The 57,671-nt window shown below is 46.5% G+C and carries 50 protein-coding genes (1 of these 50 running past the window's edge); 14 read left to right on the plus strand and 36 right to left on the minus strand.

Annotated features, from left to right (window positions below; all coding sequences use genetic code 11):
• Window positions 1–222 precede the first annotated feature (222 nt).
• On the minus strand, window positions 223–543 hold the full coding sequence (locus tag VCHENC03_RS22105; RefSeq protein WP_005450131.1) for a DOPA 4,5-dioxygenase family protein: 321 nt from the start codon (window positions 541–543) through the stop codon (window positions 223–225).
• 593 nt (window positions 544–1,136) lie between these two features.
• Between VCHENC03_RS22105 and pdhA the strand changes: the two genes are divergently transcribed.
• The 3 genes from pdhA to VCHENC03_RS22090 are packed head-to-tail and all read left to right on the plus strand — an operon-like array spanning window position 1,137 to window position 4,346.
• Window positions 1,137–2,231, plus strand: a complete 1,095-nt coding sequence (gene pdhA / locus VCHENC03_RS22100; protein ID WP_009704619.1) for a pyruvate dehydrogenase (acetyl-transferring) E1 component subunit alpha — start codon at window positions 1,137–1,139, stop codon at window positions 2,229–2,231.
• Window positions 2,224–3,207 carry an alpha-ketoacid dehydrogenase subunit beta gene (locus VCHENC03_RS22095; protein WP_009696326.1) on the plus strand — a complete coding sequence of 328 codons (984 nt, stop codon included), beginning with the start codon at window positions 2,224–2,226 and terminating at the stop codon, window positions 3,205–3,207. Before pdhA ends, VCHENC03_RS22095 begins: the two co-directional genes overlap by 8 nt.
• Window positions 3,204–4,346, plus strand: a complete 1,143-nt coding sequence (locus tag VCHENC03_RS22090; RefSeq protein WP_009704620.1) for a dihydrolipoamide acetyltransferase family protein — start codon at window positions 3,204–3,206, stop codon at window positions 4,344–4,346. Before VCHENC03_RS22095 ends, VCHENC03_RS22090 begins: the two co-directional genes overlap by 4 nt.
• 127 nt (window positions 4,347–4,473) lie before the next feature.
• Here the strand turns inward: VCHENC03_RS22090 and VCHENC03_RS22085 are convergent, their stop codons facing one another.
• Together VCHENC03_RS22085 and VCHENC03_RS22080 are read right to left on the minus strand one after the other, a co-directional pair.
• Entirely contained in the window at window positions 4,474–5,439 is a 966-nt protein-coding gene (locus VCHENC03_RS22085) for an electron transfer flavoprotein subunit alpha/FixB family protein (protein ID WP_009704621.1), read from the minus strand.
• Window positions 5,440–5,450: 11 nt separating this feature from the next.
• Window positions 5,451–6,200 (minus strand): electron transfer flavoprotein subunit beta/FixA family protein, encoded by a 750-nt coding sequence (locus VCHENC03_RS22080; RefSeq protein WP_009704622.1) that lies wholly within the window; start codon window positions 6,198–6,200, stop codon window positions 5,451–5,453.
• A gap of 278 nt (window positions 6,201–6,478) precedes the next feature.
• On the opposite strand from VCHENC03_RS22080, the gene VCHENC03_RS22075 reads away from it, so the two are divergent.
• On the plus strand, window positions 6,479–8,140 hold the full coding sequence (locus tag VCHENC03_RS22075) for an electron transfer flavoprotein-ubiquinone oxidoreductase (protein WP_083481800.1): 1,662 nt from the start codon (window positions 6,479–6,481) through the stop codon (window positions 8,138–8,140).
• A 59-nt stretch (window positions 8,141–8,199) separates the two neighbouring features.
• Here VCHENC03_RS22075 and VCHENC03_RS22070 read toward each other — a convergent pair whose 3' ends face one another.
• A complete protein-coding gene (locus VCHENC03_RS22070; RefSeq protein WP_009704624.1) occupies window positions 8,200–9,084 on the minus strand; it encodes a LysR family transcriptional regulator in 885 nt (294 codons plus the stop codon).
• Between the two features lie 117 nt (window positions 9,085–9,201).
• Between VCHENC03_RS22070 and VCHENC03_RS22065 the strand changes: the two genes are divergently transcribed.
• The 3 genes from VCHENC03_RS22065 to VCHENC03_RS27230 all read left to right on the plus strand — a co-directional run bounded on the left by VCHENC03_RS22065 (window position 9,202) and on the right by VCHENC03_RS27230 (window position 11,237).
• Window positions 9,202–9,873, plus strand: a complete 672-nt coding sequence (locus VCHENC03_RS22065; protein WP_009704625.1) for a type 1 glutamine amidotransferase domain-containing protein — start codon at window positions 9,202–9,204, stop codon at window positions 9,871–9,873.
• A gap of 254 nt (window positions 9,874–10,127) precedes the next feature.
• Window positions 10,128–11,003 (plus strand): alpha/beta hydrolase family protein, encoded by an 876-nt coding sequence (locus VCHENC03_RS22060; protein WP_009704626.1) that lies wholly within the window; start codon window positions 10,128–10,130, stop codon window positions 11,001–11,003.
• Window positions 11,004–11,069: 66 nt separating this feature from the next.
• A complete protein-coding gene (locus VCHENC03_RS27230; RefSeq protein ID WP_153303268.1) occupies window positions 11,070–11,237 on the plus strand; it encodes a hypothetical protein in 168 nt (55 codons plus the stop codon).
• 52 nt (window positions 11,238–11,289) lie between these two features.
• On the opposite strand, the gene VCHENC03_RS22050 is transcribed toward VCHENC03_RS27230, so the two are convergent.
• Both VCHENC03_RS22050 and VCHENC03_RS22045 read right to left on the minus strand, forming a co-directional pair.
• Window positions 11,290–12,261: an FAD:protein FMN transferase gene (locus tag VCHENC03_RS22050; RefSeq protein ID WP_009704627.1), complete on the minus strand. Its 972-nt coding sequence runs from the start codon at window positions 12,259–12,261 to the stop codon at window positions 11,290–11,292.
• 95 nt (window positions 12,262–12,356) lie between these two features.
• A complete protein-coding gene (locus VCHENC03_RS22045) occupies window positions 12,357–15,371 on the minus strand; it encodes an NADH-dependent flavin oxidoreductase (protein ID WP_009704628.1) in 3,015 nt (1,004 codons plus the stop codon).
• A 635-nt stretch (window positions 15,372–16,006) separates the two neighbouring features.
• Here VCHENC03_RS22045 and VCHENC03_RS22040 point away from each other — a divergent pair.
• Window positions 16,007–17,524 carry an arylsulfatase gene (locus VCHENC03_RS22040; protein ID WP_005443018.1) on the plus strand — a complete coding sequence of 506 codons (1,518 nt, stop codon included), beginning with the start codon at window positions 16,007–16,009 and terminating at the stop codon, window positions 17,522–17,524.
• A 96-nt stretch (window positions 17,525–17,620) separates the two neighbouring features.
• On the opposite strand, the gene VCHENC03_RS22035 is transcribed toward VCHENC03_RS22040, so the two are convergent.
• Entirely contained in the window at window positions 17,621–18,268 is a 648-nt protein-coding gene (locus VCHENC03_RS22035) for a glutathione S-transferase family protein (protein WP_009704629.1), read from the minus strand.
• A 118-nt stretch (window positions 18,269–18,386) separates the two neighbouring features.
• On the opposite strand from VCHENC03_RS22035, the gene VCHENC03_RS22030 reads away from it, so the two are divergent.
• Window positions 18,387–19,217 carry a LysR family transcriptional regulator gene (locus VCHENC03_RS22030; RefSeq protein WP_009704630.1) on the plus strand — a complete coding sequence of 277 codons (831 nt, stop codon included), beginning with the start codon at window positions 18,387–18,389 and terminating at the stop codon, window positions 19,215–19,217.
• 9 nt (window positions 19,218–19,226) lie between these two features.
• Here VCHENC03_RS22030 and VCHENC03_RS22025 read toward each other — a convergent pair whose 3' ends face one another.
• From VCHENC03_RS22025 to artP, 5 genes are all read right to left on the minus strand, one after another.
• Complete coding sequence (locus tag VCHENC03_RS22025) at window positions 19,227–19,799, minus strand: dioxygenase family protein (RefSeq protein WP_009704631.1); 573 nt, start codon at window positions 19,797–19,799, stop codon at window positions 19,227–19,229.
• A gap of 138 nt (window positions 19,800–19,937) precedes the next feature.
• Window positions 19,938–20,606 (minus strand): arginine ABC transporter permease ArtM, encoded by a 669-nt coding sequence (gene artM / locus VCHENC03_RS22020; protein WP_005388569.1) that lies wholly within the window; start codon window positions 20,604–20,606, stop codon window positions 19,938–19,940.
• Entirely contained in the window at window positions 20,603–21,292 is a 690-nt protein-coding gene (artQ, locus tag VCHENC03_RS22015; protein WP_005388570.1) for an arginine ABC transporter permease ArtQ, read from the minus strand. The genes artM and artQ overlap by 4 nt, the downstream gene beginning before the upstream one ends.
• A 1-nt stretch (window position 21,293) precedes the next feature.
• On the minus strand, window positions 21,294–22,025 hold the full coding sequence (locus tag VCHENC03_RS22010) for an arginine ABC transporter substrate-binding protein (protein ID WP_005443853.1): 732 nt from the start codon (window positions 22,023–22,025) through the stop codon (window positions 21,294–21,296).
• An 88-nt stretch (window positions 22,026–22,113) separates the two neighbouring features.
• The gene (gene artP / locus VCHENC03_RS22005; RefSeq protein WP_009704632.1) at window positions 22,114–22,842 is read right to left on the minus strand and encodes an arginine ABC transporter ATP-binding protein ArtP; all 729 of its coding nucleotides are present in this window, start codon (window positions 22,840–22,842) and stop codon (window positions 22,114–22,116) included.
• 531 nt (window positions 22,843–23,373) lie between these two features.
• Between artP and VCHENC03_RS22000 the strand changes: the two genes are divergently transcribed.
• Window positions 23,374–25,602, plus strand: coding sequence for a hypothetical protein (locus tag VCHENC03_RS22000; protein WP_009704633.1), 2,229 nt, complete (start codon window positions 23,374–23,376; stop codon window positions 25,600–25,602).
• 205 nt (window positions 25,603–25,807) lie between these two features.
• Window positions 25,808–26,803: an ABC transporter substrate-binding protein gene (locus VCHENC03_RS21995; protein WP_032802068.1), complete on the plus strand. Its 996-nt coding sequence runs from the start codon at window positions 25,808–25,810 to the stop codon at window positions 26,801–26,803.
• Window positions 26,804–26,831: 28 nt separating this feature from the next.
• On the opposite strand, the gene VCHENC03_RS21990 is transcribed toward VCHENC03_RS21995, so the two are convergent.
• The 3 genes from VCHENC03_RS21990 to VCHENC03_RS21980 all read right to left on the minus strand — a co-directional run bounded on the left by VCHENC03_RS21990 (window position 26,832) and on the right by VCHENC03_RS21980 (window position 29,919).
• A complete protein-coding gene (locus tag VCHENC03_RS21990) occupies window positions 26,832–27,701 on the minus strand; it encodes a LysR family transcriptional regulator (RefSeq protein WP_232310311.1) in 870 nt (289 codons plus the stop codon).
• A 118-nt stretch (window positions 27,702–27,819) separates the two neighbouring features.
• Window positions 27,820–28,872, minus strand: a complete 1,053-nt coding sequence (locus VCHENC03_RS21985; protein WP_009704636.1) for a DUF1254 domain-containing protein — start codon at window positions 28,870–28,872, stop codon at window positions 27,820–27,822.
• A gap of 33 nt (window positions 28,873–28,905) precedes the next feature.
• Window positions 28,906–29,919, minus strand: coding sequence for a DUF1254 domain-containing protein (locus VCHENC03_RS21980; RefSeq protein ID WP_009704637.1), 1,014 nt, complete (start codon window positions 29,917–29,919; stop codon window positions 28,906–28,908).
• Window positions 29,920–30,056: 137 nt separating this feature from the next.
• Between VCHENC03_RS21980 and VCHENC03_RS21975 the strand changes: the two genes are divergently transcribed.
• The gene (locus tag VCHENC03_RS21975; RefSeq protein WP_009704638.1) at window positions 30,057–31,013 is read left to right on the plus strand and encodes a LysR family transcriptional regulator; all 957 of its coding nucleotides are present in this window, start codon (window positions 30,057–30,059) and stop codon (window positions 31,011–31,013) included.
• Between the two features lie 154 nt (window positions 31,014–31,167).
• Entirely contained in the window at window positions 31,168–31,962 is a 795-nt protein-coding gene (locus VCHENC03_RS21970; RefSeq protein ID WP_009704639.1) for a glycine betaine ABC transporter substrate-binding protein, read from the plus strand.
• Window positions 31,963–32,047: 85 nt separating this feature from the next.
• On the opposite strand, the gene VCHENC03_RS21965 is transcribed toward VCHENC03_RS21970, so the two are convergent.
• The 9 genes from VCHENC03_RS21965 to VCHENC03_RS21925 all read right to left on the minus strand — a co-directional run bounded on the left by VCHENC03_RS21965 (window position 32,048) and on the right by VCHENC03_RS21925 (window position 44,663).
• The gene (locus VCHENC03_RS21965) at window positions 32,048–32,440 is read right to left on the minus strand and encodes a nuclear transport factor 2 family protein (RefSeq protein WP_005443841.1); all 393 of its coding nucleotides are present in this window, start codon (window positions 32,438–32,440) and stop codon (window positions 32,048–32,050) included.
• 143 nt (window positions 32,441–32,583) lie between these two features.
• Window positions 32,584–34,110, minus strand: a complete 1,527-nt coding sequence (locus VCHENC03_RS21960) for a M28 family metallopeptidase (RefSeq protein WP_009704640.1) — start codon at window positions 34,108–34,110, stop codon at window positions 32,584–32,586.
• A gap of 71 nt (window positions 34,111–34,181) precedes the next feature.
• Complete coding sequence (locus VCHENC03_RS21955) at window positions 34,182–36,524, minus strand: M4 family metallopeptidase (RefSeq protein WP_009704641.1); 2,343 nt, start codon at window positions 36,522–36,524, stop codon at window positions 34,182–34,184.
• A gap of 832 nt (window positions 36,525–37,356) precedes the next feature.
• Entirely contained in the window at window positions 37,357–38,088 is a 732-nt protein-coding gene (locus VCHENC03_RS21950) for a DUF3726 domain-containing protein (protein WP_009704642.1), read from the minus strand.
• Window positions 38,085–39,824: a hypothetical protein gene (locus tag VCHENC03_RS21945; protein WP_009704643.1), complete on the minus strand. Its 1,740-nt coding sequence runs from the start codon at window positions 39,822–39,824 to the stop codon at window positions 38,085–38,087. The genes VCHENC03_RS21950 and VCHENC03_RS21945 overlap by 4 nt, the downstream gene beginning before the upstream one ends.
• A gap of 112 nt (window positions 39,825–39,936) precedes the next feature.
• Window positions 39,937–41,505, minus strand: coding sequence for a BCCT family transporter (locus VCHENC03_RS21940; RefSeq protein WP_370445504.1), 1,569 nt, complete (start codon window positions 41,503–41,505; stop codon window positions 39,937–39,939).
• Window positions 41,506–41,655: 150 nt separating this feature from the next.
• A complete protein-coding gene (locus tag VCHENC03_RS21935) occupies window positions 41,656–42,642 on the minus strand; it encodes a membrane dipeptidase (RefSeq protein WP_009704644.1) in 987 nt (328 codons plus the stop codon).
• A 67-nt stretch (window positions 42,643–42,709) separates the two neighbouring features.
• Window positions 42,710–44,170, minus strand: coding sequence for an aldehyde dehydrogenase family protein (locus tag VCHENC03_RS21930; RefSeq protein WP_009704645.1), 1,461 nt, complete (start codon window positions 44,168–44,170; stop codon window positions 42,710–42,712).
• A gap of 94 nt (window positions 44,171–44,264) precedes the next feature.
• Window positions 44,265–44,663 carry a RidA family protein gene (locus VCHENC03_RS21925; RefSeq protein ID WP_009704646.1) on the minus strand — a complete coding sequence of 133 codons (399 nt, stop codon included), beginning with the start codon at window positions 44,661–44,663 and terminating at the stop codon, window positions 44,265–44,267.
• 155 nt (window positions 44,664–44,818) lie between these two features.
• On the opposite strand from VCHENC03_RS21925, the gene VCHENC03_RS21920 reads away from it, so the two are divergent.
• Window positions 44,819–45,715 (plus strand): LysR family transcriptional regulator, encoded by an 897-nt coding sequence (locus VCHENC03_RS21920; RefSeq protein ID WP_009704647.1) that lies wholly within the window; start codon window positions 44,819–44,821, stop codon window positions 45,713–45,715.
• Window positions 45,716–45,791: 76 nt separating this feature from the next.
• On the opposite strand, the gene VCHENC03_RS21915 is transcribed toward VCHENC03_RS21920, so the two are convergent.
• The 12 genes from VCHENC03_RS21915 to VCHENC03_RS21860 all read right to left on the minus strand — a co-directional run.
• Entirely contained in the window at window positions 45,792–46,886 is a 1,095-nt protein-coding gene (locus VCHENC03_RS21915) for an NADH:flavin oxidoreductase (protein ID WP_009704648.1), read from the minus strand.
• A 264-nt stretch (window positions 46,887–47,150) separates the two neighbouring features.
• A complete protein-coding gene (cyoE, locus tag VCHENC03_RS21910) occupies window positions 47,151–48,023 on the minus strand; it encodes a heme o synthase (protein ID WP_009704649.1) in 873 nt (290 codons plus the stop codon).
• 8 nt (window positions 48,024–48,031) lie between these two features.
• Window positions 48,032–48,343: a cytochrome o ubiquinol oxidase subunit IV gene (cyoD, locus tag VCHENC03_RS21905; protein ID WP_009704650.1), complete on the minus strand. Its 312-nt coding sequence runs from the start codon at window positions 48,341–48,343 to the stop codon at window positions 48,032–48,034.
• Window positions 48,343–48,942, minus strand: coding sequence for a cytochrome o ubiquinol oxidase subunit III (cyoC, locus tag VCHENC03_RS21900; RefSeq protein WP_005451611.1), 600 nt, complete (start codon window positions 48,940–48,942; stop codon window positions 48,343–48,345). Before cyoC ends, cyoD begins: the two co-directional genes overlap by 1 nt.
• Window positions 48,932–50,968: a cytochrome o ubiquinol oxidase subunit I gene (cyoB, locus tag VCHENC03_RS21895; RefSeq protein ID WP_009704651.1), complete on the minus strand. Its 2,037-nt coding sequence runs from the start codon at window positions 50,966–50,968 to the stop codon at window positions 48,932–48,934. Before cyoB ends, cyoC begins: the two co-directional genes overlap by 11 nt.
• Before the next feature lie 5 nt (window positions 50,969–50,973).
• Window positions 50,974–51,855, minus strand: a complete 882-nt coding sequence (cyoA, locus tag VCHENC03_RS21890) for a ubiquinol oxidase subunit II (RefSeq protein ID WP_078609229.1) — start codon at window positions 51,853–51,855, stop codon at window positions 50,974–50,976.
• Between the two features lie 629 nt (window positions 51,856–52,484).
• The gene (locus VCHENC03_RS21885; RefSeq protein ID WP_009704652.1) at window positions 52,485–53,243 is read right to left on the minus strand and encodes an SDR family oxidoreductase; all 759 of its coding nucleotides are present in this window, start codon (window positions 53,241–53,243) and stop codon (window positions 52,485–52,487) included.
• Between the two features lie 59 nt (window positions 53,244–53,302).
• The gene (gene mmsB / locus VCHENC03_RS21880) at window positions 53,303–54,208 is read right to left on the minus strand and encodes a 3-hydroxyisobutyrate dehydrogenase (protein WP_009696177.1); all 906 of its coding nucleotides are present in this window, start codon (window positions 54,206–54,208) and stop codon (window positions 53,303–53,305) included.
• Between the two features lie 11 nt (window positions 54,209–54,219).
• Window positions 54,220–55,344 carry an enoyl-CoA hydratase/isomerase family protein gene (locus tag VCHENC03_RS21875; RefSeq protein ID WP_009704653.1) on the minus strand — a complete coding sequence of 375 codons (1,125 nt, stop codon included), beginning with the start codon at window positions 55,342–55,344 and terminating at the stop codon, window positions 54,220–54,222.
• Between the two features lie 8 nt (window positions 55,345–55,352).
• Window positions 55,353–56,141, minus strand: a complete 789-nt coding sequence (locus tag VCHENC03_RS21870; RefSeq protein ID WP_009704654.1) for an enoyl-CoA hydratase — start codon at window positions 56,139–56,141, stop codon at window positions 55,353–55,355.
• Window positions 56,142–56,210: 69 nt separating this feature from the next.
• On the minus strand, window positions 56,211–57,365 hold the full coding sequence (locus VCHENC03_RS21865) for an acyl-CoA dehydrogenase family protein (protein ID WP_009704655.1): 1,155 nt from the start codon (window positions 57,363–57,365) through the stop codon (window positions 56,211–56,213).
• 17 nt (window positions 57,366–57,382) lie between these two features.
• Window positions 57,383–57,671: the 3' portion of a CoA-acylating methylmalonate-semialdehyde dehydrogenase gene (locus tag VCHENC03_RS21860; protein ID WP_009704656.1), read on the minus strand. It continues 1,205 nt past the right edge of the window; 289 of the gene's 1,494 nt are visible here — the last part of the coding sequence; its start codon lies off the right edge, out of view; its stop codon occupies window positions 57,383–57,385.

A 57,671-nucleotide genomic window follows, 5' to 3' on the forward strand; every position in this document is an offset into this window, starting at 1 on the left:
AGAAATGTCCTTTTCCACTGCCAATGGCGTTGGGGTCGTAAACTGCACTTCCCTGTTTTTGTGCTTAATCTTGTTTTAATGCATTGTTAAACATCATAAATATACTCAAAACGGCAGTGACTACTTTATCACTACCGTTATTAAGGTTTAGCACACGATGGACGGAATTGCTGAATCTGGATAGACCAAATAGGAGGGAAAGAAACGGTCTACCCAAACGAATTATGCTTCGAGCTTTTCTTCAAATACGCCAAGCTCACGACCTAACCAAATCGCACGCTCGGTATGATCACGCAGCTCGTTATCACTGACAGGATGAATCAGAACCGAAAAACCGCCACGAATGGTATCAAGCCATGCGATAAACTCATCACTTATCGATTCAACATGCAGCTCAAACATCGGCATCTTATGTGGACCAACCAACTTGCACACTAAAGGGAAAACGCGCAAAACATCTTGGCGTTCTTGACGAATGATCTCATTCAAGGCTTGAGCTTTATCCTGCTGCTGAAGCGGGAAGTAAACATGAATGTGGTACATAACTTCTCCATGCGTATCACTGACTTTCATTAGTCGCCACACTACCTGCATTCAACTATCGAGGGAAGCGACAAATTCAAATCTATCGTCAAAGCGTGACGGAGAGATTAACGTGTTACTGGATCTGCACAAATATGGTTGATAAATCACTCAACCTGTCGAATTTTACAGCATAATTTTATTACAAATTTCCTGTCAAACTCAGTGATTCCCTTCAACTTCGAAAACGTACAATTCAAAAAAGCAGTGTTTTATCCTAGAAAAGTACGGTGTAAGCGAAACTTTACTGTGGGTTACAACTCAAACTAAAGCATAATTTAACAATTTGTTTACACTTACTGTATCTGGTTATACCAAGATTCATCACTGGATTAGGCGGTGTAAACAGCAGTAATAAATGACGCCTTGTGTTTTACCAGAACACACTTTTGTTAGAGAGACGAGCACCAAAAGCGTCGATAACTATCAAAACAACTGCAATCCTAGGTATGACCTTTTGCGCTGATATCAAAGCCTGAGTACCCATACAGGCTGAGATCGAAATAATGAGCAGCTGCAGTCCAAAAGACCCGCAGCGTCAAAAGGAGCTTGAGATGAACGTTCAGGCATTACCCATGCATCGGTTTATCGACCATGATGGGAACCTCGTCAGCCAACTACCCAACTGGGCTGATCTCGAAACACTGGTCGGTTTTTACCAAGACATGGTCTTAACTCGCACCTACGATAACAAAGCCGTTGCCCTGCAACGCACTGGTAAATTAGGTACCTATCCATCACACCTTGGCTCGGAAGCCGTTGGAATAGCGGTAGGCAGAGCGCTAAAAGCCAGTGATGTATTTGTTCCTTATTATCGCGATATGCCCGCCATGTGGTGTCGTGGTATAGGAATGGAGAAGAACCTGCAATACTGGGGAGGCGATGAACGCGGCAGCGACTTCGCTCCTGAAGGTAGCCCTTTTCCTAGCAAAGATCTGCCCTTCTGTGTCCCAATCGCAACCCAGTGTACCCATGCCGTTGGTGTTGCGGCAGCACTGAAAATCCAAGGCAATCACGACGCGGCTTTGGTGATGTGCGGCGATGGCGGCACTTCCAAAGGCGACTTCCTTGAATCCATTAACTGTGCGGGCGCATGGAACATCCCATTAGTTTTTGTGGTAAACAATAACCAATGGGCGATTTCCGTGCCGCGCAGTTTGCAATGTGCTGCGGAATTTCTCTCAGAAAAAGCCAAAGGCGCTGGTATTCCTGGTATTACGGTGGATGGCAACGATGTCGTCGCGGTGTTTGATGCAACAATGACTGCCCTCGAACGAGCCAGAAAAGGCAAAGGCGCAACGTTAATTGAAGCAATAAGTTACCGCCTGAGCGATCACACCACCGCCGACGACGCGACCCGTTATCGTAACGAGGATGAGGTTCAAACGGCTTGGCAATATGAACCCGTTCGTCGACTTAAAGCCTTTCTCACCAATCAAGGCGTTTGGAGTAACGAGAAAGAGCAAGAGTGGCAAGCCCACTGTAAAGAACAAGTTGAACTCGCCGTTGAACGTTATCTCAACATGCCGAATCAAGCGCCTGAAACGGGCTTCGATTTCCTTTATGAATCCCTGCCCCAAGAGCTTCATGCTCAAAGGGATGAGCTAATCAACAAAGCAATGCGAATGCAGGGAGGGAAACATGGCTGAACTCACGTTAGTTGAAGCAGTGAACCTCGCACTGCACCATGAAATGGAACACGATCCGAATGTCATCGTCCTTGGCGAAGATGTGGGTGATAACGGCGGTGTATTCCGCGCCACAGTTGGACTCAAGCAAAAATACGGTCTTAAGCGCGTTATCGACACACCTTTAGCTGAAGCGCTTATTGGCGGTGTCACTGTCGGCATGGCAACGCAAGGCTTACGACCTGTGGCAGAGTTTCAATTCCAGGGCTTTGTCTTCCCTGCACTGGAGCATTTAATGTGTCACGCGGCGCGAATGCGAAACCGCACTCGTGGTCGACTCACCTGCCCTGCCGTATTCCGCGCACCCTTTGGTGGCGGTATTCATGCACCAGAGCATCACTCCGAAAGTGTCGAAGCGTTATTTGCTCACACTGCAGGTTTTAAGGTTGTGATTCCTTCATCACCGCAACGCGCTTATGGCTTGCTCCTAGCAGCTATTCGTAGCAACGATCCGGTGATGTTCTTTGAGCCAAAACGTATCTATCGCACGGTGAAATCCGAAGTGGTGGATAATGGCGAAGCACTACCTCTCGACACATGCTTTACCCTTCGCAAAGGTCGCGACATTACGTTAGTGACTTGGGGAGCGTGTGTTGTCGAATCACTGCAAGCGGCTCAAACGCTGTCCAATCAAGGTATCGAAGTTGAGGTGATTGATTTAGCCAGCATCAAACCCATTGATACCGCGACCATCTTCCGTTCGCTAGAGAAAACCGGACGCCTCTTGGTGGTCCATGAAGCCAGCAAAACCTGTGGTGTCGGCTCAGAACTGCTAGCCAGAACCGCAGAACATGCCATGTGCCTACTCAAAGCGCCACCAAAACGCGTCACAGGTATGGATACCATCATGCCGTACTACCGCAACGAAGATTATTACATGATTCAGGAAGAAGACATTGTGCTCGCCGCGCGCGAACTCGTGGAGGATTGGAAATGAAGACATTTAACTTACCCGATCTCGGCGAAGGTCTCGCTGAGTCAGAAATTGTGAAATGGCATATTAGTGTCGGTGATATGGTCAAGCTCGATCAAGTGGTGCTTACTGTCGAAACCGCAAAGGCGACCGTGGATGTTCCTGCGCCTTATGGCGGTCGTATCGTGAGTCGTCATGGTGAAGAAGGCGACGTAATCAACATTGGTGCTCTACTTCTGGAAATCGATGAAACGGGAGCAGAACAAACCGTCTCCGAGAAAAAACAAACTGCCGATGCAGCAACCGTGGTCGGTAATGTCTCCCAGCATGCGCACAGCGTGAATGTGGATGATTTCTGGATTGGTGGTGAACATAATCCATCACCAGATAACCTCATCACTGCGCTTCCTTCTGCTCGCCTATTAGCGAAGAAACTGGGTGTGGATTTAGATTTGGTCAAAGGCAGCGGTCCGGATGGTTTGATCGTCGATGCCGATATCTACGATGAAGCAGGCAAACAACGCCCCGGTACAGAAGTACTCAAAGGCGCACGCCGAACCATGGTATCGACCATGGCGGAATCCCATCACAATGTCGCAGCGGTCACTATTACCGAAGAAGCCGTGTTGGAAGGCTGGAAGCAAGGTGAAGACATCAGTATTCGTCTGGTCCAAGCCATTGTACATGCGTGTCAGGAAGAGCCAGCAATGAATGCGTGGTTTGATGCCGAAACCATGACGCGTTGTGTTCACAGTACGGTGAACATTGGTATTGCCGTAGACAGCCGACACGGTTTATACGTGCCCGTTCTACGACACGCTGATGAATACGAGCCACAAGAGGTACGCCGTTGGTTGGACCAAACTGTACAAGGCATACGTGAACGTAAGATCGGTCGTGAGCAGTTACAGCACGCCACCATTACGCTATCAAACTTTGGCGCAATTGCAGGCATTTACGCAACGCCAGTGGTCACTCCGCCACAAGTCGCGATTGTCGGTGCAGGTCGAATCATTGAGAAGGTTGTAATTCGAGACGGACAAGCTGTGGCAGTGAAAGCTATGCCACTTTCGATTACGTTTGATCATCGCGCATGTACCGGCGGTGAAGCAGCAAGGTTCACAAAAGTACTGGCAGAACACTTGAGAAAAGCGAGCGTTTAGAGAACGTTTGTCATAAATAATAAAGGGCTTCCGATTGGAAGCCCTTTGTTTTGAGGATGAATTTAAAGAGAGATTCCCTACTCGCTCATTCTTCACTCCAGGGAATGACGCCCGAAAAATAGCGAAATTAAACCTTCTCCAATAATTCCGGCATAATCTCAAACAAATCACCAACCAAACCATAGTCTGCGACTTGGAAGATTGGCGCTTCAGGATCACTGTTGATCGCCACAATCACCTGGGAATCTTTCATCCCTGCTAAATGTTGAATTGCACCGGAAATACCCACGGCAATGTACAGTTGAGGCGCGACAATCTTACCCGTTTGCCCTACTTGCAAATCGTTAGAGACAAAGCCAGCGTCTACCGCAGCGCGTGATGCACCAATTGCACCACCAAGCTTATCGGCCAGTTGTTCCACCAGCGCGAAATTCTCTTTGCTGCCTAATCCACGACCTCCAGAGACCACGACGTTTGCCGCAGGTAGTTCTGGTCTTTCGCTTTCTGCTTTTTGCTGTGAAACAAACTCACTGTGTTCTGCCTTAATGACCGTTTCTAACGTCACGACATTCTCAACTACTGGTGAATCAGACATAGCAATTGCGTCAAACGCTGAACTTCGAATCGTCATCACTTTGGTTGTATCGTCCGAACGAACTCTGGCTAACGCATTACCGGCATAGATGGGGCGAACAACCGTATCGAGCGATTCAATTGCAATCACATCTGACAGTTGCCCGACATCCAATAAGGCAGCGACTCGGGGCATCAAGTTCTTACCGAAGGTACTCGCGGGAGCTAGGATATGCGAATAATCCCGACCAACTTCGGCAATCAAAGTAGACAGGTTTTCTGCCAATGCATGTTGATATTCGGAAGCATCAATCGCAATGATCTGTGAGATACCTTGCACACACTTCAACTCATTCAATACTGAGTTGAACTGGTGTCCGACTAACAAGGCGGTGACCGGCAAAGAGGCACCGTCATGTTGAATTTGAGAAGCCGCGCTCAACGCACGTAATGTATCCACTGAAAGTGATTGGTTGTCGTGTTCCACAACGACCAAGGTTGCTAACGGTTTGTTTTCCATAGTTATGCCTCCTAAATCACTTTCGCTTCATTTTTGAGCTTGTCGACTAACTCGCTCACACTGCCAACCATCTCACCGGCTTTACGAGCAGGCGGCGTCATGACTTCCAACACTTGCTGAGAGCGTTCGACACTCACACCAAAGAAGTCTGGCGTCATTACCGATAGCGGCTTCTTCTTCGCTTTCATGATATTCGGTAGAGAGGCGTAACGCGGTTCATTTAATCGCAAATCCGTACTGATGATCGCAGGCAGATCCAGTTTGAGCATTTCTAAACCACCGTCGATTTCTCGAGTAACAAGAACCGTTTCCCCTTCGACTTTCACTTCCGATGCAAATGTCCCCTGCGGACGATTCGTCAGTGCCGCCATCATTTGCGCGACTTGGTTGTTATCCGTATCGATTGACTGTTTACCCAGAAGCACCAAATGAGCCTGCTCTTGCTCCATCACAGCTTTGAGTAACTTCGCGACCGCAAGCGGTTCTGGTGACTGTTCAACATCAATATGAATCGCACGATCCGCACCTAATGCGAGCGCTGAGCGCAATTGTTCCTGACAACTGGCGTCACCAATCGACACCACTAACACCTCTTCTGCTACCCCAGCTTCTTTAAGGCGAACAGCCTCTTCCACCGCAATTTCACAGAATGGGTTCATCGTCATTTTCACGTTGTTGGTTTCCACACCGGAACCATCAGGTTTCACTCTTACTTTAACGTAAGGGTCAATTACACGTTTAATCGCAACCAGTACTTTCACATTCCCTCCTAGCAGATCGCAAAGCGATACGCGTCCTAGCAATTGGGTCATGCGTGACAAAGATTGGTGTTAAAGCTCAGCTTTTTCATTACCTTGCTAACAAAAAAAGCATTGTGACATTGTCACTCAAAATCTTTATCACGCCCTATGACGTTACCATTTGAGCTTAGTTTAGTTTACGTTTACGTCAACTGGACTATAGTTCTTTATACGAGCACTGCGTAATAGAAGAAGCACCTGAAACACAAAGAAAGGTTTCGCATAAAGGAAGCAAGAAGATGGAAAGAGAATGCATGGAATTTGATGTGGTGATTGTCGGCGCCGGACCTGCAGGTTTGAGTGCAGCATGCCGCTTGGCGCAACTCAACCAAGAACGTGAAGGTGAACCGCTGTCTATTTGTGTGGTAGAGAAAGGTTCAGAAGTTGGTGCACATATCTTATCTGGCGCGGTATTCGAAACACGTGCATTAGGCGAACTCTTTCCGGATTGGCAAAGCATGGGCGCGCCTCTTTCCGCCGCGGTAAAAAACGATGACTTCTTGTACCTAACCACAGAACTTAATCACGTTCGTGTTCCCCACTTTCTTACCCCCAACCCAATGCACAATGACGAAAATAACTACGTCATCAGCTTGGCGAACTTGTGCCGTTGGTTAGCAGAACAAGCAGAATCGCTTGGCGTTGAGGTCTATCCCGGTTTCGCTGCATCCACGATTAACTACGATGCATTTGGCGCTGTTACAGGGGTAAACACCAGCGACATGGGCTTGGACAAGAACGGAGAAGCCAAACCCAACTTTGAAGCCGGTATTGAGCTAAAAGCCAAATACACCGTATTCGCCGAGGGGTGCCGAGGTCATTTAGGTAAAGAGCTCATCCAACGATTTGATTTAGACGATGATAAACAACCGCAACATTATGCGCTTGGGCTTAAAGAGATTTGGGAGTTACCTGTCAATGCCAAAGATCAATCAGGCAGCGTGATTCATTCTGCAGGGTATCCTCTGAGTAAATCCAACACCACGGGCGGCGGTTTTCTCTATCACATGGAAAACAACCAAATCGCCGTTGGGCTTATTGTCGACTTGAATTACAGCAATCCTTACTTGAGTCCGTTTGACGAATTTCAACGCTTTAAGCACCACCCTGCAATCGAACAACATTTGAAAGGCGCTCAACGCATCGCTTACGGCGCAAGAGCCATTGCAAAAGGTGGGTTGTCTTCTCTGCCGAGACAGCAATTTCCCGGCGGTCTGTTGATCGGCTGTGATGCAGGTACCTTGAACGTCGCCAAGATCAAAGGCAGCCATACTGCGATGAAATCCGGTTTGTTAGCCGCAGAGGCGATTGCTGAAGCAATCACACAATCCAATTCGGAACCGGATTACCAAACCAAGTTTGAAGATTCATGGTTGTATGAAGAGCTTGGTGACACACGCAACTTTGGTGCGAACATTCACAAATTCGGCAGCGTACTAGGCGGAGCACTTTCCACCTTCGAACACAATCTGTGGCAGCCTCTGGTTAAGAAACCAATACCATGGACAATCACTGATCCTTCGCACGATCATGAACAGCTGAAACCAATTGATGAGTGCCAACCTATTAAATACTCGGAACCAGATGGTGTGATCAGCTTCGATAAACCTTCATCGGTATTTTTGTCTGGAACACAACACGAAGAAAATCAGCCTTGCCACTTGCAACTCGCCTATCCTCATATTCCGATTCAAGTCCATTTGAAGAAGTTTGATGAGCCAAGCCAGCGCTACTGCCCTGCTGGCGTGTATGAAGTGGTAGAAGTCGAAGGCGAGCGAATATTCCAAATCAATGCCGCAAACTGCGTGCATTGCAAAACCTGTGACATCAAAGATCCATCGCAAAACATCACATGGAAAGCACCTGAGGGTGGCGGCGGACCAAGCTATCAAAACATGTAGAAACGTTAGTATATTGACCGTCTAACAAATGGATAAACAAACCGATTGGCAGAGCATCATTACTCCTGCCAATCGGCAAAATGATCGAGCAGGAAATCGATAACCAATCGCGCTCGTAGTGGCAGAAAATGACGATTCTGATACACAATCCAGCTGCTGTTACCACTTCCCCAATAGGGCTCTAGGATTGGCACTAAACGACCGGACGAAATAGCATCGTTAAAGCTGCTCTTGGGTAAGTACGCCACGCCTAACCCTTCTTCACAGGCTTGCAAGACCGTGTGTGCGTTATTGCTCTTCCATCTGCCCTGCACTTTTACGCCATCTAAAGGCTTGCCGTCTTTTTCAAACAACCAAACGTCCTTATTGGCAATAATGCAGCTATGACGCTTGAGTTGCTCAGGGTGCGTTGGTAAACCATGTTCATCGAGATAACGCTGACTGGCTGCCGCTGCCATGGGACGATCCACCAGCTTTCTCGCAACCAAGCCTGAATCACTCAACCTACCGTAACGAATGGCAAAATCGAAACCATCTTCAATAAAGTTGACCATGCTGGTATTGAAGTTGATCTCTACCGTGAGATTAGGATGTTGCTTGGCAAACGCCATCAAGGCAGGCGCTACGTGGTTTTCAGAAAACGCACCAGCGGCACTCACGCGTAACGTACCACTCAATTGAGTTTGCTGCGTGGTGAGCTGTTCATTGGCTTGCTGAAGCCCAATCACCAACTCTTTACACTGTTGATAATACGCTTGCCCTGCTTCCGTTAGACTCACCATTCTTGTCGAACGTGCCAACAAAGCGACACCTAATCGCTCTTCTAATCTTGTGACTTGGCGACTGACGTGACTGGTACTGCAACCTAACTGTTTTGCCGCTGCAGAAAACCCTAAGCTCTCAGCAACCGTAACAAACTCATTGATGCCTTCAAAACTGTCCATACTTACCTTTGCTATATAGCAATAATGTTTTGCCAATTAATCGTATTATCACTTATTTGTTTAGCAATTAGTATGAAGGTGTTCAACAAATACACGTAAGCCAAAAAGGAAACCATCATGAAGAAAGTACTCATCATTGTGACGAACCATGCGACCCTTGGTGAAACTGACCAAGCAAACGGAACTTACGCGCCAGAGCTCACTCATGCCCTTAGCGAACTACTGGGTGCAGGATTCGATTACGACATTGCCTCTATCAAAGGTGGACAAGCACCTCTGTACGGAACCGACATCGAAGGCGACGCAGTGAACGAGAAAATTTTGGCGGATGATGATTTCCAGAACCGCATCAACAACACGATTCCAGTGTCACAAATCAACGGTGACAACTACGATGCGATCTTCTATCCGGGTGGTTTTGGTCTTCTTTCAGACCTAGCGAGCAACGAAGATTTTGCCAAGATTTCTGCAAAACACTATGAAGATGGCGGTATTGTGGCAGCAGTTTGTCATGGTCCTGGCGCTCTTCTCCCTATCACGCTTAGCAATGGCGAAAAGCTACTTGCGTCTAAATCAGTGACAGGTTTCACTCGCGAAGAAGAGATCGACTTCGGCACTATCAACGACATCCCATTCCTATTGGAAGAGTCTCTTGCTCGTGGCGCAGCGCGCTACTCTAAAGTGCAACCATGGCAAGAGCTTGTGATTGTGGACGACCGAGTCATCACAGGTCAAAACCCAACGAGCGCACACGGCGTAGGTAAAGCAATCGTGGATCTATTGAGCTAGACCCCGGACAGTCTACTCACCGCAGACAAAGGAAAGCCGCATTCATGTCGCTTTCCTTTTTGTTTGTCGTCTATTTCACTATTCAGCCAAGACCGTTCAGTTCCCTCGCCCCTTCCCAATACAATAACGAGTGATGCCTCGCAAAACTTGAGTTACTTCAAACTCATCCGCTTGTATTTCTTTGATTCATTGAAACTCACCAAAGATTGAATCAAGGTAAGTTAACAATTCAATAACAACAAGTCAGGACGACAATGAATAATGAATTAGTACTGAAAACGCCTGATGCGCTCTCCATCCATGCCAGAGTTTTCCATCCAGAAAGCGAGGTAAAAGCCGGCATCATCATCAATGCGGCTACCGCAGTTAAGCAAAGTTATTATCAACGTTTTGCTCAATTCCTCGCGCAAAATGGTTATTTGGTGGTGACCTATGACTATCGCGGTATTGGTCAATCCGCTATTCAAGATACGCGCGATCCTCGCTTAACAATGCAAGCATGGGGAGAAAAGGACTTGGCAACCGTCATTGATTGGGCGACAACCCATCACCCTGCGCTCGATTGGCACTGTATTGGGCACAGCGTTGGCGGTCAGATCTTAGGTTTAGCGACAAACAACACGGTATTTAAAAGCGTTTACTGTGTTTCCTCTCAAAGCGGATATTGGCCAAATTGGGAAGGCATTGCTAAACCGCGCATGTTTGCCATGTGGTATTTCGTCGTTCCAGTGTTATCAACGCTGTTTGGCAAAGTTCCCGGAGTCTTTCTTGGCGGCGAAGCTCTACCAGAATGCATTGCCAAACAATGGGCATACTGGGGACGCGATCCGCACTACATCATTGATGAAAACAGCACACCAATCCGCGAAAATTTCGAGCAAATGACCTGTGATATTAAGTTCAAACTGATTGATGATGATATGGACTTTGCACCGCCGAAATCCGTCCATCAGCTTGCCAGCTTTTACAGCAACGCGAACGTCGAAATAGAGACAGTGAAAACAAAACAACTGGGCACCAAAGTTGGACACTTTGGCTTCTTCCGTAAGAAACATGAAGACGATCTCTGGTTAGATGCTCTAGCTTGGCTGAACAACCAATATCCGAGTGAGATAGAGTCGGTGGCGTAATGCGATATTATCGCCATTCCTCATCAATTCTGGATATAATGCCGCCGTTGTTCCAGCTGATGAATCATGACAATGCGAAAATACTACGTAACTGAAGGCGACACGACGTCTAAGAAAGAGAAAATTGCCTACCCAAAACTGGCGCTATGTGACCAATGTGTGGGTAGTTATGTTGTGATCAGTGAAGGCGAACGCACGTACGAAGAGTGCGCTAAATGCGGTGCGGACGATTAACGCTAACGCGATAAATTAATGATACGAGGCAGGTTTGAATCTCTGCCTCATCTTACTCTCCCAGAGCTGACTCTTCGCGCAATAAAATACAGCCTTTATAATCCACCAGCCCCTGTGTGACGTGCACTTCACCTTGTTTTGAAACAACCACTGCCTCGATACCCTGTTGCTGATTTAGGTACGACATCGATTCTTCTACGCTTGATAAAAAGCCTGCGGTACTCCAAATTTCACCATCGACAGACAGGCGAGAGATAATCGTCAAACTGGCGATATCGGTTGAGATTGGCATTCCCGTTTTGGCATCCAACAAGTGATGATAACGCTGCCCGTTGGATTCAAAAAATCGCTCATTGATACCCGATGTCACCATCGACATGCCTTGTAAAGGTACGACGCGAACGACATCACCACGCTCTGATAATGGGTTCTGAATGCCCACATTCCATGCTTTGTTACTGTTATCTGGCGAATGACCGATGGTCAGTACGTTCCCACCCAAACTGATAAAACCGCTTTGCACGCCTGCTTCAACCAGTTTGTTCTTTACCTGATCGGCAAAGTAGCCTTTAGCAATAGCACCCAAGTCTATCTCCATCCCCCTTTGAGATAAGAACACCGAGTGGTCATCTTCGCTCAAAATGATCTTGGTCGGATCGACCAAGGATAACTTGTCGGTAATCACATCAGGAGACGGCACTTTGGCATCCTTAAAACCAATTCGCCAAGCTTTTACAAGCGGACCGACTGCAATGTTAAACGGGTTTCTTGTGTCTTCACTGTGCTGTTTAGCAAGCTTAATCAGGTCAAATAGATCCTGCGCTACCACCACAGGCGCAATACCCGCATTTTGGTTGACACACATCAGCTCAGAGTCGGATTGATTGACCGTAAATCGCTCTGCGTAATCGACGAGTTGCGCGTAGGCTTCTCTTATCAGTTGCTCACCGTTCGAGTGATACACCACCACATCGATAAAGGTGCCCATCATCTGAAATCTGGCGCTGTATTTATTGGTGCTCATCGATTTCTCCAAACACTAAATACGGAAAAAGAGGGAAGCATCACTCCCCTCTTATTGATTACCTATCTTGCTCTGTTTCGCTCTTGAATAAGCGCTTAAACAAGATCAGATGCACTCTCACCAGCGATACGACCATAAGTGAAGATATCGATCAGCGCGTTACCACCGAGGCGGTTACCCGCGTGGATGCCACCCGTTACTTCGCCTGCTGCGTACAGACCTTGAATAACTTCGCCGTCTTTACCAATCACTCGCGCCTTAGTATCAATCTTCAAGCCACCCATCGTATGGTGAACTGAAGGCTGACGTGGCGTCGCGTAGAACGGTGCTTTTTCCACTTTCAAACCGAATGCTCTCTTATGGAACTCAGGATCCTGTCCTGCATCTACACAAGCGTTGTATTGTGCGATGGTGTTAGTGAGCTCTTGCGTCGGAACGCCAATTTTCTCTGCCAACTCTTCTAGCGTGTCAGCTTGAATAATAATGCCTTCTTTGATTTCGCGTTCGATGGTTTCATCTGATGTATTCGCTGCGGTTTGACGAATGTTCTCGTCCGCAATCATGTAGATCAGACCACCGTTATCGAAGAACGCCTCAGAAAGCACGTCACGGCTACCACACTCATCAACAAAACGCTTACCTTGCTTGTTCACGAATACAAAGTTCTCTGGTGGCACAATCAGACCGGTTAGCAGCGCACCTGATTTAGGGTCACCAACTGGCATTAATTGCACAAAGCCCATGCCGACTAATTCTGCGCCCGCTTTCTCACCAATTTCGATGCCGTCACCAACCAATGCTGGTGAGTTTGTGGTCTTGATGTCGTCCGCGATTTCTTTCCAGTATGTGTTGTACTTTTTGATCATCTGAGTGTTTGCGCCGAAACCACCAGAAGCCAACACCACACCATGATTCACATGTAGGATAAGCTCAGTACCGTCCGCTTGAACCGCTTCGATACCGACCACTTTGCCGTTATCAACCATCAAATCCGTTGCACGTGTGTCAGTAATAATGCGACCGTTTTGTTCTTGAATGCGTTTTGATAGTTTGTCGACAAACTCTACGCCTTTTGGACGTTTAGGTTTGTGTGCACGACGCCACAAGGCACCAACTGGGATCTCAACAACGCTACGGTCAAAATCAATGCCCTTTTCACTCAGCCAATCAATGGATTCCATAGAACGAGATGTTAGGGTTTCAACCAAATCGTATTGACCATAAATCGATTCACCATTCAGGTCGGTACGTTTACCGCCAAGGTAGGTTTGAATGCGGTGTAATTCAACAGAATCAAACAAGTACTGCTTGCCGTTCTCAAGGTCTGTAAAGTAACCGTCCAGTTGCGCTTTAAGCACCTTGAAGTCTTGAAGGTACTCACCCGCAAACTCCGATTCCGCTGTTTTAGCTAGCAGCATCAAGGTTTCTTTTTCGCCAGGAAGTGCTGGGAAATCACCTTGCCATTTTGGTTCTGCCGCGTTCACCCAACCGCCAGTACGCACCGTGTTACCACCGATTGCAGGGAACTTCTCAAGCAAAATAACCGACTTGCCTTTGTCTAGTGCCGTCAAGGTTGCGCTCAAACCAGCACCACCGCCGCCAACAACCACGATATCCACGGTTTCTTCGATGGTTTTCGATGACCATGCCACCGCTTCTTTGGCTTTGCAGCGCAGTGCTTCTGAGTTACCACCCGCTAGATCAACCGCGTTCGATACGCCGTCCAGTACTGCTTGGCTGCTGACTGTCGCGCCTGAAATCACGTCGATGTTCAGTGTTTGACCATCAAGAATTTGTTGAGGAATACGTTCAAACGCTGGGTTTGCGATGCCGTCTGATTCTTTGGAAGAGTCCACCACAATGTCGAGGATTTTTTCTTCAGAGAAAGTAACCGTAACCGGCAAGTCACCATTGTGACCGCGACCATACGCCGTGTATTCACCTGAGTTGAATTTGATTGGAACGTTCTGCAGCTCTTTGATGCGTTGGTGCTTCAATGCTTCTGCTGCGCTGTCCACAATCATGTAATCCATGATTTCCCAAAGTGGCGTTGGAATTTGCAGCGCTTCTTGTTGCGCGATGTCCGCGAACTCAGCACAGGTCTCATCGTTAAGCGCTTTGTTTGCCCAAGTAGGTTCAACCAAATAACCTTTACCGACACTAACCATGTCGTAACCTTGCTCTAGGGCATTTTCTGCATCTTTGCGCTGAGCAATACCACCAACACCAATCACTGGTACTTTCGCAACACTTTCAGATTGAAGCTTACGGTATTTGTCGATTAGCGGCTCTTGGTCTTCTGGCGTAACGATTGAGTTACGTAACCAGCTACCCATTGAGAAATGGAAGTAATCCAAGCCGTGAGTCGCAAGCTTATCTAGCAGGAACATGGTGTCATCAAAGCGGATGCCCGGTTGTTCAATCTCTTCAGGAGAGAAGCGGTAACCGATTATGAAATCAGATTTGTTATGTTGCTCAGCCACTTGCTTAGTTTTTGCAAGTACAGCTAATGGGAAGGAAGTACGTCTTTCAATGTTACCACCCCATTTATCGTTACGACGGTTTGAGTGTGGCGAGAAGAATTGCTGAATCAGGTATGTGTTTGCGCCGTGAATTTCTACGCCATCGAAACCAGCAAGAATCGCACGATTTACTGCATCACCAAAGCGATCGATCATCTCTTCGATTTGCTCTTTGGTCATCTCAAGTGGTGTTTCAGCATTGTCACGTAGCGCAGCGACAGGACTTGCAGAAATCGGTTGGTGTCCGCCATTGAACTCAGGGTTTGCCATACGACCGGCATGGTAGATCTGCAGAATCGCTTTAGAGCCTTTGGCTTTAATCGCATCGGCAAGCTTGGTTAAACCTGCGATTTTGCTGTCGGTATCAATACCAAGCGCACCAGGGAAAGCACGACCGTAATTTTCTACAAACGCACTCTCGACAATGATTGCCCCTGCATCACCAGAACGTGCCGCGTAGTAGTTGATCATCTCTTGCGTTACGCCGCCATCAAAGAATGCAGACTGAATCGTCATCGGTGCCATCACGATACGATTATGCAGCTTGACCCCTGATTGAAATACAATTTCATCGACTAACTGAGCCATAAATAGTTTCCTTTAACAGATTAATTCTCATATCAAAGGCACCTCCAGTTCGGCCAGCGCACCACAAGTGTTTTTGATATGAAAACCAATGTCCTCATTCGATAACCACAAAAATATTATTGATTTGACCGTATGAGTAAAATGAATACTTTGCATTTTAGCTATGATTGAAGCGCATTAATTAAAGGCTAAGTGGTTTGATTTGAATGGCAAAAACGGCAGGAGATGAAATACCAAGCCTTAATGTTTAGCTAGGCGTTAAGCCTTTTCTAATCGAGAATTTAATAGGTAATGTAAGCTTCGGGCTTGCAAAGAAATAGTTTGTAAATAGAAGTGCCTGTCATCACATTCGATAGACAAAGAAAAGTACAGAGACTCATAAAAACACCGACTTCTAACAAAATAAAAAATGATTTTTAACGCCGTTTAATGCTCCAAATCCTTTGTCCACTGCAGTTTCATTGTGATTGCTCTACTTTTCTTCCTCTTGCTATTCATAAGAAAAGCGTATCTAAAGCCGAAAAATCAATCAGGTGTACTATGCTTACTTGGCAATTCACTGATCAGCTTTACGGTTAACTCGCATTCTCTTACTCCAAAAGAAATGAACTCTATTTATTGTCCAGGAGGACTCGATGAACAGGATATTGAGACAGTTTCTTGTATTGATGAGCGCGGTCGCGCCTGTCAGTTTGCTAGCAGCAGATAAACCCAACATTTTGGTATTTTGGGGCGACGATGTGGGTGTTTACAACATTAGCGCTTACCATAACGGCATGATGGGTGGTCGTACACCAAACATCGATACCATCGCAAAGGAAGGTGCCATTTTCACAGATGCCTACGCGCAACAAAGTTGTACTGCGGGTCGTGCATCCTTCATTCTTGGTCAGCACCCATTCCGAACCGGTCTTCTTACCATTGGTATGCCAGGCGCGAAGGAAGGGATTCAAGCCAAAGATCCAACCATTGCTGAACTGCTGAAAAACCACGGTTATGTCGCGGGTCAGTTTGGTAAAAACCACTTGGGTGACCAAGACGAACACTTGCCGACTAACCACGGTTTTGACGAGTTCTTCGGTAACCTTTACCACTTGAATGCAGAAGAAGAGCCTGAATCAGAGTTCTACCCTAAAGATCCTGAATTCCGTAAAAAATTCGGCCCTCGTGGCGTTCTTAAATCGACGGCAGATGGCAAGATCGAAGATACAGGTCCACTGACTCGTAAACGCATGGAAAACGTAGACCGTGAGTTTATGGAAGCCAGCCTTGCCTTTATGGAAAAAGCCGTAAAAGAAGACAAACCTTTCTTTATCTGGCACAACTCAACTCGTATGCACGTTTGGACTCACCTAAGCGACGAGTACAAAGGCAAATCCGGTTATGGCCTATATGCAGATGGCATGATGGATTTGGATGACCAAGTTGGCGTGATGCTGAAAAAGCTCGACGAACTTGGCGTCGCTGACAACACCATCGTAATTTTCAGTACCGACAATGGTGCGGAGAAATTCACTTGGCCAGATGGTGGTACAACGCCATTTAAAGGCGAGAAAGGTACGACTTGGGAAGGTGGTTTCCGTGTTCCTATGATGGTTCGCTGGCCGGGTCAAATCAAACCGGGCACGGTGATCAACGATATCTTCTCTCAAGAAGACTGGATGCCAACACTGCTTGCCGCTGTTGGTGAACCAGATATTAAAGAGAAACTGCTAAAAGGCCACAAGGCAAACAACAAGACCTTTAAAGCACACCTAGATGGTTATAACCAGTTGGATCTACTTACTGGTAAAGCCGAAACGGGCGCACGTAACGAGATCTTCTACTTTGATGCCGGCGGTCACTTAAATGCACTGCGTTACAAAGATTGGAAAATCCACTTTACGATTATGGAAGGTGCGATTAACGAAGCTTACCGTAAAACGCCTAGCTGGCCGTTGATTGTTAACCTGCGTATGGACCCATTTGAAGTAGGCCCAGACTCTGCACTTTATGTTCGCCATTTCTACGCAGATCAAATGTGGATGTTTGTACCAGCTCAAGCGATCGTTCGCAAATTCCTCGAAACCTTTAAAGAGTTCCCAGCGACAAAAGGCAGCTCTTTGAGTATCGAACAAGTGGTTGATGCTATGACACAACCACAACGGAATTAGGCAAAACGAACTTAAGTACATTTACTCCACTTAAAAAGCATTAAGCCTACGGAGTACGGATATTATCACTGGTATCTGTACTCCGTATTTTTATGTTTAAACTTCTACCCCTGCTTCATCTTCTTCTACGATATCCGTTTCTTGACTCGCCTCTTCCAACCATTGCTGTAAAGATTCACTTGCTAGCACCTTCTGTTGGTAAGCTTTGGCACCTTCCGATAACTCGATGCCATAAGTTTGGAAACGCAATGCCACAGGTGCATACATAGCATCTGCAATCGACCATTCTCCAAATAACCAACCGTTGGGATACAGTTTGGCTTGCTCAGCCCAAATGGCATCAATACGCGCAATATCCTTACGCGCACCATCCGTTAGATCGACTTTTCTGCGTGCGCGGATGTTCATTGGGAGTTCGTTTCTTAAGTCAAAGAAACCCGAATGCATTTCTGATGCAATGGCGCGTGCTTTAGCTCGCTCTACAGACTTACTTGGCCATGCTCTACCTTGCAAGTATTGCTCGTTAACGTATTCCAAAATCGCTAATGAATCCCACACGGTTGCGTCACCATCCACCAAGGTAGGTACTTTCGCGGTTGGTGTAATACCTTCCAAGGTTTTGTAAAAGTCTTCCGTGAATAATTTGAGCTTGGTGACTTTCACATTCAGTTTGAATTGAGAAAAGATCAACCATGCGCGAAGTGACCAACTTGAGTAGTTTTGATTAGCAATAAACAGTTTCATGACGCCTCCATGCGGTTCGTGTTTTGATTACCCATTCACAATATCTGATTGTATTTGAGGGGACTAACGGATAGTTTTGATGGAACACTTCAACAAAAACGATGGATGAGTTTTAGATATGGATATCGATGCGTTACGCAGCTTTCTGGCTTTTGTCGAAACGGGAAGTTTCACTCGTGCAGCCAAGCAGATCAATCGCACCCAATCAGCGTTCAGTGCACAAATGCGTAAACTGGAAGACGAACTCAGTGTCAGTTTGTTTGAAAAAGAAGGTCGTAACCTCATACTGAGTGAAGCGGGGCTGGCACTGCGCTCTCATGCAGAGCAACTAGTCAGCTTACACAATCAAGCGCTGAAAAAGGTGAAACGCTATGAAAATAAGCGTCCTCTTCGCTTAGGTTGCCCAGAAGATTACAACGACAATATCCTGCCTAAAGTCATTCGTGTATTACAGCAATCTGAACCCACGTGTTCGATTCAAGTCTTCAGTGAGCCCAGCATCACCTTGAGAGAAAAGCTGGATGAAGGAAAGCTAGACGCCGCTATTGTGACAAGAGCACCGGACAGTGAGGAAGGTTACTGGCTAGCAAGCGACAAAGGCGTGTGGATTGCTCATCCTGATTTTGACATCGAACAAGCCCAACCTCTCCCTCTCGCCCTATTCCAAACCGACTGCAAATACCATGCGGCAGCAGTAGACGGATTAACCAAACGTGGTACTCCTTATCAACTACTGGCATGTTGCAATACGGCCTCTGCACAACGAGCGATTGTACGTTCAGGCATGGCTATCGGTGCGATGGGCAGTATTAGCGTTAGCGAGGATCTTAAGATCTTAGACGATATGCCATCGCTGCCTTCCGTGGATATCGTTTTGGTCACGGGCGTCGAGCCTCATCCGATACTGGATAAAGAATGCTTGGCGCAATTGGTTGAGTTAATGGCTTAACTGGATTCGCTAACCAATCACAAAGTTAAATTCGCCCGTTAATCGCCCGTCGATTCGTATAGTCTCAAACTGTAGATAATCACGGGCTTTGCCACCCCACCATTCATCACCAGTATTGCCTCTTAAGTACAACTGAGTGGTCAGAAGCTCTTGGTTATCCCGCCACAACTTAACGTGAATGTGCGGCGGACGAGAGGCATAAGGCACAGGATACAAAGTCTGAAACAAGTAACGACCATCCGATTGGGTTTCTGCCGCGCCAAAGCCTGCAAAGTGAGCATCAAACTTATCGTTATTTGGCTGGTTAGGATGATCGTAAATCCCCTGCCCATCGCATTGCCAGATTTCTACCTTGATGCCTGAAACTGGGTTTCCAGATGTGTCTACGACTTTGCCTTGCAGCACAATAGGTTCACCGATCAATCCTTCTGATTGCAGGATCAAGTTTTGACGAAGAGGAATGTCCACTACTGGATAAAATGGCCCTTCTGTTTGTGCGGGCGTCGACCGCATTGGTGTTTTCGCTTTTAAAGAGGGTGCGAACAACAGTGTCCACAGCGCTAAAAAGTGTCTTCTTTCCATGGTGCCACCAATGCAATTACGTTGAATTAAGTTTGGCGGAACTTGAGGGATTTGCCATGACGAATATAAAAAATGCCCCTGCAAGAGAGTCATTTGCAGAGGCACTGTGGAACTAAATGAGGAGTGTTGATTGAAAGATTAAGCGGCTTCGAACGCCAATGCTTTCTTCTCTACCTGACGGAAAATGAGAGTTAGCACACCATTTACCGTTAAATAAAATGCGCCTGCAATACCAAATACCGTCAACGTATCGTAGGTTTGTGCGTTAATGCGTTGCGCGTAACCCATCAGATCCATGATCGTAATCGTGCTTGCTAGTGACGTGCCTTTGAAGACCAAAATCACTTCGTTCGAGTAAGCCGGAACAGCGCGACGAATGGCGTATGGCAGCAGCACTTTCAGTGTTGCGGTTTTGTTCATGCCTAATGCACGACACGCTTGCCATTGACCGGAAGGAATCGCGTTAAACGCCCCTTTGAACAACTGAGTACTGTACGCCGCGGTATTCAACGCTAACGCTAACATCGCACAAAACCAAGGTTGGCTTAACCATGTCCAGAATACGCTTTCTCTTACTGCGTCAAACTGACCCGGACCGTAGTACACCAAGAAGATCTGCACCAACAAAGGTGTACCAGTGAACAAGGTGATGATGCCACGGCTTACCCAATGCAAACCCGGAGTACGTAGGATCAGAGTCAGCGTCATCATCAAAGCTAAGAGACAGCCCACAACCAAGGAAGCGGCGGTCAATTGGAGGCTAGTGCCTAAGCCATCCAGCATTTGCCAAACGTGTTGTTCGTTCATGCGGTTGCCTCCTGTCCCATGCTCATACCTTGAATTGAGAACTTCTTATCAATCAGTTTGACGGCACGTTGTGTAATCAAAGTAATGCCTAAGTAAATCGCCGCAGCAGTTGCGTACCATGTAAACGCTTCATGCGTCGCTGCAGAAGTTAGCTGCGCTTGTTTCAACAAATCCGTTACACCAATCAGTGATACAAGTGCGGTATCTTTCAGCAAAACCAACCATTGGTTAGTTAAACCTGGTAGCGCGTGTCTTACTGCTTGTGGCAAAACAATGCGAACGAAAGCGTGTGCTTGACTGATGCCGAGTGCACTTGCTGCTTCTCTCTGCCCTCTTCCAACCGCTTTTAATGCGCCACGTAGAGTTTGAGAAGCGTACGAAGCGAAGATCAATGACAACGCCACCACGCCAGACAAGAACGGGCTAACTTCAATAAAGTCGCCGGTGATTAAAAACAGAACCTGCGTCGAACCAAAATAGATGAACAACACGACAAGGATTTCTGGCAAGCCACGTACAATCGTCACAAACGCCGTCATTGGCCATTTAACGAAAACGCGGCGAGACATTTCACCACTGGCGAATACCACTGCCAGAATCAAACCGACTAAAAGGCTTGTGAAGGCTAGCTGGACAGTCATCCAACTAGCTTGAACAAGCGATAAAGAGTAACCCGTTAGTGCCATATTACTTACCGAAGTACTTGTTGTAGATTACGTCGTATTCGCCGTTCGCTTTCACTGTTTTCAGTGCCGTGTTCAGCTTGTTCACTAGCTCGTCGTTACCTTTGTTTACTGCGATACCGAAACCGTTACCGAAGTATTTAGGGTTAGTGACGTGCTCGCCAACGTACGCTAGGTTATCTTCTTTCTTGAACCATTCTGCTACGACAGCTGTGTCACCGAATACAGAATCAATACGGCCATTCTTCATATCGATGAATGCGTCTTGGTAGCTTGAGTAAGGAACCGCTGTTACACCTGGCATTTGCTCAATCAGGTAACTTTGGTGTGTTGAACCGTTTTGAACACCAACACGCTTACCTTCTAGTGCTTTTTGATCAGCCACTTTTTCTTTGATAGAAACAAACGCTGCTGAGTTGTCGTAGTAAGGGTCAGAAAAGTTCACTTGCTCCAAACGCGCGTCAGTAATATCCATTGCAGAGATAGCCGCATCGTAACGCTTGAATTTTAATGCAGGGATCAGGCTGTCAAAAGATTGGTTGTGGAAGGTACATTTTGCTTCCATTTCTTTACATAGTGCGTTCGCCAGATCCACATCAAAACCTTGAATTTGGTTGTTTTCATCCATGTATTCGAACGGTGCGTAAGTCGCTTCCATCGCGAATTTGATCTCTTCTTGTGCTGCTGCGTTCGCTGAGACAAGACCGATTAGTGAAGCTAGTAGAATCTTTTTCATTGCAATACTCCGTGTGTACTTAGTGGGCTGACACTCGCAATGACAGCCGAGCTTATCTGTTAAATAGACTGAACTTTAAAAACGTAATTTAGTGATTTAGGTAATCGGCAAACTGAGTGGTTTGCGGATTAACAAATGCGTCGTGCGTACCGTGTTCAACGATGTGTCCTTGTTCTAGGTATAGAACATGGCTAGCGATTTTCTTGGCGAAATCCACCTCGTGGGTCACAACTACTTGTGTAATTCCGGTTTCGCTTAAATCATTAATGATTTTGACCACTTGGTTCGTGATTTCAGGGTCAAGCGCCGCGGTAGGCTCATCAAAAAGCAAGACTTCTGGTTTCATCATCAGCGCGCGGGCAATCGCCACACGTTGTTGCTGACCGCCAGAAAGTTGCATCGGCCATGCATCCGCTTTGTCTGCCAAATGCAGCGTCGCGAGAATTTGCATTGCCTGCTTCTTCGCTTCTTCTTTATCCATGCCAGAGACTTTTACCGGAGCCTCAATCAGGTTCTCCATCACTGTCATGTGTGGCCATAGGTTGTACTGTTGGAACACCATGCCCACTTTACGACGAAGCGCTAAACCTTGCTTCTCTTTGATTTCAGTTGAAAAGTCGAATGCGTCATTAGCGATGTTTAACTGGCCGTTATCCGCCCCTTCAAGAAGGTTAAGAACACGTAGTAGAGAGCTCTTCCCTGCACCACTTGGACCGAGTAACACCAGCGTTTCACCGCTTTCACAATTAAAACTGACATCGTGTAGAACTTGGGTATCGCCGTAAGACTTATTGATACTTTTAACTTGAATACTCATGCTGCCATACTGCATTAATTGTCATCTGGAGCTTATACTAGCAAGAAAGAGGTTTTATGCAATAAAAATGTATAAAAATTTAGATTGTTAATTTTTTGTATAAGAAACAACCAGCTCAGCAGAGTATATGACTGGTGCAATGAGTGAGGTTTTAACCGTATTTGTTGATCAAAAAAGCCCGTAATTTCGATAGCTTAGAATTCCATTGGAGACTTAAACTGATGCTTTGCCGCGCCATTAATTGAGAGCATCATTCCGAAAGACAGTAACTGGTTGTATAAGCATTTCCCCCTCTCATTCTGAGAAAAATCTCGCGTAGCTTTTCTTCACTTCTTCAAGGCTCAAAATTGAGACAAGCAGGACTCATTTTGTAAAAAGCTGATTTGCTTAGCGTATTCGTCTTATAAAGAATTTATCAAAAGAGAGATGTTCTAGTACTTTCTTGAATTGGTCTGACCGATCGCTAATACTTCCTCGTAATTTGACTCGCAATTTGAGTAATCGAAGTTTTTTGATTGGGACAACTCAATAATGAAGCCATATCGTTTTGCGCTGCTTGCGCTTGGTTCTTTGAACCTACTTTCGCCTACTATTTGGGCTGGTACTGCTGTCGTTTTACCGGGGTTGCATGAGCAAGGTGTCGATTTACAAAACGCCCCGCTCTCTGCCGATGATGTGATCGATTGGGAAATTAATAACGCCGATATTGTGTTTGGTGCTTACCCAAACAAGGCTGACAACGAGCGTGTCCAAGCCATCGGTTATATGTACAACCAAAAGCTTGAGCTGAATGCGGGTTGGGTAGAAAACGATATTCGCAACGAGGCAGAGCTGAATGGGATTGATTACGAGGATTACTTTCTCCATTTTGCCGAAGACACCATCATCGCAGAGGTAGACTCTAGCCATGGTGAAAATACCTTACTCAATCGAAAACCGATGATCGTTGGCTATACCGCCAGCGCTGACCACGCCGGTTTTTGGCTATATCAACAACCACCATGGGATGCTGACGTATTTGGTCAGGCGAATAATGGTGGTGCGCTCTATGTTTATCACTCAGAGAAGTTCGACCGCTTAACCTTTAAGTTCTCTCAGTTTGCTCAAGGTGGCAGCTTCACGATTGAATACCCTTCTGCCATCGACTCTTTTGGTCAGGTAGCAGAATGGAAAAGCTTCGCGATTAAAAAAGACAAAACTGAGAACATGACTAAAAACCAAACGGTAAACTGGTCTGTTCCTTCGGATTGGGTTCGCGCTACAACACACGATGGCAGCGGACAAACCTATGGTGGTGGTCAGTACTTTGGCTCCACCTTTTTACGTGATGGCGGCCGTCTTTACGTTGCGAAAATTACTTGGCATGACGAAAACATCGAGAATCGCCCTCGTCTAAAAGAAGTAAAGCTCAAAAACAGCTTCCAAACCGTTAAGTTGACCGACGCACCAACGGCAACACCTGAAGGTCAAACCATTCAACGCTGGCGTAAGATTCGTGGCTTCGACAAATCTGCGGATCTCAACCAAGACAATTATCTTTCTTGGAATGAATACAAAAACCGTTCGAATAAGAATGCAACAGCACGATTTCGTTGGGAGTCACGCGTTATTCCATTTGGTCGTATGTGGAACCAAACCTCTTCTTGGGCGTTAACCAATCTCGGCAACCCCGACTTTGCCAACGCAATGCACCACTATTACCAAGCTGAATGGGCGAAGCAAGGTTTAAACGGTGCGTACAACGACGATACGAATAAGTTACTCGGAGCAAATCAGTTCTACGTTTATTCCGGTGGTACCGTGGATGAACTTGGTTTAGTCGCGGGTAGCCAAGCTGCTGACGATGCTTACAAAGCGCAATTCTCGGCATTTTTAAACAAACTGGCGACGCTGAATGTGGATGCGTTAATTGGCCTCAACATCGGCACGGCAAACTTATTCGGCCGTAATGGACAGAACCACTTAGTTGAAGCTGGTTCTCTGTACTTACGCGAGCATTACCTTTTCCCTTCTACTGGCTTTAGTGGTTATGCTGGCTTAGCTAAGTTTTGGGATAACTCTGCACTCGCCAAAGCGGGTCAAAAAGTGATTTATCAAGCGACCACGCGTTATGGTCGAGTTCAATACTTTGGCAACACTGAAGATAACTGGAAGCAAGACCAATACTCTGCACTGGCAGCGTTCTACTTGAATCATCACCCTCAGCGCAGCTACTTTAATCAGTGGAACAATGGTTACTTATATGGAAGTAATAACACCACAGGTGATAACTTCTGGAAGGCCGGCGTACCAAAGAATATTGCGTATCAACCAAGTGCCTTACTTGCCGTTGATTTGGGCGAACCAGCCAATCAGCTCCCCGAGGACGCAGAGGCCATCCCACTGATGATGTCCACCAGCACACCTTATCCAGCGGATTACACGGTTATTGGTGATTCGTCGATGAACGAAGTGGTACATGCAGACCTACCCGATGGCATTACTTACGTTTCTCCTACGTTCACCTACTTTGCGTATCGCTCTGAGAACAATGTGGTGGCTCAAGGCCCTGCAGAGATGGTGTTAGCACGCGAGTTTAGCAAAGGCAGAGTGTTGTACCGCACCGACTTTTTCGGCAAAAATGTGGACTATTTCACTGCGCCTAAAATCACCATCACGCTAGACGAGCCAATGAGACCCGTAGACAAGGACGGCAACATCGGAGACTACGTTTCGCAAATCGAAATCGGTGGTTACGAAGGTCTATTCTTGTTGTACTGATGAGGCTTACCAAACATAGCGCTTGCTTCCACTCTCTCCCAATCCAAATTGCTGATTTCGGCGTTAACGGGAGAGCGTGGGTCTCACGTTTTAATCTTCCGAATCACTTCGTTTTCAACTTCACAGATAACGTCCTATTCTCTGAATCTTCATAAACCTTGTGTATATACTGAATCAAATGACAATGATAAGGGAATTCAGTCACATGAAGACAACACCATCCGTTCTTTCCGTTTTGCTGCTATCCGCTTTTTCTGCTCAATCTTATGCTAGTGAATGTGGTGAAATCACCATAGCGGATATGAACTGGAACTCGGCGAGTTTGATGGCGCACATCGACCAGTTCATTCTTAATGAAGGCTATCAATGCGATGCAGAGCTTATCCCGGGTGATAGCGTACCGACTGGCACCTCAATGATTGAGAAAGGCCAACCGGATGTTGCTCCTGAGCTATGGACCAACGGAATTAAGGAAGCGTTAGACAAAGGCATTGCGGATAAGCGCTTGCGTATCGCTGGAGAATCTTTGGTCAATGGCGGCGAGGAAGGCTTTTGGGTTCCTTCTTATCTGGTAAAGCAGTATCCGGAATTAGCAACCATTGAAGGTGTGATTAAACACGCCAAGTTGTTTGAACACCCAGAAGATGATGAGAAATTCGCCTTCTACAGCTGCCCTGCTGGTTGGACATGCCAAATCACCTCTGGTCACCTGTTTGATGCCATGGGTCTCGAGAAATACGGCTTCGATATGATTGACCCGGGTTCGGGCGCTGCGCTGGCTGGCACTATCGCGAAAGCTTATGAACGTGAGAAACCTTGGTTCGGGTATTACTGGTCACCGACGCCAGTATTAGGCAAGTATGACATGGTGAAAGTCGACTTCGGCAGCGGCACAGATGTGGAAGAATACCGCAACTGTACAACGCAACCTGAGTGTGAATCTCCAAAAGTGACCATGTATCCACCTTCACCGGTTCATACCGTTACAACCGAAGCCTTTGCCAATAAAGAGCCACAAGCTTACGCCTACTTGCAAAAACGCGGGTTCACTAATCAACAGATGAGCCAACTACTTGCGTGGATGGAAGATAACCAAGCAGACGCAGAAGAAGCGATGTACTACTTCTTCGAAACCTATCCTGAGCTATGGAAAACATGGGTATCGGCAGACGTGGCAGCGAAGGTAGAAAAAGCGATTTAACGCTTTACTCACTCCCCCTGTTAACGGCTCAAGAATAATGCTGTGATGACAGGGGAAGCCTTAGCCTTTCTTTTAGCACTCGTCGCATTGCCCGATGCTCTGCACAGTCCGCGTGTCGTTTGTGATAAGCAATCTGAAACGTAAATTGGCCACTTGGAAACGGACTTTGAAAGTAACGAATGTTGAGAGCATCTCCCCACCTTTTCGCCACCGACAAAGGCACAACACCCAAACAATCTCGCTGAGCTACGTTAGTCAGCACGCCAAGATAAGATGACGTCACCACTTCGATTTGATTCGCTTTAATCGCCACGTTTAACGCCGTTTCATGCTCCGTTTCCACACTCCAAGTGGATGAGAGAACACAATGCTTTTCGTTGTGAAACGCATCGATATCAAGCCTTTTACCAAGCCTTGGATGATCCGCTCGACCAATAATTACAAACGGTTCTTGATGAAGATCTTCCACAATGATTGAAGTGGGTTTATTACCAATGCAGCCGATAATAATGTCGGCTTTTCGGTGGTATAGGAAATCACACAGCTCACTAGCATCTTGTGTGGATTCGTGAAAGATCACATTGTCGATAGGGCTTAGCCCCAATAAAGGTAAGTCGCAGCAATAGGCTTTGAATGATTGCGGTTTAGTCATCGCATTATCAATGATACTCAGCGCTTTTCTCAGTTGTGGTAGTAGCTCTCGTGCCGTATGCGTCAGCTCAATACTTCTCCCGCTTTTTACAAATAGCTTTTTATTGGAGGCCTGTTCCAATCGCCGAATCGATGCACTGACGGCAGGTTGCGTGACACCAAGTTGCTCAGCCGCTTTAGTGTAAGATTGGCTCTCTGTTACGACGAGAAAGGTGTTGATTAGGTTCAAATCAATGGACTTTGACATGAGCATTTGCTTCGCGTGTATTGAATTAAAACGAAAGCGAGCCACTGCCATAAACAGTGACTCATTATTCGTTGGTTATTGCTAATTGGTTACCGGCTATTGGCAGCAAGAGACAGAACTACTGCTTACCCGCCCCTTTCACCAAGCGAGAATGCTTCAAGTAGTCGTTCACCACATAGTTTTGAATCGCTTGCTTAGATGTCGGCAAGTACATTCTTAATAACCCACTCCAGCCTTCTCTGACTGTTAAGTTGTTTGCTTGTCCTTCACAGTTAAAGCGGAATGTGTAAGTACCGTCCTCATTTGGCGTCATACGTTTGTTCGAAATCGCAAAATCATCATCTGCAATCCAACCATCTTTGTCGTATACCGTCATGCTGAAAAACGCGTGACGATCGTACTGAAGCGGTGGCGGGTTAATGGTCAAAGAACTGCATTGCGTTTCCCCTTTGTTTCCCGGAATTTGTGGCAAGTACACAGCCGCATCTGAGGGTAAACCCGCCCATCCTGCAGAAGACGCAATCACAAACGAGGTTGGGTCAACTTGACCTTTGTTGCCAAAAATATCGAATGGTTTAGGGATAAACGGTCGTAACTTTTGCACCGTCGCTCGCGCAGCCAATACTTCTTTTTCATCAAACCCTTTTGAGACGTAAGGGTGGCGAGTTTCAGCAGACAACTTAATCGCGTTTTGGTAATCATGCGCCCTCTTCAAGGCCTTCAGGTCGTGGTTATCCGCAGCCGCTACTCGCGTATTTAGGAATACATGAGTACCAGAGCTCAGCATATCTGGCGTCAAACGCAGTGTCTGACCCGGATAGACTTCTGCAGTCGTAAAGTGGTTCTCATCGATCACCTGAACAATCGCATATTCATCGTACTCAGGCATGGTAATAGTTGCCGATTTGGTGACATCCAGTATTGCATGGCTGTACATCGTGTCTTCGTTTTCACGAATTACGAACTGGTGATCTTTGCTCGATGGGATACGATTGTGCTTATAGGTATTAACTGGCACTTCTTTTTGCAAACGCGTCATATACCAATCTGTTTCTTTCGTTGGTTGATCGGCAAAATCAGTGACGACATTGTCCAAAGTTGCTTCTTTCGCTTGTAACCCAGTCGTAAACATCAAAGCAAGCGTCGATAGCGCAAGTATCGTTTTGTTCATAATGGTGACTCCTAAATCTGAGGGTGTAATGGGCTATTGAGGAACCACTTTCGGTTCTGGTAACTGGTAGGATTCTGTTTGAGTAAGATCCGGTTTGTAGATTCGCATCATGACATCCCACCCTTTCGCCACAGGCATGGCATTTTTAGCGCCTTTAGGACAGTGGCCGTAGTTCACCGTAAATGAGCCATCTTGGTTGTACTCGATGTTGTTTTTATTCAGTACCGCTTTATCGAAGGCGATATAACCTTGGTGGTTATACAAAGTCAGCGAGTAGAAGCCATTGCCTTTTACTTTTGGTGCTTGATAAGTCGCTTGAGAGCAGTTGTCTGGATTAGCAACCTCGCCAGAACTGTAGTAGGAAAAGTATTGCGCTTCGGCATCAGGCAACATTCCCCAACCAATGGCGGTGCCGTACATATGCATGCGAGGATCCACCTCACCATGAGCGCCTTGCATGTTCTTTTGATTGCCCAGTTTGGCGCCTTCTTTTGTCAACGCATCACGGACAGAGACAAGTTGGGTCATATCGTAGTTCGGCATTATGTGCTCTTGATGCGAACCTGTCGTCACTTTGAGTTTATTCTGTATGGCTTTTACTCGAAGCAAATCAGCAGGGTCATTTGGGTCTATCTGCACACGAGCAACAATCATCGCAAAGTCAGTTTGACTCTCAATGTTATGCGTTCCCGGCGTCGAGAAAACTTGGTCGATGTAGTGATCGTTTTGCACCACCATCACCGAGATGTAACGCTCGCCTGTGTCTGGAATGGTAATACTCCCTCCCTTCGACAAATCAGCCACATAACCCGAGTAAATGGTATCGCGATTCATACGCACAACCGTTTGGTTATCCAAAGGCGTCAGACCTGGGAAGTGAAACCACTTGTTAGACCCAACCAGTTTAGTGATGTTTTTGAACGCGAGATCAGATTCCGCAAACTCGTAGTTTTTCTCAGTAACAGGGACAAGCGTTTCAGCCAATACATGGCTTGTACCCGTTAAGGCAAGCGTGGAGAGTGAAAGCGTTAATAGTTTCTTTTTCATGGAGAGCGTACTCATGTTAAGTGCTTTAGGTAGGAGTATTAAGGTTCCAATGTTTATCTGTTGACCAACCTTAACCTAAGCAATAACATTCCATAAGGGACTTATTTTCACCTCGCCAATTCCAAAAGAGAATCGAGATGCTCAACGAAAAATTGTTTATTCATAAAGACTTAAACTTATTGCTGTTGTTGATTACGCTCCACGAAGAGCAAAGTACAGCAAGAACCGCAGAGCGTTTGTTCGTCACCCAATCGGCCGTGAGTAAAGGATTGAAGAAGCTTCGTGAGCAGCTTAATGACCCATTGTTTGTTCGTACGAGAGAAGGCTTTATACCAACAGAGAAATGCGATGAATTGGTCTCACGAGTCACCCCGTTGCTGCTTGAGCTAGAGAGCATTTATGCTGATTCCAACCAAGTATCAACGCAGGCGTATTCGGGTGAAATCAGCATCGCGATAAGCTCAGCAATGTACTATGCCCTTGCCGATGACGTGTATTTGCAACTAAAACAGGACTTTCCCAATGCCACGGTTCGATTGGTCAATTGGTCGGAATCCACAGAACAACAATTACTCAACACCAAAATTCAGGTTGGCATCAATTATTATCCGATAGATGTTTCTAAGGACTTAGTTCACCAGTCTATTTTGCCTGCCGACTTTCGTTTGATCGCCCGAAAGTCCCACCCTCTATGCGATAAGTCTGTCACTCTGGAAGAAATCTCCCAGTATCCACTCGTGGTATCCATCATTCCTAACTTCACGGCCAAGAACAGTAAAATTGAGCACACGCTTCGTAAGTTCAAACTTAGCTCGAACATTATTCTGCGCAGCGACAACGCCAACCTCTGCCTGACAACGCTGAAGCATTCCGATGCCTTAATGCCCGTTAATCATTTGTTTGCCCAAAAAGCCTCGACAGAACACACGACGATCAACACCAAATTCGATATGAACAGCTATCTTCCATCCATGAAGATTGGTCTTTTTTACTCAAATCAATTTGCTGTCAGTCAGTTGGGGAAACTGATACAAGCTTCGTTAGTGAATGCGCTAAACGCGGCACAATCGAATAAACACCAAGTCAATTCCTGAGCTATCAGTGCTTTCCCTGTGCGTCATTATCAAATCATTTTTGACAGTGACTCAAAGACAGCGCTGTTTATCCCTCTTCACCACAAGCCTACTATTTCCGTCACAAAGCAGTGCATGACTCCCCTTCGCACTGCTCCATAATAAGGATTTCAGTATGACTGGTACTCACGCGTCAAAAACGATAAAACTTGGTGTCACTAACCTCTCTTTCCACCGCGTTACTGCTTCTCTTGTTAGCCACGTACTCAATGATATGGGCTTTGAGGTTGAGCGCGTTTACTCTCCGCATGAAGAGAACTTTTCAAAACTCAAATCCGGTGAAATCGATATGCTTTCTTCGGCTTGGTTACCATCAAGTCACGGCATTTACAAAGCATCGGTAGAAGAAGTACAACCCTTGTTAGAACTGGGCTTACACTACGAACCATACGCACTTTGGGGTGTGCCAGATTACGTGCCTGAAGAACTGGTATCAGAAGTGAGCGACCTGACGAAACCAGAAGTCGTGGCGAAGATGAAATCGGATATTCAAGGCATCAACCCTGGAGCGGGCATCACGCGCTTTTCGATTAAGATGATGGACCAATACGCTCTGACCGAAGCAGGTTACCGTTTCCATACGGGGACGGAAGAAGATTGCTTTACTGCATTTGAGAAGGCGGTAGAGAACAAACAATGGGTTGTCGTGCCACTTTGGAAGCCTCAATTTCTTCACTATAAGTACGCAATTCGAGAAATCGCAGAACCAAAAGGTTTGCTGGGTATTGTCGATAAAGCCGTTTTGCTATTGCGCCAAGACAAATCAGATAAATTTACTCAAGATGAGCTGAATAGATTGGACGCGCTACGTTTCTCAAACGACATCATTGCGGAATTGGATTACAAAATCAGTCGTGAAGGACGAGAGTTAGACGCGGTGACACGTGAGTGGTTAGACAATCAACGCTAACAAGCTTTACGCGGTTTATAGTGCTTTGCCTTGCTTACATTGTCACATTACTACATTGCTAAATTGCATGGCAAAGCACGTTAAGTTAATACATGGTGTTCCCGTTTGCTGACTCTTTCGGGATTTCTTGCAAAGCATCCCAATGCTCGACAATCTTGCCGTTTAAATCAAAGCGGAAGAAATCCATCGTCACGTATTCCACGTCATCAGGCCACGTTTGGTGCGTATGCAGCGCCACTAAATTGCCCTCTGCGACGGCGCGAACAAACGTAATGTCTTTCTCTGGGTACTCTTCCTGCATTCTCTCGAAGTAAGCGATAAAAGGATCAGGGCCATTTCCCACTAACGGGTTGTGTTGAATATACTCATCCCCGACGTAAAGCTCGACCGCTTTTCTTGGGTTTCCTCGATATGCCATCTCATAGAAAGCAATGGCATTACGTTTGTTCTCTTCAATATCGATTTGCAAGGTGCTCATGGGTTTCTCCTATTCAACTCGCGATCGTCTACAAAGCGTAGTTGAGAATTAAAGCGTGGAGCATCTCCCTCGTAACGAATAAACAAAAATGCCGCACTGTGTCGTGCGGCATTTAAGAGTTTTATGAGAACAATTCTTTACGATCAGTTGGTCGTGTTTTCAAATCTCGCAACAAGGCTGGTTTGGTCGAAATTGCGATAACCTCGCACCATAATGCTGAACGTTCCTGCGGGTTTATTTAGAACACATTGTTCATTGCTCCCATTTTGGAAAGGACGACAATCAAAGTTACTGACTGACACTTGATCGTTGTATTTCACAAAGAGATCCGCATCGCCACTTCTTGGCCCAGATAAGGAAATAGTCACCTTCCCCTCCTCTTGAGTTTCAAAACTAAAGAACTGTTCCTCTCCATAGCCTGCTCGTAAATTTTCAACGGGCTCACCATCTTGTAAGGGTGTCACGCCAGTCGTGCTGTCCATGCTTGATTCAATCAAATAGGCGATAGCAAGCTTGGCAAAGTTACTGGCATGCGAGGCGGTCGGGTCTGAATTTTCCAACGTATCAAATTGGGTATGAATATTCGGGTTGTAGTCTTCAAACAAACTTTCGAATGGCATGGCTGCCGGATAACCAGCATTGTGCCAAGAGGCATGGTCAGAACAAGCATAGCCACAGCGATCAAACTGGTAGGTGATTTCAGGCGTGTACACATCAATCAACTCAGACAAAAATGCCGTCAGGTTGCTATCGGTATAGTCAGTAATAAACGTAATATCATGCGCAGAACCGCTGTAATTGGTCATGTCTAATTGCAACACAGATAGCACGTTGGCTTTTTCGTCTTTCAGCATTTCAACAATGTCTTGCGAGCCTCTCAGCCCAACTTCTTCCGCTGCATAGCCATAGAATTTGATGGTTCTGTCTGGCTGGATACCGCTGGCAATCATTAAGCGAAGTGACTCAGTCACCGTTGCAATACCAGAAGCATCGTCATCTGCGCCCGGAGAAATAGTTCCCTCTTCTGTCCATGCGCCAGCTGTAGAGTCTAGGTGCCCGCCCACGACAACAATTTCTTTGGGATATTTTGCACCCAGCAACGTCACTTCAACGGATTTTTGTGGGTAGCCGCGATGGGAAATTTGTTCCGCAGAAGCATAAGACACTCCTTCAATCTCTTGGTTCCAACGCGCCAGCAACCAATCAGAGGCTTCAACACCCGTAACGGTGGTATAAAAACGATTGGTAAATGACGTCATGCCTTCTATGGTCTTCACCAAGTTCGTCGGCTCTACTTGATTGATGAGAGCTTCAACCGTGTCATGGTGGCTGATCACCGGTTTGGTAAACGTCTTCAATGTGGTTGGCATGGTTGCGGCTTTCAATGCACTGGCTTTGTCCGGGTGCACCATATACCCACCACAGCGATGTTTTTCATGATGCATGTGACTGGATAGCGTCGCTAACTGATCTGGCGATATTTTCGCGACCACGGCGGGACGAGCACCAAAGAAATCAGAATAAACCGTGGCTCCGTGTTTGGTAATCAGATCCAACGCATCCGCATCGGTGGTGATCCAAACTTGTTCTTGCTCGGTCAATTCATTGGCTACAACACTGCTGCTCAACGTACTGCTCAACAATGCCAATGCTAAAAGACTCTTTTTCATGTTGGTATTTTCCTTTACTAACCTTACTGACGAAAAAAGGGCTCCGTCTGGAGCCCTTTGCTATTGTGTTGCTATTTGTTTGGTTTGATGAATCGGTAACGCTTGGTTTCAGAACATACGTTGCCCGAAGTACACACTTGGTACTCCACGTCGATAGTGCCATTGTGCTCAAATTGGTCGACGTAAGACTTAAAGTCTGTTGCACCAACGTTCTTACCGTTACGTTTAACAATGAAGTAATCGTTGGTGTCGTACTTCCAAGACAACTTCACGCGAGCCTTACCATTCGGGAACTTGTTACCGAAGTTGAGTTTCAGCGGGAACGCATCTGTTTGGCCTTCTTCAATCGTCACCGTTTGTGTGGTTGATGTGGCACTGCCTGCATCGTCCGTTACGGTTAACGTCACCGCATAATCACCTGCTGCGGCATAAGTGTGCGTCACCATTTCGCCAGTTTGCGAACTGCCGTCACCTAGGTTCCATTGGTAAGAAACAATGCTGCCGTCACTATCGCTACTGGTGCTGCGAAGTGTCACTGTTTTACCAGAGATAGACTGATCAAACGCCGCTACTGGAGGAAGGTTTGTACTGCTATCGTCGTACGTTGCCGTTAGTTCCGCACTGTCATACTCAGCGTAACCAAATACGTTCACCGTGTAGCGGCCTTGCTCTGGGTTTTCAATCACACACACTTCATCGCTAACGGACAAGCTAGAACAAATATTTTCAGTTGAAGAAGGCGCGTAATCGAAGCCTACGTAAATATCTGGATCACCATTTGGCACGGTAAGATTGATTGTAAGCTGCGGTTGACCTTCTGGGACTTCAATATCAAAATAGGTTTTCGACCCTGTTGCGCCACTTACGGTGACTGATTGGCCGTTTTCAAGACGCTGATATTCTGGCTCTGGCGGCAGCGGTGGCTCTGCACATGGCTCAACACCGACAACAGCAAATGCATCCACAACCGCAGATGCATCATACCCTAGGTCGTTTGCTGCGTTCTTCACACCACATGCGCCTTGCCAAAAATCACTGTCTTGTGACCAGTAAATTTGGTTCGCGAGCACAAACAGTTCAAACGCTTTTTTGGTATCCCAACCGGATGTCGTTGCTAAGTGATAGAAAGCTTTGTTGAAAACACCCGAGCTGTAATGCACATTCAAGCCATCATAGTAGTCTTGCGCATGGTTGATAGACGAACCATCTCGTGAAGGATCATCCATGTAACGCAATGCCCCTTCCTCTTTGAAGATGTCCTTGCCAACCATCCAGTCATTCTCACCTTTCATGTAGAACTCTGCGGCTTCACCTGCAATATCCGAGAAAGCTTCGTTCATACCACCAGATTGGTTTGCATACACTAGCCCCGAGTTTTGCTCAGTAAAGCCGTGGCTCACTTCGTGGGCTGAAACATCCAGACTGACCAATGGGTAGAAATAACTCTCACCGTCACCAAACGTCATCGCTTGGCCGTCCCAGAAGGCGTTTTCATAACCCGTGCCGTAGTGAACACGCATCATTAACTTGAAAGTAAGTGGCGCAGTATCGAACCAGTTTTTGTACATGTCGAATACGATATTGCCAAAGTAATGAGCATCGTTCAGTGGAGAGTAAGCGCCGTTAATTTCTTGAAATTCATTACGAGGGCACTCATAACTGTATGGTGTAGAACCTTCAGTGGCACCATTTAGGTTAACCGTGATGACGTTCTCCGACTCCATCACACAATCGTTGCCATCTTCTTGTACATCGAGATAGTGGTAGTCGGTGCCGTATTCATACATGCCTGTTTTTTCGTTACCACCAGGGCCGGTACCGATTTGCGCATGAGCAATCCCTTCCCAACGATCGATAACTTCACCACTGTGCGCATCTAACATGGTAAATGGGCGAGAAGGTTGAAGACTGTTTGCTAGCAGATAAGAAACCACGTAAACCAATCGTGTTTGTTTGCCATCTTGATAAATGAATAACTCATCTTCGACATTTCTTAGAAACTTGCCTGCGATGCCTTTATTCTCGAGGTTCTTTGACGCAACCTTTAACGCTTCTGCTCGGTTCAGCTTAGGCTTTACAAAGCTTCGATCTAAGTCATTTACACGCAAATAATTGCCTTGCACGGCTTTTAAAGCGCCGCCTTTAAAGCTTTGGGTCGCGTTTAGCGAATGTCCCCAAACAGGAATACCCCAGACATTTTGCTGAATCTTTACTTTATAAACACCGCGCTTTTTAAGGTGAATGCTCTTAACCTGTTTAAAGCTCGATGCATTATTAACACCCAATTGTGAATTAAGCCCAGAGAAGTTGGTAAAGTTGACTGGCTTATTCAATGTGACTGATTCACCGGCATGAACTGACATCGTCATGACACCTGCAACAGCGATAGCTATCAGACGTTTTTTGATTTTCATTTATCTATCTCCTTGATGTGTTCGCGTCGAATCTATCAGAAAAAAACACACCGGAGTCGATAATTAAGACCAATAAAATAGTTGTGGTACATCAATTAAATAAATTCATGAAACTGGTAAAAATAAAAATTACAAATTTATTTTAATGGCTTTTTTTAGGAAAGAAGATCTCATTTATAAAATCAAGAAATACTATTTTTATCACTAGATATTTTTGTTTAAAAATATTGTTTATTTTATCTAATTATAAATACATCATACTACTACGACTAAATGATTAGATGAATGTGATGAGAAGCAACCCTAAGCCGGAGTAGGAACTTAGCATAATTAACTTCATGATTTCAAATATAACAATCAAAATCCAAATATTGCACTTGAATTTAGAATGAATGCCATCCCAATTGAATGATCGCCTATAAAACAAGAGCTTTAACAGCACTGGAGCCTATTTAATTCAAAGGACTAAGTAATACTATAGTTTATACCAACCACCTAATTCCACATTTAAATAAAGGGTATTTTCCAAAAACAATAACACATAGAATATAAAGGCATTAATTATGAATAGATAAATTACAAATGAGATGATAATAAACAACGTTTTAAACAATAGGTAATAGAATAAATTTGGTGAGACCAATAATAACAAAGCTCATATTTATTAATTAAAACAAAAACAAACAAATCCAATGTAATAATAATGACTCAAAAACGTTATATTTAATATTATAAACGAGGTGAGAGACACATAAACCATAGAGCAAGGTTAGGAAAATAAAAAAGGCTACCCTTGGGCAGCCTCACACTTTTATTCGTTAATGTATCAATATCAGGCTAATTCGCCCGCGCCTTGTACCGAGCGTTCACTGTTCTCAACAAGGAAGACTGTGGCAGTTTGTTTAAGAGCTTCCCATTCTGCGTCTTCAACAAAGATACCCTCTTCCCACGACGTTTTCTGTGCACGATTCAGTTCATCTCCATCAATATGAATTGCGTAACCTTGTGAACTTGCTTCGATATCAAAATCCGTTACGGCAAGCTCTATCGTCATACTGTGATAATCGGTACTGTTGTCTTCAATCTGATCAGAAAAGAATACCTCTGGTGCAATCCGCCCACGGTTTAACACATACAAGGTTCGCTTTGGGCTAGTGCCATTAACCCACTGAGCACGGCACGCAATGCCTTTGGCAGATAGCCTAACTAGCTCACTAAACGCTAACCAACGATTGTGGCATTGTTTGAGTGTGATGGTGACGCTCTTGCTGTTGACCATTTTCTCAAGCGCAAAATCCAACACCGCCGGTAAATGACAGGCGATACTGCCATTGTGTAACTCGACTTCGATATGAGAGTCGGTGTTACTCGTAATAGTGACCGCGCAATCTGAATCTAAGTTGAGAAACAGGCTGGCGTTGTTGAAGTGACGCACCCCGTGCAAACCCACCATTTGCAGATCCGCAACCATATTGGCAATCACATCGGCTTCACCGCAATGACGGCGCATACCAAGAAAAGCTTTGTTTACTGCTGCTACCAGCTCGTTATGCGAAACGATCATAATGCAAAACCTCCAGTGATTTTTTGATTGTCGCTTTGCGCGATTTCTTCACGCTCTGGCATGGTTGGGAAAATCCACGTATCGCTGAAACGCGGGTCCTGAATCTCATCAAGCAATGGTGCGCCTTGGAAAAAGGTCACGCGCACCCATCGGTCTGAACGCGGATCAAACTTAGTCGCACCAAAGATTGCTAACTTACAGCGTAGTAGATGCATCGGTAGTGCGTCTTCACGTAGTACATTCATCTGGATATCGCCCATTTCTCGATTGCCGAGCGTCCATACACGACGAGTGATTGCACGATACTGCGGATGCTGCAGTAAGAACTCCGCCAACGATGTTTCTGGCTGGCACGTTTGCAGCGCATGGTAGAGGCGGTTTACTTGTCGCCCTATATCGAGTGGCAACTCACGTTCTTCACCGATTTCTTCCCCACGAATGCCTAGTCTCGGTTCTTCTTTGTCTTGTGAGCGATACCAGAACCAATAATTGTTCTCTGGTAACGTGTAGTCGGCATCGATTGACCAACGGTATTTGCTCTCTAGTATTTGCAAAACATCTTGAACGCTTTTACCACCAGGAATAGAGAGTGACTCATCGGTGTTCATTTGGTTTTCAAATTCATCAACCAAAGACGGGTAAAGCTCGATCAAACATGAAGTTAGGATTTCTTGGGCTTCCAAACTCATGGTTGTGGTTTGTTTGATCAAGCTTGCCCAATTCGAGTGCTCTGCCATCAAAGCATTTAAGTTAATTTGTAGCGCTTGGAGATCCGCAATCGCTTGATGATTAAGCTGATCTTGATGTTCATTGATTGTTATCACTTGCTCTAAGTGTCGCTGTGCTTTTTTAAGCAGGGCTTTTAACGGCAGCTCTAACTCGGTAGATTCACATGGCATGGCAAGCACATTGGCAATAGCACGCTCACGTGATGTCATCCATTGGTCGACAATACATGGATGGTTGATTAAATATGGCGCCATACCCAAACCAGTTGCATTCCCCACACCAAGATAGTGCTGCAGGCCTTTGTGAAGTGCAACTGCATTATCTCCGCCTTTTTTCGCAGCAAGGTAATGAACCCAATCTAAACTGAATTCACGCAGCATATAAACGGCACACATTTGTGCACTGAACGATTGGTTGAAATCAGGGTTGTTCTCCAGCAGTTTAAAATCGGCAATACCAAATTTACCGTTACCATAAACGGCGGTGGTTCTTAGGATGTAACCCACTTCTGCTAGTTCCGAAGGCTCTGGCTGCTCACCTTTAGAAAGCGCATTCACAATGTGTTCAAACACACGAACACTCTTATTCGCACGAGCAAGAACAAGCACGTTGTTTGGATTGCGCCCCGCTTCTTGCAAAGGCACATTGGCTCGAAGTTGCTCTAACAACTCAACATTAACTTCACCTTTGACCAGCGCAAAGGTTACGTCCCATTTTTCAGCAATGACTCGGTCGTTACGCTCTTCATCAGCAATTTCATCGCAAAACACAACCAAGTGATAAATATGTTCCGGCGTCGCTAATTTGTAAATTACATGACCAAAACCGCGTGGACACAATTGCCACTCATGCTTGCTCACTCGCCATTCCTGACTCGCCATTTTTCGGATCAAACTTCGCACAAAGCTGATTCGATTTTGGTGCATAGCCCCTAGCCTGTCTGGCGCCATCACAATTGCAGCGTTGCGAAGTGTTGTTTCAGTGTAAGTAGAACGATGTGCATCCATTTTGCTCACCACCTATTTTTTATTGTAAGAATAAGGGCTTGTGCGGGTGTGGGGAGGATTCACCCACACAAGCGCCACGTTATTGGGTTTGATCTTTTTGTTATAACCGTTGTTATAGCCCTTGCTCTTTCGCCATCTTCATAGCGATCTGCGGTGCATTCCAAAGTGACGGTAACAGAATTAATGACACTGGAACGGCTGTAATCACGATGAAGGATTGCAGGGCTGATATACCACCAGAGCCAAGTGAGATGAGAATCAACGCCGTGATACCCATAGCCACTCCCCAGAAAGTACGAATAATCGCATTTGGTTCTGTCTCACCACTGATCACAACACTGATGGTGTACGTCATTGAGTCACCGGTAGTGACGATGAAGATCGTGGTCAAAATCAAGAACAAGATTGAAACAAGTAGCGGCATTGGCAGTTGTTGAGTCACTGCGAGTAACGCGCCCGGTAAATTGAAGCCTTCAAATGCTGCACTCACACTGCCTGGGTTCGCAATTTCAAACGCTAAGCCAGAACCACCAACAATGGTGAACCAAAAACATGTAGTAAGCGGAGCAACAATGCTGATCGTCGAGATAATTTGACGAATACTGCGACCACGAGAGATACGTGCAATGAAGATTGCCATCATCGGTCCGTAGCCCAAGAACCAGCCCCAGAAGAATACTGTCCACCAGCTCAACCAACCTTCATCACCACGGTAAGTTGCCATTGGGATAAAGTTATCCAGCATGGTACCCACGCCTTGAATATAACCATTGAAGATAAAATCTGTTGGACCAAATAGAAGGATATAAACCATCAACACTAACGCGAGAATCACGTTGTAGCGGCTCAGCATTTGCATGCCGCGGTTTAAGCCACTTAAAGCTGATACGGTGTACAACACAATCGCAAATAAGATGATGATCAACTGTGTGGTAAAGCCATCAGGGATATCAAACAATGCATTTAACGCGTAGCTAACCTGTAAACCTAAGAACCCAATCGGTCCAATGGTTCCAGCCGCTACGGCGATGATGCAACATGCGTCAATCAGCGCACCCGTTTGACCTTTTAGCGCTCGCTCACCCAGCACTGGATAAAGCAAGATGCGAGGTTTTAACGGCAGTCCTTTATCGTAGTGTAAATGCATGACCACGATAGACGTTAAGCTGCCAACAATAGCCCACGCGAGAAAACCCCAGTGCATAAACGACTGTGACAACGCATTAATGGCACCTTGCTGAGGATTGTCTTGCGGACCATACAAAGGTGGAGGACTCACGTAGTGCGCGATAGGCTCTGCCGCCGCCCAAAATACGCCGCCGCCAGCTAAAAGCGTACAGAAGATGATTGCCATCCAACGAAAACCATCCATTTCAGGCTTCGTTGTTCCGCCTAAAATCACCTTGCCTGTTCGCCCTGCAGCCAAGCCAAGACCAATAAGAAAAGTGAGAAGAAGCAGTATCTGCCAGTACGGGCCGAAGACTTTTACTGACCACGCAAATCCCGTATTAACTAACGTTGATAGCAACTCTCCATCGTAAAGCGCGATAGCGACGAACAAGGCAATAAAGCCACCGCTATACCAAAGTGCCGGGTTACTTAACCCTAACTTATCCGGTGAATTTTCCGTTGCTGAAGTGTCGTTGTGTTTTGCTTGTTGCTTCTTTGATGACACGCTCATCGTTGAAGCTTTCATGCTATTGGTTAGATCAGACATACTCTGACTCCAGAGGTTTATTGCAGCTGCCATAACGGCTACAAAAAGTGACTTTAACACTCGCCTTGTTATTATTTTTTGAGCGAGCTATTCCATGTTTATTTGGGTTACGACCTAGCTCGCCTCCAGCCCTTCTTCAAGGAAGTTAAACCAGTTCTCACCCAGGATTTTTCCTGCCTCGGATTCACTGAATCCATGACGCATTAAGCCGTTGTAAATGTTCTCCATCCCTTTACTGCCACTAAACCAAGGCAAAGCATCAGGCCACCCCGCATTGCTAGCGGAGCCTTCACCATAGTCCATTGCTTTGGACCAACGACCGTTGCGCATCCACTCAAGCACTTGCTGTGGTTGGTTTAAACAAAGATCACTGCCGATGCCTAAGTGATCCACACCGAACTGATCGGCAGTTTTCGCGACCATTTGGCAGAAATCTTCTAGCGTGCATTGGCTTCCGTTTGGAAGATGGAATGGGTAAAGACTAAAGCCAATCAAGCCGCCACGTTCGGTGAGCGCTTTAATGACCTTGTTCGATTTGTTGCGCAGAGCATCATGAGCAAACGTTGGGTTCGCGTGACTAATACAAATGGGACGTGAAGAAAGGTCAATCGCTTCCAACGTTGAGCGCTCTGCACTGTGGGACATATCGATGATCATCCCGACACGGTTCATCTCTTCGATGGCTTGTTTACCAAAACGCGTGACACCAGAGTCGTTCTGCTCATAGCATCCTGTCGCCAGCAAGCTTTGGTTGTTATAGGTCAACTGCATAATCAGCAAACCTTGACGGCGCATGACTTCTATTAAGCCGATTTCATCGTCAATTGGAGAGCAATTCTGCGCACCAAAAAAGACGCCAACCTTACCCTCTGCTTTTGCTTTCTCGACGTCAGTCATCGAGTAAATAGGCATAATAAGGTCTGCATTTTGTTCAAATCTCAGGTTCCATTCGGCAAAGCGAGTTAAGGTCTCGCGTGCATTCTCATGATAAACAATCGTCGCATGCACAGCCGTAATACCGCTCGCCTTCAGCGTTTGGAAGTATTCTCGATCCCAATTGCAGTACTGCAATCCATCAATCACAATCCGTTGTTGGAACATAACCACTCCTTAAACGTTAATGAGCCTTTAAGGTTGGGCAGCGGAATGCTCGGCTGCCCTATTTCACTTAGTAAGGACGTTGATAAGCGGTTTTCACCACGGTGTAGAATTCTTTTGCGTATTGACCTTGCTCGCGTGGACCAAAGCTCGACTCTTTACGACCACCAAACGGCACGTGATAATCCGTTCCTGCGGTTGGTAGGTTGACCATGACACAACCAGTTTGAGCTTGTTGTTTGAAGATGGCGCTATTACGGAGGCTTTGCGTGATGATGCCGCCCGTCAACCCAAAGCGAGTATCGTTTGCTACAGCAATGGCTTCGTCCAAGTCAGAAACTCGAATCACGCTTGCCATTGGCGCAAACACTTCTTCTTGGTTCACTTCCCAACTGTTTTGCGTATTGAGGAAAAGGGTTGGTGACATGTAGAAACCGTCATGTTCTAAGTTCAAACGCTCGCCACCGAACGCTAACTCCGCACCACTTTGACGTGCTTTCTCGATCCATTCGAAGTTGGCATTCAATTGGTTTCCATCCACAACGGGTCCCATGAAAACGCCTTCTTCTAATGCGTGGCCGACTTTAAGCTCGCTCATACGTTTGATCAGTGCTTCAACGTAGGCATCGTGAATACCATCCATGACGACAAGGCGAGAAGACGCGGTACACTTCTGACCTGCTCCAGAGAAAGAGCCTGCTATGGTTGCTTCAACTGCGATTTGAATGTCTGCATCATCGGCAACCACAAGTGCGTTCTTACTGCCCATCTCTAACTGGCAGCGCACAAAATTCGGTGCCGTTGCTGCCGCTACTTTGCGTCCGGTATCAACAGAGCCAGTAAAGCTCACACCATTTACGTCTTTCGAGTTGATAAGCGTGTTACCCACTTGCGAACCACTGCCCAACACAAGGTTGAACGTGCCTGCTGGTAATCCTTGACGATGAATAATCTCAGTCAGTGCAACCGCACTAGCAGGTGTTAGGTTAGCGGGCTTCCATACTACGCTGTTGCCGAACGCAAGCGCTGGCGCGATTTTCCATGCAGCCGTAGCGGTTGGGAAGTTCCAAGGGGAAATGATGGCGATAACGCCAACAGCTTCACGAGTGACCTCAACGGAAACGCCTGGACGGACAGAAGCTGCGTTATCGCCAATTTGACGCAGCACTTCCGCCGCGAAATATTGGAAGAATTGACCGGCGCGGTAGATTTCACCGCGGCCTTCAGCAAAAGGTTTTCCCTCTTCACGTGAAAGCAGCGTGCCAAGCTCATCACAACGAGCAATCAACTCATCACCAATCGCCTGCAAAACCGCTTGTTTGCGCTCAATCGGCGTTTTTTCCCACTCTGGCTGCGCAACTTTGGCGGCTTGAATGGCTTGCTCTACTTGACCTTCACTCGCCTGAGCAAAATCGCCTAAGTTCTCACTGATGTCTGAAGGGTTAATGTTCGCAACCGTATTAATGCCAGATTGCCATTCGCCTGCAATGTAGAGAGATTTCTCTGCTTGAACATTATTAATAAAAGTCATTGCTCTGTCCTTATTCTTCCTGACGTCTGGTGATCGCCACCAGCTCACTGATCTCACTGACAAAGCCCAGTAATGAGGCTTTGATTATTATTCTTTACTCTGGCTGACTCGCTGATGCGTAAACCACAAACTCCACCAGCATCTCTTCACGAGCTAGTCCCGCCACGACCATAGCGGCGCGATTAGGGTAAGGCGCTTCAAAATACTCAGCGTAGACTTGGTTAACCGTTTTTAAGTACTCACGATCCGTCACATAAATCAGCACCTGCAGAACAGAATCTAAAGACTCCCCTGCACACTCCAACGTGTGAACGAGATTATTAAAGGTTTGACGAGTCTGGGCTTCGATACCGCCTTCCACGACAGCACCTGTATCATCAATCGGGATTTGCGCGGTGTATAACGTGCCATTGTTAACAATTGCCCATTCCAGCGGCGCTTTAGAGGCAAACAATGCGGTTTTGACTGGGTATTTTTTCGTAGAAGTATTCACGTGCCTTTCAACCTTTGTAACAACCTTGTTTCAAGATGGTTAAATACTGCACATTGACAGGCGATAAATCGAACGGTAAATTTTTTACATTTGATAAGAAAAATCTATCACCTTATTAAAACTAAGGTAAATAAAGGGATTGCAGAGGTTTCGCCATGAGTATCAAGCTTCAACAATTAAAGCATTTTGTGATGGTGGTCGAGGAAGGTGGTTTTAGAGCAGCGTCACATCGAGCGAATCGTTCTCAGGCTGCGCTGTCAACGTCAATCAAAGAACTGGAAAAAATACTCGGTCAAACCCTATTTGAGCCGGGCAATAAATCCAAACTCACTCCATTCGGTGAGATCTGCCTGCCTAAGATCATTCAGTTTCTCAACATCTATAACGCCCTTGATAACGATCTAAAAGCCGCCGCCGCAGGACAACAAGGTCGAGTGCGCATCGCCAGTGTCCCTTCTGTTGCAGCCAAGTTGATTCCTAGTGTGCTCGGCGCATTCTGCGAACAGCACCCGAACGTAGAAGTCAGTTTGATTGATGATAACGCCGCTGGGGTTGAAGCGCGTTTGTTATCAGGCGAAGTCGATTTAGCGCTGGGTAACCCATCACATTTAGACGAAGGCGGTATCGAGTTTACCCCGTTAATCTCTGACCCCATTGGCGTGGTGTGTTTGAAGGATAACCCTATTGCTCAGCATCCAGAAGGAATCGAGTGGCAAACGCTGTTGGAACAACCTTTTATTCGAAACGGAACTTGCACCCTACTCGATCCCACTCCTGCACGCGCGTTGAGTGAACAAGCTTTGTATTCTGTTGAAAACATCACGTCTTTGTTCTCCGTACTTGAGCTCGGTATTGGTGTCACCACCTTGCCAAAACTAGCGTTCCCGACCAACGAAACTCGGCTGGTTTGGATTCCGCTAATCGATCCACCTTTGGAAAGACAGGTAGGTATCTTTACCCTGACGGATAGAACCATTTCCCCTCAGGCAAAAGCGTTTCATGATTTGTGCATTCACTACTTGAACTACCAAGAAGAAGTAGAAACAGCATAAGCATAACTCACAACTAAAAAAGCCCCTGACACGTTAAACATCAGGGGCTTTTTAAAATTTCATGCATCAGAACACGTTACTTTCTGCGCTTGTAAACCACGCAGAAGTTGCCGCGCTTGGTGCGACACTTAGAGCAACGTTCGCAGTCCACTTCGGCGCGGTTACCGTCTTTCCAGCGCTTGATCAATTGTGGCTCTGCCAATAACGGACGAGAAAGCGCGAAGAATTGAATCTTGGTGTTTTCAGCCAAGTCTTCAATCGCACAGAAGTCGTTTAAGCCACCTACGGTAATTACCGGTACGTTCACATCTTGGCTGATCACTTGACCGTATTCATGGAAGTAGCCTTCTTCTTGTAGCGTGTAACCATCGAACGATTCACCTACCATGGTGCTTGCGTTCCCATGAATGTTACCCGATACAATGATCGCATCCACGCCCACTTCTTCTAGCTTCTTACAAACAATGCGCGTTTCATCGAACGTCAAACCGCCATCGAAGAATTCCGTTGCTGTCAGTTTCACCAGAATTGGGAAATCATCACCAACTAGCTTGCGTGTTTCGGCATAGATATCCATAAGGAAACGCATGCGGTTCTCAAGGCTGCCGCCGTATTGGTCTTCGCGACGATTGTAGTATGGGCTTAAGAACTGGTTGATCAAGTACGTGTGCGCCGCGTGGATTTCTACACCATCAAAGCCAGAATCTTGCGCACGCTTGCTCGCTAGCGCAAATGCTTTAACGATGTAGTCGATCTCATCTTGAGTCATCGCTTTGCCTTCCGTTTTGGTGCCGCGCTCTGGCACTTCACTTGGAGCAAAAATCACACGCTCACCAACGTTGAAGGTCGTTTTTGTGCCGCCGTAAGCGATCTGCATAACGATCTTAGCGTCGTGCTCATGGACAAGGTCAGTCAGCTTTTTGTATTCATCGATGAAAGAGTCGTTGTAGATCCCCATCATGCCTGCGTTCGGCTTCTCTTCTTCTACGATGTTCGCATATCCAGTAACGATCAGACCCACTTCACCTTTGGCAAGTTCTTCATAAATGTCGTACAGCTTCTCGGTCATGTGACCGTCTTCTGTCGCCATATTTTCCCACGTTGCACTACGTACAAAGCGGTTCTTTAGTGTCATGTTGCCAATACGGGCTTCTGAAAACAAAATGCTCAAGTCCAGTCCTCTTATAATCTGTCTTTTTAGATACATCACTACCGAGCAGGAACGAAAAAGGAACAGCGATACACAAAGCATGGCTGTTCCTTCTCTGAATTTCTGTTCAGTGCGATGAGCGACGCGAACCTTACCGCCGAAACTGCGGCAAAACTTTAATCTGGATTAAGGTTTGGTGAGATAGATCACCGATTCCGCATTCATTGGTTTTGTTCTCATCACTACTACTGATGTCATCAATCGTTAACTCAGATTTACTTTCCTTTAATGAATAAACGGCAATGGAATTAACTCTAAACCAAGCACGCCGCTGATGCTCATTACGACCAATAACGACACCTTAAACACCGCTTTGGACCATTGGATGTAGTTGTTGTAATTCACTTTTTGGAATGTCACCCGCGTCCACATAAAGCACACTGCTGCCGAGACTGCTAAATACTCGTAACCCGCTTCACCCAGCATAAACAACCCAATAGCAACCGCACTAAAAGCCACCACGTACGCCTTCATATGTTGATGGGCTTTGGTAATGCCCTCTTTAACGGGAAGAACAGGAATGCCTGCATCGCGATAATCTTGCATGCGGAACATCGCAATCGCGTAAGAGTGTGGCATCTGCCAGAGACAAAACATAATGAAGAGTAAAATCGCTTCTAAGCTGATGTAGTTCGTCACCGCAAGGTAACCCACCAACGGAGGAACCGCGCCAGAAATGCTGCCGACTAAAGTGCCGTAGACCGAATTTCGCTTGTACCACATGGTGTAGAAGAAGACGTAAAACACGTAACCCAAGAGTACAACCACAGCCGAGAGCGGATTAACCAATTGGAACAATAACGCTGTGCCGTTAAGCAGCAATACCAAAGCGTAAACAAACGCCGCGTCGATGTTGATGTTTCCCATCACCAATTCACGGTTTTGCGTGCGCTTCATTTTTTGGTCGATATCGCGGTCGAAGATGTTGTTCACCACGCATCCTGATGCAATCACAAGCCCCACGCCAACTAACGTTGTTAGCAACAACAGAAAGTTAGCGGGTTCTGATTTTGCGGCGAGGAAGAACCCCGCCGCAACAGAAATCAGGTTGCCGAAAATGATGCCCGGTTTAGTAATAGACAAATAACTTTTCAGCATACCCCAGCCTACAACTTCATGTTGACGTTCATGTTGTAGATGATCCAGATCGATCCTGCGATCAGAATCAACACAACAATGGCGGTAAACATCAGTGACACCACGTTCCACTGACCTTCTGACGTTTTCACTTCCATGTGCAGGAAGTACTTAAAGTGCACGAAGATCTGCACAATCGCACAACCAAATAACACAGCATAAGTCGCGGTATCTGGCAGCACTTGCGCCCACACACAGTAGAAAGGAATCAGGGTCAGGATCAGAGACGCAATAAAGCCTTTTACGTAATCAGAGGCACCTGTATCTAGATGTTGTTCCATTACATAACCCCCAATAAGTAAACGATGGTGAATACACAAATCCAAACGATGTCTAGGAAGTGCCAGAACAAGCTCAAGCACTGGAATCGCATCGACATGTTATCGTTCAAACCCTTGGTAGAAAGTTGGTGGTAGCACACGGCTAGCCAGATCAAACCAAAGGTTACGTGCAGACCGTGCGTTCCAACCAAAGTGAAGAACGCAGATAGGAATGCACTTTCTTGTGGACCGTAGCCTTCAACAATCAGGTGATGGAACTCGTACACTTCCATCCCGATAAAGCCAGCACCAAGTAAGAAGGTCACTTTTAACCAACGCTTTAACCCTGCAACGTCTTTACGCTTCATCGCAATCATGCCGAAGCCAAACGTGATACTACTGAACAGCAGCAACATGGTTTCTACAAACACGAAAGGCAGTTCGAAAATGTCTTTACCGGTTGGACCCGCAATAGAGCCGCTTTCTAGTACTGCGTAAGTCGCGAACAAGGTCGCAAACAATACACAGTCACTCATTAGGTAAATCCAGAAACCAAACAGCTTAATGCCGGCAGAATCATGGTGATGATCGTGGTCGTGAACCGCAACATTAGCTTGCATAAGTCACCTCCAGATCGTCTTTCTTATCGTTGTCTTTCACTTCGTTTTTCTTCGCTTCTTCAAGTTGAGCTCGACGCTCCGCTTCAATCGCTTTGATTTCTTCTACTTCAACGTAGTAATCCACGTCGTCGTTGTAGCTGTGTTGGATACACGTAACGATGATGCCAACAAAGCTTGCTGCTGCTAGCCACCAGATGTACCAGATCATCGCAAAGCCAAATACCAATGCCCATGCAGAAACATAAATACCTGTTGGTGTGTTCTTTGGCATGTGAATGCGTTCGTATTCCACTTCTTTGGTTGGATCGAATTCGCCACTCTGCTTTTGGTACCAGAACGCGTCTAGGACATCACCTTTTGGTAGGTGCGCAAAGTTGTAGAACGGCGGTGGTGAAGACGTCGCCCACTCAAAGGTACGACCGCCCCATGGGTCACCCGTTAGGTCACGGTTTTGCTCGCGGTCACGAACACTCACGTAGATTTGGATAAACTGACAAGCCACGCCAAGCGCAATCACTGCCGTACCCGCCGCAGCAACTGCCAACAATGGGAAGTATTCTGGGTTAAGGTCTTGGCTTAGACGACGCGTCATGCCCATAAAGCCCAGTGCATAAAGCGGTAGGAACGCCATTAGGAAACCAACAATCCAGCAAATGAATGCACGTTTGCCCCATGTTTCGTTCATGGTGAAACCTGTCGCTTTCGGGAACCAGTAAGTGATTGCCGCGAAACAACCAAATACCACACCACCGATGATTACGTTATGGAAGTGCGCAATCAGGAACACAGAGTTATGCAGAACAAAGTCCGCGCCCGGTACTGCCATTAGTACGCCCGTCATACCACCCACAGAGAAGGTAATCAGGAAACCAACCGTCCACATCATCGGCGTGGTAAAGCGGATTCGCCCTTTGTACATGGTGAATAGCCAGTTGAAGATCTTCACCCCGGTCGGGATAGAGATGATCATGGTGGCGATGCCGAAGAATGCATTCACATTTGCACCTGAGCCCATGGTGAAGAAGTGATGCAGCCAAACGACGAACGCCAAAATCGTAATAACGATGGTCGCCCATACTAGAGAGGTGTAACCGAACAGCTTCTTGCGTGAGAACGTTGCGGTTACTTCAGAGAAGACACCAAAGATCGGCAAGATCAGGATGTACACTTCTGGGTGACCCCATGCCCAAATCAGGTTGACGTACATCATTACGTTGCCGCCAAGGTCATTGGTGAAGAAGTGCGTACCGATGTAGCGATCCAACGTTAGTAGCGCGATGGTTACGGTTAGGATTGGGAATGAAATGATGATTAGGATATTGGCACACAGGGAAGCCCACGTGAACACTGGCATCTTCATCATTGGCATAGACGGCGTACGCATGCGCAAAATAGTTGCAAAGAAGTTCACGCCGGTCAGCGTGGTGCCGACACCGGATATTTGCAGCGCCCATATCCAATAATCCACCCCAACTCCGGGGCTTGCCTCAATACCAGAAAGCGGCGGATACGCCAACCAACCAGTACGACCAAACTCACCCAAGCCAAGTGACATATTGGTGAGGATCACGCCCACAACAAACAGCCAGAAACTTAGGTTGTTTAGGTAAGGGAATGCCACATCACGCGCACCAATTTGCAGCGGTACGATGATGTTCATCAAACCAATCACCAACGGCATTGCCACGAAGAAAATCATGATTACGCCATGGGCAGTAAAGATTTGGTCGTAGTGATGTGGTGGCAAATAACCGCTCTCGCCTGCCGCAGAAAGCAGCTGTTGGCTGCGCATCATGACCGCATCAGCAAAGCCACGAATCAACATCACCATTGCCACGGCGATGTACATAAAGCCTAGTTTTTTGTGGTCTACCGAAGTAAACCATTCATTCCATAAGTATTGCCACTTACCCGCTTTGGTTATCGCCGCAACGACAGCCAAACCAACTATCGCGATCACCGCTAGAGTGACGACAATAATCGGCTCGTGATAAGGGATTGATTCAAGTGTTAATCTTCCAAACATTGCGATTATCCTAGATTTTCCGGCAAACAGTTCATTGAACCCGGATGCTGGGTCACGACGTCGGTGAACAAAAATGGTGGAATACTAGAGAACATCTTCACAGGCTCCGCCACCGTTGGTGATGCAAGCGCACGGAATTGCTCCCAGTCTTCGATTCGATCAGGGCTGGCTTTCACTTGTTGCACCCAATTCAGGAATGCAGTGCGATCTTCCATTGCTGCTGCGGTAAATTTCATTTGCGAGAAACCCTTACCGCTGTAGTTGGACGCAAAGCCTTTGTAATCCCCAGTGTGGTTCGCAATCAGATTTAACTTGGTCACCATGCCTGGCATCGCGTAAATCTGAGTACCGAGACGCGGGATAAAGAACGCGTTCATGATGTTATCTGAGGTTAGTTTGAACTGAACCGGAACATCTTTCGGAAACGCCACATAGTTCACTGTCGCAATGTTCTCTTCTGGGTAGATGAATAGCCATTTCCAATCGAGTGACACCACCTCAATGGTGATGGGTTTGACGTCACTTGCGATGGGCTTGGACGGCTCTAACTCGTGAGTAGAACGCCAAGTGATGGTTGCCAGAATCGCAATGATGATGATTGGAATCGTCCACACCACCACTTCGATCTTGGTCGAGTGCGCCCACTCTGGTGCGTATTCCTCGCCAGTGTTCGACTCTCGGTAGCGGTAAGCAAAATAAATTGTCATTAAAATCACGGGGATCACGACAATCAGCATCAGTAAAAGCGCTGTAATGATCAGTTCTTTTTCCTGAACGCCAATACTACCTTTCGGATCAAGTAGAGCAGAGTTACACCCTGAAAGCATAAGAATGGTTCCTGCCAAACTTATCCTCGCTAAGATGCGTTTGTATCTTGAAGCTTCCATTAACTTTCTCGATGGTTAGCCAACAACAGAGCAAGCCCTGCGATTGGTTGTCTTGGTCATTAGAATATTTTTGTGTTGAGCTTGTGCAGCAATGGACTTCTTGGTGGGAGGTATCAAGTTGCTTGATGGTTAAAACCACACTCACAACGTGAGTTTATTGTTACACTTTGAAATGCATTGTTACATTCGAGCGCATTATGCGGAGGGAAAGAGGAAAGCTCATTAGCCACAGATGGAAACTAACGTTCCATTTATGAAAGCTAATATTGATAAAGGAATAGCAAAACAGGTGCACAACAATAACGTACTACAGCGCATATTCTTTTCTTTACAGTGACTTAAGCAACACAAACGAGAAAAATAATCAGTTGCGTATTCGGCGCGAGAATGTGAGCTACATTAGAAAGTACGAATTAAGGAAAGCGTGACCAGTATCATAGTTATGAATTCACATACTATTTACATGGCATTTCTTCAGCAAATGATTACTTAGACAATTTAATTTACCAGATTAATACCAAATGCTTTTTAAGAGTGATATTTGGTTCAATTGTTAATCGAATGAACTCACTAAAACGAAACGAGCGCTACTTAACTAGCGCTCGCTACCAGAAACCAATGGCTCAATGCTACATTCTCATTCCGCCATCCACTTCGAGCACTCGCCCTGTGAAGTAGTCGTTTTCAAGAATGTACTTCACGGCATGAGCAATCTCACTCGTCTCCCCCATCCTACCGACGGGTATCATCTTTTGCAGCCGGTCTATGGCTTCTGGTTTCATTTGTTCTGCCATTGCCGTTTTGACGACTCCGGGCGCAATGGCCGCAGAGCGAATACCATATCTGGCGAGTTCTCTTGCCCATGTTGTTGCCATGGTTGCGACGGCAGCTTTTGATGCAGAGTAATTGGTTTGTCCAATATTGCCTGCTCTCGCCACGCTGGAGATGTTAATGATGGCACCCTTCGAGCCACTCTCGATCATTTTGACTGCCGCTTCTCGACCACACAAGAAGGTGCCCGTGACGTTGACGTTCATCACTAGGTTAAACTGCTCAAGCGACATCTTGGTGATCTCGCCGTCTTTGGCTTTGACTAACAATCCATCTCGCAAAACCCCTGCGTTATTAACTAAGCCGTTTAGCTGCCCAAAATCTTGAAGAATCTCATTAAAGGTATCCTCTACTTCAGATTCATTGGTGACATCAAGTCGATAGATCAATGCTTTGGCACTGAGCATCCGGCATTGTTCTTGAGTATTCAGCAGTCCCGTTTCGTTAACATCAAGCAATGCTAAATCCGCGCCCGCTTGAGCAAGGCTGACCGCCATCATCTGCCCTAATCCTTGCCCCGCACCTGTGATTGCAATGACACTGTTTTTTAAATCCATATCTGTACTCCATTACTGGATAACTTCCATGTTTAAACGCCTGATAGGGAATCTCTCTTTTAGCCCTTTTGGTTCTTATAGAATTCAAACAAGCTAGAGAAATCGAGTTCTGCATGACCTGCTGCGTTATGGAATGCATAAAGGTTACGAGCCAAAGAGCCCATAGGAACAGAAGAGTTGGTTTGCAGCGCCGCATCCAATCCTAAGCCAAGATCTTTCAGCATCAACTTGCTCATAAAACCGGGATTGTATTGATTACTCGCTGGCGCAGAATCCATCACTCCGGGGCATGGGTTATAGAGCTCCAACGCCCAATTTCGACCAGAGCTTTGCAGCATGATATTGGATAAGACTTTCGGGTCGAGACCATGGTCAATACCGAGATTGAGTGCCTCGCAGGTTCCCGACATCAAGATACCCAACATCAGGTTATTACAGATTTTTGCCATCTGACCGTCGCCCGCTTTCCCAGCGTGGAACACGTTCTTACCCATATATTGCAAGATCGCATTGGCTTTGGAGAAGGCTTCGTCCGAGCCACCAACAATAAAGGTCAGCGTTGCTGCTTTTGCGCCTGCTACACCACCAGAGACGGGAGAATCGACAAACAACAATCGTTTGTTCTGAGCTTCGTTCGCCACTAAGCGAGCAGAATCTGGATCGATGGTCGAACAGTCAATCAGCAATGCGTTGTCCTGCACAATATTGAGCAGACCGACACCACCGTGTAAATCCCCTAAGTACACCGCGCGCACGTGTGCACCTGCTGGTAGCATGGTGATGATGGTTCCTGCGCCATCTACGGCTTCTTCTAAAGTACTGGCAACCACTGCGCCAAATGGTTCAAGTTGCTTCGCCGCGTTCACATCCACATCGAACACTTGCACGTGAAACCCTGACGCCAATAGGTTTTGTGCCATTGGACTGCCCATGTTGCCCAAGCCAATAAATGCAATGGTACTCATGTTGTTTCTCCTTATTTTCCTAGCTGTGCAAGTGGATGTTCCTCTTCTGACCAAAGAGAAGTGAACAAGTTATCGATGACGCTTTCATCGACTTCACTGACGCTGTTAAACATCCATTTTGGATTGCCATCTTTATCAACTAATCGAGAGCGCACGCCCTCTTCAAACTCACCGAGTAATGCGCTACGAACTGACAAGGTTAGCTCTAGACGGAAACAATCCGCCAATGACAAGCGGTGGTACTCTTTGACTTGTCTAAAACAGATATGTGCGGTGATCGGACTGCCCGCAACAAATGATTTTTGTGCGTTCTCAAGCCATTGAGTCTCGCCTTCCATTGCTTGAATACGTTGGGCAATCTGATTTAAGTCATAGCCTTTGCAGGCTTCTTTAATTTGGTCGAGATAAGGGCAAATCTGGGTTGTCGGCTTACTGTCGATGACTTGATCTTCCATCAATTGAAGTAACGCACTGACATGCGATTTGGCATCGGCAGAGCTCCAGTCCACTTGTTTCAGCTCTTCTAATAGTGCCGGATATTGCTCTTCCAATAGCAACCATTCCGCCAACCCTATAGTGACAGCGTCACTTGAATTCACCATTGCACCGGTTAACCCAAGGAACAAACCTACCTCTGGGTCGATTTGGCTTAAGAACCAAGTGCCACCTACGTCTGGATAAAGCCCGATATTGATCTCTGGCATCGCGAGACGAGATTTAGGGGTGACGACCCTATGGCTGGTGCCCATAAATAAGCCCATGCCACCGCCCATCACAATGCCCTCTCCCCAGCCAATGATTGGCTTTTGGTAGGTATGAATTAGGTAATCACATTCGTATTCGAGCGAGAAGTAGTTAGAACAGAACTCTGCGGTCTCTTCTTTGCTTTTCTCGTGCATGACGTGGTACATGGTTCGTACATCGCCCCCTGCACAAAACGCTTTTTCACCCGCTCCATTGAGGATGACACACACCAAATCAGGGTCATCTTGCCATTCGATAAGTTGGTCGTTGAGCTCTGCCAACATGTCGTAAGTCAACGCATTCAAAGAAGCGGTGTTGTCTAACGTCGCGATACCAATTCGGTGCACGCCGTCTAAGCAATCTATTTCGCTAATGGTTACTTTCCCTGTCATGCGACCTCCTATTGATTCTTCCAGTTGGGTTTACGTTTTTCTAAGAAGGCACGAACCCCCTCGGTTTGATCTTCGGTATCGAATAAGTTTAGAAACAGTTCTCGCTCTTTAATCAGACCATGTTTGAGTGGCGCTGAGCGCATGTTTTGGATAAGCGCTTTGCACGCGGTTACCGAAGGAGGCGATTGATTGGCAACCGATTCTGCAAGCTCAATGGCTTTATTAAGCGCTCCACCTTTTTCCACCACTTCTTCCGCTAAGCCAAGTTCTCGCGCTTGTGCTGCACCGACTTGTTCGCCGCACAATATGATGCGTTTCGCCCAACCTTCACCGACCAATGCGGTTAGGTTTTGCGTACCACCAGCACAAGGCAGTAAGCCCACTTTCGCCTCTGGCAGTGCCAGTACGGCTTGCTCTTCCACTACACGAATATCACACGCCAATGCGACTTCTAATCCGCCTCCCATGGCATAGCCGTTGATGGCAGCGATGGAAACCCCTCGAAATGCAGAGAGCGTTTCAAAGGCTTCACCAAAGATACGCGCCATTTCTAACGCAACCGCTTTATCGCCATCAGCAAACAACTTGAGGTCTGCACCTGCAGAGAAAAACTTCTCACCATTCCCTGTGAGCACTAGAGCGTAAACGTCTTTATTGTCGTTTAGCGCCAGCACTAGCTCTTTCAACGCGGTTAAACTTTGTGACGTCCAAGTATTAGCGGGCGGGTTGTTCATGGTCACCACCGCAACATGATTGCTGATGGTGTGTTGAATCGTTTGTTGTTCTGTTAGTGACATATCTCTGAATCCTTTCTTGGTGAAAATGACCTGAGCTTTATGAATAAAAGCTGAGCTTGTCAGCTGCACTTATAGCAATGCGGACTCTTCTGCGAGCAATCGACGCGCGATGATCAACCGCATGATCTCGTTAGTACCTTCCAAAATTTGGTGTACTCGAACATCACGGAAATAGCGCTCCATTGGGTATTCTTTGATGTAGCCATAGCCACCGTAAAGTTGCAGTGCTTGGTCACAAACTTGAAAGCCGACATCGGTTGCAAAGCGTTTTGCCATAGCACAATAAGTCGTGGCGTCTGGGTCACCTCGGTCTAACTTGCTAGCGGCGTAACGTACCAGTTGGCGAGCAGCGACAAGCTCGGTTGCCATGTCTGCCAGTTTGAATTGCAATGCTTGGAATTGAGCTAATGATTTGCCGAACTGTTTACGTTCTTGCATGTACTGCGCCGCTTGATTCAACGCTTGCTGAGCCGTACCGACAGAACAAGTAGCAATGTTGATGCGTCCACCATCCAAACCTTTCATGGCGAACACAAACCCTTGTCCCTCTTCACCGAGCAAATGTGACGTAGGAATAGAAACATTATCGAAAGTCACCGCGCGTGTTGGCTGACTGTTCCAGCCCATTTTCGGCTCTTTACGTCCGTAGCTAATGCCGTCTGCATCGGCGGGGACAACAAACGCGGATACGCCTCTCGCACCTGCATCGCCGGTTCTCGCCATCACGACTAAAACGTCGGTATCGCCTGCGCCAGAGATAAAGGTTTTGCCGCCATTGAGTATGTAGTTATCACCTTGCTTAGTCGCAGAAGTCGTCAGAGACGCCGCATCCGAGCCTGCGTTTGGTTCGGTTAAACAGTAAGATCCAAGGAATTCACCCGTAATGAGTTTTGGGCAAAACGCGTCTTTTACTTCTTCGGTCGCAAAGCTCGCGACCATCCAAGTCACCATGTTATGAATGGTCATAAATGCAGTGGTCGATGTGCACCCCATAGAGAGCTGCTCAAAGATGATGGATGCATCCAAACGGCTTAAACCCAAACCGCCTTGCTCTTCTGGGGTGTAGAGGCTCAAGAAACCAAGCTCTCCCGCCTCTCGTAGAATGTCTTTCGGGAAGATTTGTTTCTCATCCCACTCTGCTGCCATTGGCGCTAAACGCTCTGCTGCAAACTGCTGAGCAGTGTCGGCAAACATACGTTGATCTTCGTTGAGTTCAAAATCCATATGAGCTCCTTACTTCGTTAGCGCAAGTTAATGGTGAGGTTTGGACCGGTTGGGATATCGTCATCAAACCAACGTGCCGTCACGGTTTTGGTCTCGGTGTAGAAGCGCACCGCTTGTTTGCCGTAGGCGTGCAAATCACCGTAAAAGCTGCCGCGCCAGCCCGTAAACGAGAAGAATGGCAAAGGCACAGGAATTGGAACGTTCACACCTACCTGACCGACTTGAATCTCATGTTGATACTTTCTCGCCGCCGCACCATTCGCAGTGAAGATGGAAGAGCCGTTGCCGTATGGGTTGCGATTTACG

The sequence above is a fragment of the Vibrio sp. HENC-03 genome, assembly GCF_000305755.2.
In the GTDB taxonomy this organism is placed as follows: Bacteria; Pseudomonadota; Gammaproteobacteria; order Enterobacterales; family Vibrionaceae; genus Vibrio; species Vibrio owensii.

Coding starts and splice junctions, on each gene's coding strand:
- VCHENC03_RS22105 (WP_005450131.1), bottom strand. CDS start 543: ATGTACCACATTCATGTTTACTTCCCGCTTCAGCAGCAGGATAAAGCT.
- pdhA (WP_009704619.1), top strand. CDS start 1,137: ATGAACGTTCAGGCATTACCCATGCATCGGTTTATCGACCATGATGGG.
- VCHENC03_RS22095 (WP_009696326.1), top strand. CDS start 2,224: ATGGCTGAACTCACGTTAGTTGAAGCAGTGAACCTCGCACTGCACCAT.
- VCHENC03_RS22090 (WP_009704620.1), top strand. CDS start 3,204: ATGAAGACATTTAACTTACCCGATCTCGGCGAAGGTCTCGCTGAGTCA.
- VCHENC03_RS22085 (WP_009704621.1), bottom strand. CDS start 5,439: ATGGAAAACAAACCGTTAGCAACCTTGGTCGTTGTGGAACACGACAAC.
- VCHENC03_RS22075 (WP_083481800.1), top strand. CDS start 6,479: ATGGAAAGAGAATGCATGGAATTTGATGTGGTGATTGTCGGCGCCGGA.
- VCHENC03_RS22070 (WP_009704624.1), bottom strand. CDS start 9,084: ATGGACAGTTTTGAAGGCATCAATGAGTTTGTTACGGTTGCTGAGAGC.
- VCHENC03_RS22065 (WP_009704625.1), top strand. CDS start 9,202: ATGAAGAAAGTACTCATCATTGTGACGAACCATGCGACCCTTGGTGAA.
- VCHENC03_RS22060 (WP_009704626.1), top strand. CDS start 10,128: ATGAATAATGAATTAGTACTGAAAACGCCTGATGCGCTCTCCATCCAT.
- VCHENC03_RS27230 (WP_153303268.1), top strand. CDS start 11,070: ATGACAATGCGAAAATACTACGTAACTGAAGGCGACACGACGTCTAAG.
- VCHENC03_RS22050 (WP_009704627.1), bottom strand. CDS start 12,261: ATGAGCACCAATAAATACAGCGCCAGATTTCAGATGATGGGCACCTTT.
- VCHENC03_RS22045 (WP_009704628.1), bottom strand. CDS start 15,371: ATGGCTCAGTTAGTCGATGAAATTGTATTTCAATCAGGGGTCAAGCTG.
- VCHENC03_RS22040 (WP_005443018.1), top strand. CDS start 16,007: ATGAACAGGATATTGAGACAGTTTCTTGTATTGATGAGCGCGGTCGCG.
- VCHENC03_RS22035 (WP_009704629.1), bottom strand. CDS start 18,268: ATGAAACTGTTTATTGCTAATCAAAACTACTCAAGTTGGTCACTTCGC.
- VCHENC03_RS22030 (WP_009704630.1), top strand. CDS start 18,387: ATGGATATCGATGCGTTACGCAGCTTTCTGGCTTTTGTCGAAACGGGA.
- VCHENC03_RS22025 (WP_009704631.1), bottom strand. CDS start 19,799: ATGGAAAGAAGACACTTTTTAGCGCTGTGGACACTGTTGTTCGCACCC.
- artM (WP_005388569.1), bottom strand. CDS start 20,606: ATGAACGAACAACACGTTTGGCAAATGCTGGATGGCTTAGGCACTAGC.
- artQ (WP_005388570.1), bottom strand. CDS start 21,292: ATGGCACTAACGGGTTACTCTTTATCGCTTGTTCAAGCTAGTTGGATG.
- VCHENC03_RS22010 (WP_005443853.1), bottom strand. CDS start 22,025: ATGAAAAAGATTCTACTAGCTTCACTAATCGGTCTTGTCTCAGCGAAC.
- artP (WP_009704632.1), bottom strand. CDS start 22,842: ATGAGTATTCAAGTTAAAAGTATCAATAAGTCTTACGGCGATACCCAA.
- VCHENC03_RS22000 (WP_009704633.1), top strand. CDS start 23,374: ATGAAGCCATATCGTTTTGCGCTGCTTGCGCTTGGTTCTTTGAACCTA.
- VCHENC03_RS21995 (WP_032802068.1), top strand. CDS start 25,808: ATGAAGACAACACCATCCGTTCTTTCCGTTTTGCTGCTATCCGCTTTT.
- VCHENC03_RS21990 (WP_232310311.1), bottom strand. CDS start 27,701: ATGTCAAAGTCCATTGATTTGAACCTAATCAACACCTTTCTCGTCGTA.
- VCHENC03_RS21985 (WP_009704636.1), bottom strand. CDS start 28,872: ATGAACAAAACGATACTTGCGCTATCGACGCTTGCTTTGATGTTTACG.
- VCHENC03_RS21980 (WP_009704637.1), bottom strand. CDS start 29,919: ATGAAAAAGAAACTATTAACGCTTTCACTCTCCACGCTTGCCTTAACG.
- VCHENC03_RS21975 (WP_009704638.1), top strand. CDS start 30,057: ATGCTCAACGAAAAATTGTTTATTCATAAAGACTTAAACTTATTGCTG.
- VCHENC03_RS21970 (WP_009704639.1), top strand. CDS start 31,168: ATGACTGGTACTCACGCGTCAAAAACGATAAAACTTGGTGTCACTAAC.
- VCHENC03_RS21965 (WP_005443841.1), bottom strand. CDS start 32,440: ATGAGCACCTTGCAAATCGATATTGAAGAGAACAAACGTAATGCCATT.
- VCHENC03_RS21960 (WP_009704640.1), bottom strand. CDS start 34,110: ATGAAAAAGAGTCTTTTAGCATTGGCATTGTTGAGCAGTACGTTGAGC.
- VCHENC03_RS21955 (WP_009704641.1), bottom strand. CDS start 36,524: ATGAAAATCAAAAAACGTCTGATAGCTATCGCTGTTGCAGGTGTCATG.
- VCHENC03_RS21950 (WP_009704642.1), bottom strand. CDS start 38,088: ATGATCGTTTCGCATAACGAGCTGGTAGCAGCAGTAAACAAAGCTTTT.
- VCHENC03_RS21945 (WP_009704643.1), bottom strand. CDS start 39,824: ATGGATGCACATCGTTCTACTTACACTGAAACAACACTTCGCAACGCT.
- VCHENC03_RS21940 (WP_370445504.1), bottom strand. CDS start 41,505: ATGAGCGTGTCATCAAAGAAGCAACAAGCAAAACACAACGACACTTCA.
- VCHENC03_RS21935 (WP_009704644.1), bottom strand. CDS start 42,642: ATGTTCCAACAACGGATTGTGATTGATGGATTGCAGTACTGCAATTGG.
- VCHENC03_RS21930 (WP_009704645.1), bottom strand. CDS start 44,170: ATGACTTTTATTAATAATGTTCAAGCAGAGAAATCTCTCTACATTGCA.
- VCHENC03_RS21920 (WP_009704647.1), top strand. CDS start 44,819: ATGAGTATCAAGCTTCAACAATTAAAGCATTTTGTGATGGTGGTCGAG.
- cyoE (WP_009704649.1), bottom strand. CDS start 48,023: ATGCTGAAAAGTTATTTGTCTATTACTAAACCGGGCATCATTTTCGGC.
- cyoD (WP_009704650.1), bottom strand. CDS start 48,343: ATGGAACAACATCTAGATACAGGTGCCTCTGATTACGTAAAAGGCTTT.
- cyoC (WP_005451611.1), bottom strand. CDS start 48,942: ATGCAAGCTAATGTTGCGGTTCACGACCACGATCATCACCATGATTCT.
- cyoB (WP_009704651.1), bottom strand. CDS start 50,968: ATGTTTGGAAGATTAACACTTGAATCAATCCCTTATCACGAGCCGATT.
- cyoA (WP_078609229.1), bottom strand. CDS start 51,855: ATGGAAGCTTCAAGATACAAACGCATCTTAGCGAGGATAAGTTTGGCA.
- VCHENC03_RS21885 (WP_009704652.1), bottom strand. CDS start 53,243: ATGGATTTAAAAAACAGTGTCATTGCAATCACAGGTGCGGGGCAAGGA.
- mmsB (WP_009696177.1), bottom strand. CDS start 54,208: ATGAGTACCATTGCATTTATTGGCTTGGGCAACATGGGCAGTCCAATG.
- VCHENC03_RS21875 (WP_009704653.1), bottom strand. CDS start 55,344: ATGACAGGGAAAGTAACCATTAGCGAAATAGATTGCTTAGACGGCGTG.
- VCHENC03_RS21870 (WP_009704654.1), bottom strand. CDS start 56,141: ATGTCACTAACAGAACAACAAACGATTCAACACACCATCAGCAATCAT.
- VCHENC03_RS21865 (WP_009704655.1), bottom strand. CDS start 57,365: ATGGATTTTGAACTCAACGAAGATCAACGTATGTTTGCCGACACTGCT.